Origin of the sequence: Nocardia acidivorans NBRC 108247, assembly GCF_001625085.1 — a bacterium.
Taxonomy (GTDB): Bacteria; Actinomycetota; Actinomycetes; order Mycobacteriales; family Mycobacteriaceae; genus Nocardia; species Nocardia acidivorans.
In genome coordinates, this window is record NZ_BDAW01000035.1 from 1 (window position 1) to 55795 (window position 55795).

The 55795-nt window shown below is 67.1% G+C and carries 56 protein-coding genes and 3 pseudogenes (1 of these 59 cut by a window edge); 32 read left to right on the forward strand and 27 right to left on the reverse strand.

Annotated features, from left to right (window positions below):
• Both NA10_RS19845 and NA10_RS19850 read left to right on the forward strand, forming a co-directional pair.
• A partial coding sequence (locus NA10_RS19845; RefSeq protein ID WP_218021557.1) for an L-lactate permease occupies positions 1-839 on the forward strand: 839 nt, incomplete at its 5' end.
• Between the two features lie 91 nt (positions 840-930).
• Positions 931-2088 (forward strand): low temperature requirement protein A, encoded by a 1158-nt coding sequence (locus NA10_RS19850; RefSeq protein WP_169812614.1) that lies wholly within the window; start codon positions 931-933, stop codon positions 2086-2088.
• 98 nt (positions 2089-2186) lie between these two features.
• Here the strand turns inward: NA10_RS19850 and NA10_RS19855 are convergent, their stop codons facing one another.
• From NA10_RS19855 to NA10_RS19875, 5 genes are all read right to left on the reverse strand, one after another.
• Positions 2187-3548: an NtaA/DmoA family FMN-dependent monooxygenase gene (locus tag NA10_RS19855; RefSeq protein WP_067570148.1), complete on the reverse strand. Its 1362-nt coding sequence runs from the start codon at positions 3546-3548 to the stop codon at positions 2187-2189.
• Entirely contained in the window at positions 3545-4642 is a 1098-nt protein-coding gene (locus NA10_RS19860; RefSeq protein ID WP_067570150.1) for an LLM class flavin-dependent oxidoreductase, read from the reverse strand. Before NA10_RS19860 ends, NA10_RS19855 begins: the two co-directional genes overlap by 4 nt.
• Before the next feature lie 65 nt (positions 4643-4707).
• Positions 4708-5769 carry an alpha/beta hydrolase gene (locus NA10_RS19865; RefSeq protein WP_067570152.1) on the reverse strand — a complete coding sequence of 354 codons (1062 nt, stop codon included), beginning with the start codon at positions 5767-5769 and terminating at the stop codon, positions 4708-4710.
• Between the two features lie 194 nt (positions 5770-5963).
• Entirely contained in the window at positions 5964-6146 is a 183-nt protein-coding gene (locus NA10_RS19870; RefSeq protein ID WP_067570154.1) for a hypothetical protein, read from the reverse strand.
• Positions 6147-6431: 285 nt separating this feature from the next.
• Complete coding sequence (locus NA10_RS19875; RefSeq protein WP_067570155.1) at positions 6432-6758, reverse strand: plasmid stabilization protein; 327 nt, start codon at positions 6756-6758, stop codon at positions 6432-6434.
• A gap of 215 nt (positions 6759-6973) precedes the next feature.
• Between NA10_RS19875 and NA10_RS19880 the strand changes: the two genes are divergently transcribed.
• Together NA10_RS19880 and NA10_RS19885 are read left to right on the forward strand one after the other, a co-directional pair.
• Positions 6974-7147, forward strand: a complete 174-nt coding sequence (locus tag NA10_RS19880) for a CsbD family protein (protein WP_067570157.1) — start codon at positions 6974-6976, stop codon at positions 7145-7147.
• A 147-nt stretch (positions 7148-7294) separates the two neighbouring features.
• Positions 7295-8461 (forward strand): SLC13 family permease, encoded by a 1167-nt coding sequence (locus tag NA10_RS19885; RefSeq protein WP_067570159.1) that lies wholly within the window; start codon positions 7295-7297, stop codon positions 8459-8461.
• 494 nt (positions 8462-8955) lie between these two features.
• Here NA10_RS19885 and NA10_RS19890 read toward each other — a convergent pair whose 3' ends face one another.
• The 3 genes from NA10_RS19890 to NA10_RS19900 all read right to left on the reverse strand — a co-directional run bounded on the left by NA10_RS19890 (position 8956) and on the right by NA10_RS19900 (position 11366).
• Positions 8956-9846, reverse strand: coding sequence for an STAS domain-containing protein (locus NA10_RS19890; RefSeq protein WP_067570161.1), 891 nt, complete (start codon positions 9844-9846; stop codon positions 8956-8958).
• Positions 9847-10015: 169 nt separating this feature from the next.
• Positions 10016-10558, reverse strand: coding sequence for a DoxX family protein (locus tag NA10_RS19895; protein ID WP_067570163.1), 543 nt, complete (start codon positions 10556-10558; stop codon positions 10016-10018).
• A 25-nt stretch (positions 10559-10583) separates the two neighbouring features.
• A complete protein-coding gene (locus NA10_RS19900; protein ID WP_067570165.1) occupies positions 10584-11366 on the reverse strand; it encodes a dioxygenase family protein in 783 nt (260 codons plus the stop codon).
• Between the two features lie 106 nt (positions 11367-11472).
• Between NA10_RS19900 and NA10_RS19905 the strand changes: the two genes are divergently transcribed.
• The 3 genes from NA10_RS19905 (at position 11473) to NA10_RS19910 (ending at position 13176) form a co-directional block, all read left to right on the forward strand.
• Positions 11473-11928, forward strand: coding sequence for a MarR family winged helix-turn-helix transcriptional regulator (locus NA10_RS19905; RefSeq protein ID WP_067570167.1), 456 nt, complete (start codon positions 11473-11475; stop codon positions 11926-11928).
• Between the two features lie 86 nt (positions 11929-12014).
• Positions 12015-12257 (forward strand): hypothetical protein, encoded by a 243-nt coding sequence (locus NA10_RS36895; RefSeq protein WP_157556624.1) that lies wholly within the window; start codon positions 12015-12017, stop codon positions 12255-12257.
• Positions 12258-12360: 103 nt separating this feature from the next.
• Positions 12361-13176 carry an alpha/beta fold hydrolase gene (locus tag NA10_RS19910; RefSeq protein WP_067570169.1) on the forward strand — a complete coding sequence of 272 codons (816 nt, stop codon included), beginning with the start codon at positions 12361-12363 and terminating at the stop codon, positions 13174-13176.
• On the opposite strand, the gene NA10_RS19915 is transcribed toward NA10_RS19910, so the two are convergent.
• On the reverse strand, positions 13145-13984 hold the full coding sequence (locus NA10_RS19915) for an MmyB family transcriptional regulator (protein ID WP_157556625.1): 840 nt from the start codon (positions 13982-13984) through the stop codon (positions 13145-13147). The genes NA10_RS19910 and NA10_RS19915 overlap by 32 nt on opposite strands.
• Positions 13985-14237: 253 nt before the next feature.
• On the opposite strand from NA10_RS19915, the gene NA10_RS19920 reads away from it, so the two are divergent.
• The 3 genes from NA10_RS19920 (at position 14238) to NA10_RS19930 (ending at position 17028) form a co-directional block, all read left to right on the forward strand.
• On the forward strand, positions 14238-14972 hold the full coding sequence (locus NA10_RS19920) for a DUF6907 domain-containing protein (RefSeq protein ID WP_373862393.1): 735 nt from the start codon (positions 14238-14240) through the stop codon (positions 14970-14972).
• Between the two features lie 64 nt (positions 14973-15036).
• Positions 15037-15348 carry a hypothetical protein gene (locus NA10_RS19925; protein WP_067570175.1) on the forward strand — a complete coding sequence of 104 codons (312 nt, stop codon included), beginning with the start codon at positions 15037-15039 and terminating at the stop codon, positions 15346-15348.
• An 81-nt stretch (positions 15349-15429) separates the two neighbouring features.
• On the forward strand, positions 15430-17028 hold the full coding sequence (locus NA10_RS19930) for an FMN-binding glutamate synthase family protein (RefSeq protein WP_067570177.1): 1599 nt from the start codon (positions 15430-15432) through the stop codon (positions 17026-17028).
• A gap of 28 nt (positions 17029-17056) precedes the next feature.
• Here NA10_RS19930 and NA10_RS19935 read toward each other — a convergent pair whose 3' ends face one another.
• Complete coding sequence (locus NA10_RS19935; protein WP_067570179.1) at positions 17057-18778, reverse strand: thiamine pyrophosphate-dependent enzyme; 1722 nt, start codon at positions 18776-18778, stop codon at positions 17057-17059.
• Positions 18779-18959: 181 nt separating this feature from the next.
• Between NA10_RS19935 and NA10_RS19940 the strand changes: the two genes are divergently transcribed.
• Together NA10_RS19940 and NA10_RS19945 are read left to right on the forward strand one after the other, a co-directional pair.
• Entirely contained in the window at positions 18960-19532 is a 573-nt protein-coding gene (locus NA10_RS19940; protein ID WP_067570181.1) for a hemerythrin domain-containing protein, read from the forward strand.
• Positions 19532-19807 carry a hypothetical protein gene (locus NA10_RS19945; RefSeq protein ID WP_067570183.1) on the forward strand — a complete coding sequence of 92 codons (276 nt, stop codon included), beginning with the start codon at positions 19532-19534 and terminating at the stop codon, positions 19805-19807. Before NA10_RS19940 ends, NA10_RS19945 begins: the two co-directional genes overlap by 1 nt.
• 1 nt (position 19808) lies before the next feature.
• Here NA10_RS19945 and NA10_RS19950 read toward each other — a convergent pair whose 3' ends face one another.
• The gene (locus NA10_RS19950) at positions 19809-20156 is read right to left on the reverse strand and encodes a GNAT family N-acetyltransferase (protein ID WP_084515019.1); all 348 of its coding nucleotides are present in this window, start codon (positions 20154-20156) and stop codon (positions 19809-19811) included.
• Positions 20157-20248: 92 nt separating this feature from the next.
• On the opposite strand from NA10_RS19950, the gene NA10_RS19955 reads away from it, so the two are divergent.
• A complete protein-coding gene (locus NA10_RS19955) occupies positions 20249-21757 on the forward strand; it encodes a HEAT repeat domain-containing protein (protein WP_067570185.1) in 1509 nt (502 codons plus the stop codon).
• On the opposite strand, the gene NA10_RS19960 is transcribed toward NA10_RS19955, so the two are convergent.
• Positions 21739-22650 (reverse strand): SDR family oxidoreductase, encoded by a 912-nt coding sequence (locus NA10_RS19960; protein ID WP_067570187.1) that lies wholly within the window; start codon positions 22648-22650, stop codon positions 21739-21741. The genes NA10_RS19955 and NA10_RS19960 overlap by 19 nt on opposite strands.
• A gap of 110 nt (positions 22651-22760) precedes the next feature.
• Between NA10_RS19960 and NA10_RS19965 the strand changes: the two genes are divergently transcribed.
• Positions 22761-23324 carry a TetR/AcrR family transcriptional regulator gene (locus NA10_RS19965; protein WP_067570301.1) on the forward strand — a complete coding sequence of 188 codons (564 nt, stop codon included), beginning with the start codon at positions 22761-22763 and terminating at the stop codon, positions 23322-23324.
• Positions 23325-23396: 72 nt separating this feature from the next.
• Here the strand turns inward: NA10_RS19965 and NA10_RS19970 are convergent, their stop codons facing one another.
• Positions 23397-24869: a MutS-related protein gene (locus NA10_RS19970; RefSeq protein ID WP_067570189.1), complete on the reverse strand. Its 1473-nt coding sequence runs from the start codon at positions 24867-24869 to the stop codon at positions 23397-23399.
• Complete coding sequence (locus NA10_RS19975; RefSeq protein ID WP_169812615.1) at positions 24866-26380, reverse strand: MutS-related protein; 1515 nt, start codon at positions 26378-26380, stop codon at positions 24866-24868. The genes NA10_RS19970 and NA10_RS19975 overlap by 4 nt, the downstream gene beginning before the upstream one ends.
• Before the next feature lie 849 nt (positions 26381-27229).
• Between NA10_RS19975 and NA10_RS35775 the strand changes: the two are divergent.
• The 4 genes and pseudogenes from NA10_RS35775 to NA10_RS19995 all read left to right on the forward strand — a co-directional run.
• Positions 27230-27466, forward strand: a pseudogene (locus tag NA10_RS35775) (sensor histidine kinase); the annotation flags it as partial.
• A gap of 98 nt (positions 27467-27564) precedes the next feature.
• On the forward strand, positions 27565-28395 hold the full coding sequence (locus NA10_RS19985) for an RNA polymerase sigma factor SigF (RefSeq protein WP_067570195.1): 831 nt from the start codon (positions 27565-27567) through the stop codon (positions 28393-28395).
• 173 nt (positions 28396-28568) lie between these two features.
• Positions 28569-29066 (forward strand): annotated as a pseudogene (locus NA10_RS19990) (TetR/AcrR family transcriptional regulator C-terminal domain-containing protein); the annotation flags it as partial.
• A gap of 140 nt (positions 29067-29206) precedes the next feature.
• Positions 29207-30424: a fatty acid desaturase family protein gene (locus NA10_RS19995; RefSeq protein WP_067570197.1), complete on the forward strand. Its 1218-nt coding sequence runs from the start codon at positions 29207-29209 to the stop codon at positions 30422-30424.
• On the opposite strand, the gene NA10_RS20000 is transcribed toward NA10_RS19995, so the two are convergent.
• Both NA10_RS20000 and NA10_RS39185 read right to left on the reverse strand, forming a co-directional pair.
• Positions 30380-31567: a cation:proton antiporter gene (locus NA10_RS20000; protein ID WP_067570198.1), complete on the reverse strand. Its 1188-nt coding sequence runs from the start codon at positions 31565-31567 to the stop codon at positions 30380-30382. The two genes, NA10_RS19995 and NA10_RS20000, sit on opposite strands and share 45 nt — an antisense overlap.
• Positions 31568-31736: 169 nt before the next feature.
• Positions 31737-32996 (reverse strand): alpha/beta hydrolase fold domain-containing protein, encoded by a 1260-nt coding sequence (locus NA10_RS39185; protein ID WP_067570303.1) that lies wholly within the window; start codon positions 32994-32996, stop codon positions 31737-31739.
• Positions 32997-33105: 109 nt separating this feature from the next.
• On the opposite strand from NA10_RS39185, the gene NA10_RS20010 reads away from it, so the two are divergent.
• Together NA10_RS20010 and NA10_RS20015 are read left to right on the forward strand one after the other, a co-directional pair.
• Entirely contained in the window at positions 33106-33540 is a 435-nt protein-coding gene (locus NA10_RS20010; RefSeq protein WP_169812616.1) for an alpha/beta hydrolase, read from the forward strand.
• A 31-nt stretch (positions 33541-33571) separates the two neighbouring features.
• Positions 33572-34792 carry an FAD-dependent monooxygenase gene (locus tag NA10_RS20015; protein WP_067570202.1) on the forward strand — a complete coding sequence of 407 codons (1221 nt, stop codon included), beginning with the start codon at positions 33572-33574 and terminating at the stop codon, positions 34790-34792.
• On the opposite strand, the gene NA10_RS20020 is transcribed toward NA10_RS20015, so the two are convergent.
• Positions 34780-35763 (reverse strand): MerR family transcriptional regulator, encoded by a 984-nt coding sequence (locus tag NA10_RS20020; RefSeq protein ID WP_307188404.1) that lies wholly within the window; start codon positions 35761-35763, stop codon positions 34780-34782. The two genes, NA10_RS20015 and NA10_RS20020, sit on opposite strands and share 13 nt — an antisense overlap.
• A 35-nt stretch (positions 35764-35798) precedes the next feature.
• Between NA10_RS20020 and acpM the strand changes: the two genes are divergently transcribed.
• The 6 genes from acpM to NA10_RS20050 all read left to right on the forward strand — a co-directional run bounded on the left by acpM (position 35799) and on the right by NA10_RS20050 (position 41031).
• On the forward strand, positions 35799-36089 hold the full coding sequence (acpM, locus tag NA10_RS20025) for a meromycolate extension acyl carrier protein AcpM (RefSeq protein ID WP_067570204.1): 291 nt from the start codon (positions 35799-35801) through the stop codon (positions 36087-36089).
• A 258-nt stretch (positions 36090-36347) separates the two neighbouring features.
• Positions 36348-37445 carry an ABC transporter substrate-binding protein gene (locus NA10_RS20030; protein ID WP_218021558.1) on the forward strand — a complete coding sequence of 366 codons (1098 nt, stop codon included), beginning with the start codon at positions 36348-36350 and terminating at the stop codon, positions 37443-37445.
• Positions 37442-38317 (forward strand): ABC transporter permease, encoded by an 876-nt coding sequence (locus tag NA10_RS20035; protein ID WP_067570206.1) that lies wholly within the window; start codon positions 37442-37444, stop codon positions 38315-38317. The genes NA10_RS20030 and NA10_RS20035 overlap by 4 nt, the downstream gene beginning before the upstream one ends.
• Positions 38305-39186, forward strand: a complete 882-nt coding sequence (locus tag NA10_RS20040) for an ABC transporter permease (RefSeq protein WP_084515024.1) — start codon at positions 38305-38307, stop codon at positions 39184-39186. Before NA10_RS20035 ends, NA10_RS20040 begins: the two co-directional genes overlap by 13 nt.
• The gene (locus NA10_RS20045) at positions 39183-40253 is read left to right on the forward strand and encodes an ABC transporter ATP-binding protein (RefSeq protein ID WP_067570208.1); all 1071 of its coding nucleotides are present in this window, start codon (positions 39183-39185) and stop codon (positions 40251-40253) included. The genes NA10_RS20040 and NA10_RS20045 overlap by 4 nt, the downstream gene beginning before the upstream one ends.
• Positions 40254-40266: 13 nt before the next feature.
• Positions 40267-41031 (forward strand): GntR family transcriptional regulator, encoded by a 765-nt coding sequence (locus tag NA10_RS20050; RefSeq protein WP_067570210.1) that lies wholly within the window; start codon positions 40267-40269, stop codon positions 41029-41031.
• On the opposite strand, the gene NA10_RS38240 is transcribed toward NA10_RS20050, so the two are convergent.
• Both NA10_RS38240 and tmpA read right to left on the reverse strand, forming a co-directional pair.
• Positions 41009-41578 carry an HD domain-containing protein gene (locus NA10_RS38240; protein ID WP_067570212.1) on the reverse strand — a complete coding sequence of 190 codons (570 nt, stop codon included), beginning with the start codon at positions 41576-41578 and terminating at the stop codon, positions 41009-41011. The two genes, NA10_RS20050 and NA10_RS38240, sit on opposite strands and share 23 nt — an antisense overlap.
• Positions 41575-42708, reverse strand: a complete 1134-nt coding sequence (gene tmpA, locus NA10_RS35780; RefSeq protein ID WP_218021559.1) for a 2-trimethylaminoethylphosphonate dioxygenase — start codon at positions 42706-42708, stop codon at positions 41575-41577. The genes NA10_RS38240 and tmpA overlap by 4 nt, the downstream gene beginning before the upstream one ends.
• A 219-nt stretch (positions 42709-42927) precedes the next feature.
• On the opposite strand from tmpA, the gene NA10_RS20065 reads away from it, so the two are divergent.
• A complete protein-coding gene (locus NA10_RS20065) occupies positions 42928-43242 on the forward strand; it encodes a DUF3349 domain-containing protein (protein ID WP_067570214.1) in 315 nt (104 codons plus the stop codon).
• A 1-nt stretch (position 43243) separates the two neighbouring features.
• Here NA10_RS20065 and NA10_RS20070 read toward each other — a convergent pair whose 3' ends face one another.
• Positions 43244-44320, reverse strand: coding sequence for a magnesium and cobalt transport protein CorA (locus NA10_RS20070; RefSeq protein WP_067570216.1), 1077 nt, complete (start codon positions 44318-44320; stop codon positions 43244-43246).
• Positions 44321-44463: 143 nt separating this feature from the next.
• On the opposite strand from NA10_RS20070, the gene NA10_RS20075 reads away from it, so the two are divergent.
• Positions 44464-44880: a YciI family protein gene (locus tag NA10_RS20075; RefSeq protein WP_067570218.1), complete on the forward strand. Its 417-nt coding sequence runs from the start codon at positions 44464-44466 to the stop codon at positions 44878-44880.
• Complete coding sequence (locus NA10_RS20080) at positions 44870-46105, forward strand: RNA polymerase sigma factor (RefSeq protein WP_245677610.1); 1236 nt, start codon at positions 44870-44872, stop codon at positions 46103-46105. The genes NA10_RS20075 and NA10_RS20080 overlap by 11 nt, the downstream gene beginning before the upstream one ends.
• On the opposite strand, the gene NA10_RS20085 is transcribed toward NA10_RS20080, so the two are convergent.
• From NA10_RS20085 to NA10_RS20095, 3 genes are all read right to left on the reverse strand, one after another.
• On the reverse strand, positions 46081-47646 hold the full coding sequence (locus tag NA10_RS20085) for an adenylate/guanylate cyclase domain-containing protein (RefSeq protein ID WP_067570222.1): 1566 nt from the start codon (positions 47644-47646) through the stop codon (positions 46081-46083). The genes NA10_RS20080 and NA10_RS20085 overlap by 25 nt on opposite strands.
• 25 nt (positions 47647-47671) lie before the next feature.
• Positions 47672-48322 carry a hypothetical protein gene (locus NA10_RS20090; RefSeq protein ID WP_067570224.1) on the reverse strand — a complete coding sequence of 217 codons (651 nt, stop codon included), beginning with the start codon at positions 48320-48322 and terminating at the stop codon, positions 47672-47674.
• 111 nt (positions 48323-48433) lie between these two features.
• On the reverse strand, positions 48434-49219 hold the full coding sequence (locus NA10_RS20095) for an AraC family transcriptional regulator (protein WP_084515025.1): 786 nt from the start codon (positions 49217-49219) through the stop codon (positions 48434-48436).
• A gap of 54 nt (positions 49220-49273) precedes the next feature.
• On the opposite strand from NA10_RS20095, the gene NA10_RS20100 reads away from it, so the two are divergent.
• On the forward strand, positions 49274-50272 hold the full coding sequence (locus tag NA10_RS20100; RefSeq protein ID WP_174562534.1) for a zinc-binding dehydrogenase: 999 nt from the start codon (positions 49274-49276) through the stop codon (positions 50270-50272).
• On the opposite strand, the gene NA10_RS20105 is transcribed toward NA10_RS20100, so the two are convergent.
• Positions 50269-50511, reverse strand: a complete 243-nt coding sequence (locus NA10_RS20105) for a hypothetical protein (RefSeq protein WP_067570226.1) — start codon at positions 50509-50511, stop codon at positions 50269-50271. The two genes, NA10_RS20100 and NA10_RS20105, sit on opposite strands and share 4 nt — an antisense overlap.
• Between NA10_RS20105 and NA10_RS20110 the strand changes: the two genes are divergently transcribed.
• The gene (locus NA10_RS20110) at positions 50501-50968 is read left to right on the forward strand and encodes a hypothetical protein (protein ID WP_157556627.1); all 468 of its coding nucleotides are present in this window, start codon (positions 50501-50503) and stop codon (positions 50966-50968) included. The two genes, NA10_RS20105 and NA10_RS20110, sit on opposite strands and share 11 nt — an antisense overlap.
• A pseudogene (locus NA10_RS20115) lies at positions 50965-52346 on the forward strand (acyl-CoA dehydrogenase family protein). The gene NA10_RS20110 and the pseudogene NA10_RS20115 overlap by 4 nt, the downstream one beginning before the upstream one ends.
• 139 nt (positions 52347-52485) lie before the next feature.
• Here NA10_RS20115 and NA10_RS20120 read toward each other — a convergent pair.
• From NA10_RS20120 to NA10_RS20130, 3 genes are all read right to left on the reverse strand, one after another.
• The gene (locus tag NA10_RS20120; protein ID WP_067570231.1) at positions 52486-52881 is read right to left on the reverse strand and encodes a peptidase inhibitor family I36 protein; all 396 of its coding nucleotides are present in this window, start codon (positions 52879-52881) and stop codon (positions 52486-52488) included.
• A gap of 99 nt (positions 52882-52980) precedes the next feature.
• The gene (locus NA10_RS20125; protein ID WP_157556628.1) at positions 52981-54474 is read right to left on the reverse strand and encodes a hypothetical protein; all 1494 of its coding nucleotides are present in this window, start codon (positions 54472-54474) and stop codon (positions 52981-52983) included.
• A 131-nt stretch (positions 54475-54605) separates the two neighbouring features.
• Positions 54606-55795, reverse strand: partial view of an alpha-mannosidase gene (locus tag NA10_RS20130; RefSeq protein ID WP_067570235.1) — the 3' end only. The gene runs 1825 nt beyond the window's last position; the window shows 1190 of its 3015 coding nt (coding positions 1826-3015); its start codon lies beyond the right edge, outside the window; its stop codon occupies positions 54606-54608.

The following is a 55795-nucleotide window of genomic DNA, read 5'->3' on the forward strand; positions in this document are numbered from 1 at the left end:
GCGGTCAGGGTGCAGTGCGTGACCAGAGCGCGGTGCGCGGTCAGGGTGCAGTGCGTGACGAGGGTTCCGTGCGCGATCAGGGTGCCGCGGGCGACCAATGGTCCGTGTGCGACTCACGCACGGCGCACGACGGGGAGGGTGCGCTCGCACTCATCCAAGACTCCGAACCGGCTCGTCTGCTGCCACCGCGCACCGTGCTGCGCGCCTATGGACTTGTCCTCGGCGGCATCGCCATTCTGCGCCTCGCGACCACGGCGGGTCTGTCCCCGCTTGCCCTGTATGCGGGGGGTGCGAGCTTTGCTCTGCTCTCGTCACCGGGCCTGCCGTTGCTGGCCGCCGCCCTGCTGCTGGACCGTGGCCGCCTCCAAATTCCGGACCTCCGAGCCGTTCTCACCCGCGTCAGCCGCCCGCTGCTCGCGCTGACCGGCTTCGTCATCCTCGGCCGCCTGATGGCCGACAGCGGCATGATCGCCCGGCTGGGTGCTGCGGTCGCGGGCGCGCCCGAATTCGTCGTGGCCGCGGCAGCACCCGCCCTCGGGATGCTCAGCGGCTTCGTCACCGGTTCGAATGTCGGCGGCAACGTGCTGATGATGGCGCTCCAGCAGCATCTCGCGCCCACCGGTCTCGGCACCTGGTTCGCGGCCCTGCAGAACAGCGGTGCGGGCCATGCGGTCTTCACCTCGCTGCCGATGATCATGCTCATCCTGGCCGTCGCGGGTGACCGCGCCACCGCGGCGGGCATGACCGAGAACCAGTTGCTGCGCTTCGGATTACGGGTCGCCGCCACGATCTACCTGCTGCTCGCGGTGACCGCGGTCGCGGTCGTGGCCCTCGGATAGCTCCGGGCGGTTCGGTCACAGCCGGGGAATTTCGACGGCCGTGCACGGTTACAGTGGGACGCTTTCGATCGACCGCCAGACAGGGATTGACGTGACCGAACCTCTGCACGAGGCGCATGACCGGGCCAGTTGGGCTGAGCTGTTCTTCGACCTGGTACTTGTCTTCGCGGTGACCCAGGCGGCGCATCTGCCGGTGTCGCAACCCAATTGGGGTGCGGTGGGGCAGACCGTGCTGCTGCTGGCGCTGATGTGGTGGTCCTGGGTGGGGGTCACGCTGACGGTGCACGGTGTGGAGGACACCTCGCGCCAGCGCTTCTTCCTTTTCGCCTCCGGGCTGGCCATGTTCACCATGGCCATTACCGCCCCGCACGCGTTCACCGGTCACGCCGAACCGCTCATCTTCGCGAGTGCCCATCTGGCCCTGCGACTCCTGCTGTGGGTGGCGATCTCGCGCAAGAAGGCGTTCGATCGCCGGGTGAACCCGTACGCCATCTCGGCATTGAGCGCGGTACCGCTGGTCGTCGCCGCGTTCGTGCCCGAAGGCGGTGTGCGCGTGGCGATCTGGGTGACCTCGGTACTGCTCGCCTTCGCCGGACCCGCGCTGTCCGCGCGTTCGGTGGCCGCGGTGCGGTTCGGCGCGACCCATCTCCCCGAACGCTTCGCCCTGTTCGTGATCATCGCCCTCGGCGAATGCGTGGCCTCGGTGGGCAATCAAGCCTCCGACTCCCATCTCGGCCTCGCGTCCTGGGCCGCGGTGGTGCTGACCTTCCTGCTGGGCTGCGGTCTGTGGTGGCTGTACTTCGCCTACGGCTTCTCCGCGATCGAGCACTCCCTGCGCACCAATCGCGTGCGCGGCACGGTGGTTCGCGATGTGCTCAGCTACGGCCATATGCTGCTGGTCGTGGGCCTGGTCCTGGTCTCGGTGGGCGCCCGCGCGGCGGTCGAACACCCCACCGCCACCGCCCACGGCGTCAACGCCTACCTGCTGACACTGGGCGCGGCCCTATTCGTCCTGGGCTTCTGCTTCACCCGCTGGCGCATGTTCGGCGCACCGACGCTCGGCAGAACCGTTGTCGCACTTGCCCTCGGCGCATTGACCGCCCTCGGCGCGCTCCTGCCCACCCTGGTGACCCTGATCATCGTGACCGTCGTCGTCGCCGCCCTCAACGCCTACGAGCACTGGGTGGTCGCGACCGGCCGCCCCCTGCAACTGCTCCGGCTCCCCGGCCGCGCCGGGCTCATTTCATGAAGCGCGACAGGCCCAGGTTCGGCCGCACCGCGCCGTCCCGGGCCAGCGCCAGGAAATCGGCCCGCACGGCTTCGAGTGGGATTCGCGGGGCGGATTCCTCAGCGTCGAGTGAGCGGCGGGCGCAATCGGAGATGTTCGCGGAGCGTCGTGCCCGCATACGCGGTCGGGTACGAGCCGCGATCCTGTAGTTCCGGAATCAGCCGATCGACAATGTCGTCCAGACCGGTCGGCACCAGATACGGGGTGATATTGAAGCCGTCGCTCGCACCGTGCCGCACCCATCGGGTCAATTCGTCGGCAACCTGGCCCGGGGTGCCCGCGAAGCCGAAACGGGCGGTGGTCTCGATGGCGACCTGGCGCAGCGTGAGCTTGCGGGTCTCGGCCAGTTCACGCCACTGCGCGACGATCGCGGCACGGTCCTGGCCATCGCGCTGCGCGCCGCGCGTGGCCGAGATCGCGGACCGCTCGGGGTCTTCGGTGGGCAGCGGCCCCTCGGGATCCAGGTGCGAGAGATCGCGGCCCCAGACCTGCCCCGCCAGCGAGAGCGCGGTCGCACCGGTGATCTGCTGTTCGAGCACCCAGCGCCGCTTCTCCTCGACCTCGGATTCCCGCTCGGCCAGCACGATCTGGGTGCCCGGCAGGATGCGAATGTCATCGGCCGGACGACCGGCCGCCACCAGGCGCGCGCGAATATCCTCGGCGAAGGCCAGTGCGGGCTCGAAATGGGTTCCGAAGGGCGAGAAGATGACCTCGGCGTGCGCGGCCGCGAAATCGCGTCCTTGCGAGGAGACACCGGCCTGGAAGATCACCGGATGCCCCTGTGGGCTGCGCGGCAGCGTCGGAGTGATCGCGACCCGGAAGTGTTCGGTCTCGCGGTGCACGGTCCGCACCGAACCCGGTGTCAGCCACGATGATTCGCGGCGAGACGGTGCGATTGCCGTGTCGGACCAGGAATCCCAGATCTCGCGGGTGGTGCTCAGGAACTCCGCGGCCCGGTCATAGCGGTGCGCGTGGTCGAGAAACCCGCCGCGCCGGAAATTCTCACCGGTCCACGCGTTGTCGGTGGTGACCGCGTTCCAGCCGGCCCGGCCACCGGAGAGCAGATCCAGCCCGGACAGTCGCCGCGCCAGATCGGCGGGCTCGTTGTACGTGGTGTTCTGGGTGGCGACCAGGCCGATGCGATCGGTGATGCCCGCGAGCGCCGCCAGCTGGGTGATCGCGTCCGGCCGACCCGCGATATCGGTGTCGAGGAGCTGTCCGTCCTGTTCGCGCAGCCGCAGCCCCTCACCGAGGAAGAAGGCGTCGAACAACCCGCGTTCGGCGGTGGTGGCCACGCGCCGGAAGGTTTCGAAGTCGATCTGCGAACCGCTGCTGGGATCGGACCAGACGGTGCTGTGGTTGACGCCCTGGAAGAAGACTCCGAAATGCACTCGGGCATCGGGGAAACGGACCTCGCTCATCGGGTGAGCTCCTTCGCGTAGCGGTTGGCGGGGCGGGCGAGTCCGAGATTCGCGCGCAGGGTCGAACCGGGGACGGGGCGGTGCGCGAGACCCGCGCGCAGCAGGGCGGGCACGACGTAGCGGGCCAGGACGGGCAGGTCCTCGTCGATCACCGCGAGATGCAGGCGGACGCCGTCGGCGTGTGCGGAGAGTTCGGTCAGCAGGGCCACGAGATCGGCGGCGGGACCCGAAAAGTGGAGCCGGGCCGGGTGATTCGCGGCAGCGGTGACATCGAGGTCGGCGAGTCGCGCACCCGCGGTCTCGCCGGGGATGTCCAGCGCGACGGCCAGATCGACGATCACCCGGGGCGCACCGGATGTCCGTGCGTGCTGCACGGCGTCCACGGTCCCCGGCACCGTCGCACCGCTCACCAGCGCGATATCGATATCGGAACCCGTTGTGTCAGCACCGAATACCACCACCTGCCCCTGTGGCGGACGCGGCACGATCGCCGGACCCTTCACCGAGAAGGTCTCCCCGATGAAATCGATGTGGTGCAACCGATCCCGGTTCAGGAACTTCCCGGCGGCGTAGTCTCGGACCATCGCGTCGTCCTCCCAGGAATCCCAGAGCCGTCGCGCCACCTCGATGGAATCCACTCGCTCGCGCCGAATTTCGTCCGCGCCGACCCGGGGCGTCGCACCCCAGGTGCGCGCCGCGCCGGGATCGTCGGCGGCCACCCACCCCGCCCGTCCCCGTGCGGCGTAGTCCAGGCTCGCCAGCTGCGAGGCGAGGTGGAACGGCTCGGCGTAGGTCGCCGCGACGACCGGCACCAGCCCGAGCGTGCTGGTGGTGGCCGCGACAAACCCCGCGCGGGTCACCGCATCGATCCGTCCGCCGATTCCCGCGGCGGGCGGATCGATCGAATCATCGAAAGTCGCGAAGGTGAATCCGGCGTTCTCCACCGCCGCGACCCGTGCCCGCAGGGTCCGCGGGCTCAGCAGTCGCCCGGGTTCATGGGCGGCGCGCCGCCACGCCCCGGGGTGATATCCCTCGCCGTCGAGCTCGATTCCCAACGCGAACAAGCTCTTCCGGACTTCGCTTTCGCTGGCCATACGTTCGATGTTCATCGAACCAGCCCGCCGCCGCCACGGTTGGGGTCAGCGTGATCCGAACCCGCTCAGCCGATATTCGCGGACAGGTCCGGGATCATGCGGTAGGCCTCGTCCTGCCAGTTGTTCCAGGCGTGGATGCCGTAGGCGGGGAACGAGTAGGTGGTGTTGCCGCCGCCGAGGCTGGCCATGCGGACCTGGAAGGCGCGAGTATTGGCCAGCGCCAAGGCTTCCAGCGCCATACCGTTGACCGTGCCCATATTCGGGCCGTCCTGGGCGGTGGGCAGGCCGCTGGCCGCGGCGACGTAGACGCGGGTGTTGTTGGCGATCAGGCGCGGGGCGAAGACGAAGGGGTCCATGCGCAGCCACTGCGGTCCCCACGGCGGTGCCATCGAGTCGACGTTGTAGCCGCCCGCGTCGATCATGGCCAGGCGGATGGCCTCGCGCATACCGGGGGCGGAGATATTGAGGTAGCCGGAGTAGGAACCGGCGAAACTGAACTGATCGGGGTGATAGGCGGCCAGGGTCAGGGCCGCGCTGCCGCCCATGGACAGGCCGAACACACCATTGCGATTGGGGTTGAAGCCCAATCGATCTCGCAGTGCCCAGCGCAGATCATTGGTCAGGAAGGTTTCCCAGGTGTACCGGTAGCTCTTGCCCGGACCACCCGAGAGCGCGTCGGTCGCACCGGAACCGGTATTGGCCGAACCGGTGCCCGCCGGGATGCCGAGGAATTCGCTGGGCGAATTCCAGTCGGTGTAGAAGCTGGACTGGCCGCCCACCGGCATGACCACGTTGATATTCCAGGAGGCCAGGGTCTCGGCCACATTGGTCTCGATCTCCCACCCGTTCAGGGTTTCGGGTGCCCGCATTCCGTCGAGCGCGTAGACCACCCGATCGGTATTGCCGTCCGCAGCCCGCAGCACGCGAGTCTTGATGGGACCCATGCTCGGTGAGTCGACCCAGAAGTCGAATGCGGCCGGATTGAAGGCCGCCGATGCCGTCGCGCCGGTGCCGACCACCGCGATCCCCAGGGGCGTCAACAGCGTCAATGCCAGCAAAAGCACTGCTCGCCGGGCGAAACCGCCGGGTCTCTCGGTCGAATTCGACTTACCACGAATCGATCTCATCGATCGGGTCCTCTCGCTCGAGCGGTCTCGCGGACCGCGGGGCTATCCGGATCCGGTCCCCGCACCGGGCGCCGAGCGAGCGTGGTTCGGGAGGCAGTTTCCGTCACCACGCTCGCTCGAGTACCTATCGCTCCCGACCGTACGAACGTTGCTGGGAAGTTGCCTGAAATTCTGTGATGCGGCCCACCCCGGGGTCATCGCCGACCCGAACGTCCCGAGTACAGCTCATCCACGTACCAGCCGCTCGGATATTCCGGCGGGGCCTGCACCAATTCGGGGGACTCGGGCGTCGAGCCGGCATCGGAGGGTCGGCGCAGCATGAGCACGGCGGCCACGAACGGGAGCGCGGCCAGGGCGAGAATAGCGAAAAGCTCCATATCGGGCGCTTACCCGATCATCGCGAATTCACCTCGGCGCGAGGCGGATTGTTTCCGCGGTCGCCGAGTTCGGGCGGGAGAACGGGGTGATCGTCACCGATTCCGCCGGGACGACGTACCGCGGCGATTCCTCGACACCTTCGCCGAATCGCTTGTCCAGCCTCGGATCTGGCGTCGGTCCACCGCCGCCGTGCCCGCGTGACACGATCTAACCTCCCCGTGTCACGCGCCGACCACGGTCCGGAGCCATCGCGCCGAGCCGTGGTTCCGCGAGCGCCGGGATCGCTATTTGCCGAGCGCCTCGGCCAGCTGAGCTTTGGTCATACTGGAGCGGCCCTTGATATTTCGCTGTTTGGCCTCGTTGTACAGCTGATCGCGGGTGAGCCCCTTCGGCCCCCGCTTACCCGAGCGCTCCCCGCCGCGCTGCTGTGGCGATTTGTCGCGCAGTGAGCTGCGACTCGCGGTCTTGGTCTTGCCCTGCTGCGCCCGATTCTTGTTCACCGTGCGCGCACCGATCTCCTTGGCGCGCTTGGTGCTCTCACCGCGCTGCTCGGCGGAATCCCTGATGTGCTCGTATTCGCGTTCTTCCTTGGCGGACCATTCCTTCGGCATGACCTGGCCTTTCTGTGCGGGAGTCGATGCCGTCTGCGACTACTCACCTTGTCGCGCGATTACCCACGATTCGCCGCGATACTCGACCGACGCTCATTTCTGAGAATTTCCGATGGGATGCGCCGTCGCCGCATAGCCGTCCGGACCCCGGGTAGTGCCCTGGTGTGGACGTCAGCGTTCGCCCGCTACGGCGGAAATACTCCGAAAGGAATGCCATGAGCGCAACCGACAAGGCCAAGAACAAGGCGGACGAGCTCGCGGGTAAGGCGCGTGAGCAGGTCGGCAAGGCTACCGGTGACGAAGACCAGGAGCAGCAGGGCAAGGCCGATCAGGTCAAGTCCAACATCAAGGACGCGGGGGAGAAGGTCAAGGACGCCTTCCGCCACTGAGTCCTGCGGGAACGGGCGGTGCCCGGGTGCCGTTGCGGTGCCCGGGCACCGCCCTGTTCGGACGACCGTTTCGGTGGCTGCCCGTCCCACCGCCTAACCTGGACGCGCGAGAAGATCTTGACGAGCGGGAAGGAGCGAGCCGCACCGATGGCGGGACTGACGATGGGGCGATGGTTCACCCCCACCCGACTCTGGCTGATCCCACCGCTGCTCGCCATCGCCGCCGTCGCCACCGGGTGGCTGCCGATTCCCGAGGCCACCGAGATCGTCGCCGATCGTGGTGCGCCCATCCTGGGATTCCTCATCGCCGCCACACTGCTCGCCGAACTGTCCAGCGCGGCAGGGGTATTCGAGGTGGCGGCGGTGCACTGCGCCCGACTCGCCCGCGGGTCCACACCCCTGCTGTTCATCCTGGTGGCGGTGCTGGCCACGCTCATCACCATCACCCTGGGCCTCGATACGACCGCGGTGCTGCTGACTCCCGTGGTGCTCGCCATGACCTGGCGATTGGGTCTGCCCGCGCTGCCGTTCGCGGTGCTGGTGGTGTGGCTGGCCAATACCGCCAGCCTCCTGCTTCCGGTCTCGAATCTGACCAATCTGCTCGCGCTGCAACACAGTCACCTGAGCACGGCATCCTTCGCCGCGCGGATGGCGCTCCCCGAACTGGTCGCGGTCTCGACCACCGTCCTGTACCTCGGACTGCGCTTTCGGCGACAGCTCACCGGCCGCTATCCGGTCCCGGACCAGGTCGTTCCGGGCGATCCGATCACCTATCGCGTCTGCGCCGCGGCCTGCGTCGGCTTCGCGGTCGCGGTCGCCCTCGACGTCGCCCCCTGGCTGGCGGCTACCGTCGCGGCCCTGGCGACGGTGGCCGCCACCGCCGCCAGAGACCGCCCCCGACTGACCTTCTCGCTGATTCCCTGGCGTATGGCGCTGGCCATCGCGGCACTGTTCCTGCTGGTGGCGGCCCTGACCGCACACGGGCTGGGCGACCTGATCACCGAGTGGGCCGCGCGCTCGCACTGGCAGACCATCGTCCTGGCCGCCACCACGAGCAATGTGATCAACAATCTCCCCGCGTACCTGGCACTGGAGAACGCCATACCCCCGGGCGGCACCACCAACCTCTACGAAATCCTGCTCGGGGTGAACATCGGACCCCTCATCACCATCTGGGGATCCCTGGCCACGGTCCTGTGGGCCGCGCGCTGCCGGGCGCAGGGCGTGATCATCACACCCCGCGCCTTCGCGGCCATAGCGTTGCCGGGCGTCCCCCTCGTCCTGCTCTGCACCGCGGCCACCCTGTATCTCTAGTCGGCGTGCCTCCGCGCGCCTGCTCGACCGGGCTCGGGACGCCCCGACCCGGCCCAGCGCGGCGACGCCTACCGCCACGGTGGTGAAGACGGCGGCGCACCACAATGCCGCCGTCGGCTGATCGGTGCGATCGACGAGCAAACCGGCGGTGGCAGGGCCGAGGACCGCGCCGATGTTCAAGGCGGTGGTCGCCACCGCTCCGGCGATCCGCGGAGCATCCGGCACGAATACCACAATGGGCATAAGCGGAACTCCCCGGATACGGAGCGCCGCGGTCATATTCACGGCGCCCGAGCAACGAACCGACATCGTCCGGCGCTGCGAGATGACCACACCGCACCGGTCGCTCAGCGACCGGTGGGAGCCACACTCACAACGCCGTCCAGCCCACAGGCCGGGCGGCTACCGTTTGGGTGCCTCCGGAGACACCCCGACACCCTAACCAGCCCGCCCACATCACCAGCCAACGACTAAAAGTCATGGCCCGCAACAGGCTAGGCGTGGTTCAGACCGGGTTCGCCCGAGCGGGTCACCTCGTAGCCGAGTAGGCGTTCGGCCTCTTCGATACCGCCTTGCAGGTCGCCGACCGCATTCATCTTGGACAGATCGAGCCCGATGGTGACCAGTGTGAGGGCGATATCGGAGGACAGTCCGGTGATGATGACGTTCGCACCCATCAGGCCGGAGGCGTCGACGGTCTGCACCAGGTGGTTGGCGACGATCGCATCGATCTCGGGGACACCGGTGATATCGATGACCACCACTTTGGCGCGGTTGACCCGGATCGCGCGCAGCAGCTGTTCGGTCAGCTGACGGGCGCGCTGACTGTCCAGGACACCGATGATCGGCAGGATGAGCAGCTGTTCGCGCACCTGCAGCACGGGGGTGGAGAGTTCGCGAATCGCCTCCTGCTGCTGGCGGATGATGCGCTCGCGCTCCTCCACGAACGAGACGCCGACGGTATTGGCGATCCGGTTCGCGGCGGGCTCGTAGGCGTCCAGAATCCGGTTCAGCACAGTCACATCGGATTGGTACTTCTCGAACAGCGAGCGCGCCAGCACATCTCGCAGCAGCAGCACGATCCCGAGCACCTCGTGCGTCTCGACGCCCCGCGGAATAATGCGCTCGGACAGATCGCGCGCGTAATCCTGAAGCGCCTCAACCGATCCGGTCTCGAGCACCGCAACATAATTGTCGTACACCGAGGTGGCCTCGGAGAACATCTCATCGGGCGTCATCGCCGTCAGTAACTGGGCGGCGCGAATACGCCGCGCCCACTCCTCGCGCAGCACCGTCCGATTCTCCCGAAGGTGCATCACGAGTTCGGAGAGCAGATCCGTGCGATTTCTTTCGATTTGTTCGGTCGCTGAGGACACGTCGGACACCGCGGGCCTTTTCGATTCGGCCCCCGCCGACCCGGTCGGCGGGAGCTGGGCTGACGCCGAACGGGGCCGTTTGCTCGACCCCGCCTGGCGGATCGGAATCCTAGCGCCCCGAGCGCCTGAATATCCGCTCAGCCGCGGATGGCCCGTACGGTGCCGTCGTGTCGCGCGATCAGTTGCGGATGAGCAGCACGATGGCCGCGGAGGCCAGCGCCAGGGTCAGGGCGGCGAGTCCGTAGACCAGGCGGTGGTCGCGGAGGGCGGGCAGGGAGCGGTCGGCGGCGTAGCGGCCGGGGCCGGTGAGGGTCAGGGCGATCGCGGCGGCGACGAGGAAGAGTTCGTATTCGACGCCCTTGGGCGCGAAGAAACCGTTGCCCCACTTCACCGCCAGGGCATTGAGGAGGGTGCCGACGAGGGCGGCCCCGGCGAGGGGGGTCAGCAGGCCGAGGGCCATGGCGAGGCCGCCGAAGGTTTCGGTGAGACCGGCGATGGTGGCCATGGTGCGCCCGGCGGGGTAGCCGCTCATGGTGAAGAAGGCCGCGGTGCCGTCGATGCCGCCGCCGGAGAACCAGCCGAAGAGTTTCTGGGTGCCGTGCGCGGCCATGGTCAGGCCCAGGGCCAGGCGCAGGATCAGCAGGCCGAGGTCGTAGTGGGTGGTCGGGGCGGGCGTGGACACGGCCCGGGCGGGTTTCGTCGCGGTCGAAATCGTGGTCATGAGAACGCCTTTCGTGGAGGGAGGTTCAGCCGAGCTGGATGGAGCGTCGTGCCATGCCGAACCAGAAACCGTCGATCACGGTGCGGACGGTGCCCAGATCGGCTTCGCCCGCGCCGAGGGTGACGAACAGCGGGGCGAAGTGTTCGGTGCGCGGATGCGCCAGCTGTGCGCCGGGCGCGGTGTGGCGGAAGTTCAGCAGGGTGTCGATATCGTTGGCGGCCAGCGCTTCTCGGCCCCATTCGTCGAATTCGACGGTGAACGAGTAGGCGTGCTCGTCATCGCCGGTCATGGCGCGCAGATTGTGGGTGAAGAATCCGCTCCCGACGATCAGCACGCCCTGTGCGCGCAGCGGTGCGAGCTTGCGCCCGACCTCGAGCAGGGCTTGCGGGTCGAGCGTGGGAATGGACAGCTGCAGAATCGGGATGTCCGCGTCGGGATACATCTCCTTCAATGGCACGTACGCACCGTGATCCAGTCCGCGATCGGGAAAATCCTGTACGGCGGATCCGGGACCGGACAGTAGCGCCCGCACCTCGGCGGCCAGGGCCGGTGCGCCCGGCGCGGTGTAAGTGACGTCGTAGTAACGCTTTTCGAACCCGCCGAAGTCGTAGACCAGCGGCACGGTGGTCGTCGCGCCCAGCGCGATCGGCGCGGTCTCCCAGTGCGCGGACACGATCAGCACCGCTCGCGGCCGGGGCAGCTCCCGCGCCCACGCGGCGAGCTCTCCGGGCCAGTGCGCATGATCGGCCAGCGGCGGCGCGCCATGCGACAGATACAGCACCGGCATGGACCCGGTATCGGCAGCCATCGAACTCCCCTTCGCCGAGACGCTCAAAGCCAAGATGTTCAAATTTGAACAACAATCACGCTAGCAGCTTGTTCAAATTTGAACAACAGCGGGCTATGCTGGACCCGTGCGGGACCCTCAATGGCTGAACCACCGCGAGATGCGGACCTGGCAGAGCTTTCTCGCGGCCGGGGCGCTGGTCGGCCGCGAGATCGAACACCACCTCAAACAGGAGGGCCTCTCGCACACCCAGTACGAAGTGCTGGTCCGCCTCTCCGAAGCGGCCGATGGCGCGGTCCGCATGACCGAACTGGCCGATGCCCTCTACACCTCCAAGAGTGGTCTGAACTACCAGGTCACCCTGCTGGAGAAGGCTGGCCTGGCGCGCCGCGAGAGCTGCCCCACCGATGTGCGCGGCGTGCTCGCGGTCATCACCGATGCGGGCCGCGCCCGCCTGGCGGAGATCGCGCCGGGTCATGTCGACACCGTGCGCCGCGCGCTCATCGACGCGCTCACCCCGGCGCAGCAGAAGATGGTCGCGGAGGGGCTGGGTGAGGTGGCGCGCAGACTCGCCGACCGGTGAGAACGCGGGGCGTATCCGCGCGGGAGATCGCGTACCGTGCGGTCTGCGAGTGGTACCCGCGCACCACTTTGTGGTCGAGTATTCGTGTGGGAGACGAAAACAAGGCCTCCGCCGGCCCCCGGGACGGGACAGAGACGGGTAGTTGGCGTTTCAGCCCGGGTGGGCGGCTCGACGACCTGGGTAACTACCGGTTCGTCTGCCCCGTGCCCGGATGTCCGTGGGTGCATGACGAGAACACCACCCGGGAGAATCCGGGTTGGCGCGAGCGCGTCGGCGTGGCGATCGACGCGCATCTGGCGGCCGTGCATCCGCACTGGATTGTCGAATAACTCGCCAAAGCGGTTCCGCGCGAACCGAATAGGACAAAACCACCTCTGGACAGAGTGTGATGCGAGCGCGACACGGAGTGCGGCACCCCGATACGCTACGGCCATGCCGTACGTAAGTACCGAGGGTGCCCGTATCTTCTACACCGATTCCGGTGGTCAGGATCTGCCGACCGTGGTGCTGGGCCACGGCTTCTTCATGGATCTGTCCATGTTCTCCCCGCAGGTCGAGTACCTGGAAGCACGCGGATTCCGGGTGCTGTGCTGGGATGCGCGCGGGCACGGGGCCACCGTGTCGGACCCCGATCAGCCGTTCACGTACTGGGATTCGGCGCGTGACATTTTCGCCGTCATGGATGCGGCGGGCGTGCCCCACGCCGTACTGGGAGGTATGTCACAGGGCGGGTACGCGGTGCTGCGCGCCGCACTGCTGGCCCCCGAGCGGACCGACGCGCTGCTGCTATTCGACACCGAGGCCGGTGACTCACCCGAGGAGCAGCGTGCGGAGTACCGCGGCCTCTTCGCCGCGTGGACCAATCCCGATGTTCCCCTGGGCGAGCTGTCCGAGGGTCTGGCCGCGCAGTTGATCGGCGGCACCGTGGTCGATCAGTCGCCGTGGCGCTACAAGTGGGCCGCCAGCGACCGCACCGCCATTCGCGGCGCCGCCCGGACGCTCATCGAACGGGAGTCCCTGGTGGACCGACTCGGCGAGATCACCTGCCCCGCACTGGTTCTGCGCGGTGAGCACGATGGTTCGAGCACCGCGGAGAAATCCGCGGTGCTGGCCGCCGGACTGCCCGGCGCGGAGGGCGTGGTCACCATTGCCGGGGCCGGGCACGCCGCCAACTGGACCTCGCCCGAACCGGTCAACGAGGCGCTCGGCGCATTCCTCACTCGGTCAGTAAGCTCGCCGGCCCGTTGAACGGCTGCCGGATGCCGATGAACCACTGGAACGGCGCGTCGACACCCGGCACATCGGTGATCCTGACCCGCACGCTGTAGGGCTCGTGCGTGTCGGGATCGCGCAGATGCATGAGTGGCTGATGTCGTTCGAAATCAACGCGTTCGGCCAGGTACATGGCGCGGAACTCATCGCACGAGCTGAGCTGGGCGAGCAGTTCCATGGCCCATTCGGGATCCTGGTAGCGGCCCATATGCCAGCGGAACCAGTTCACCGTGAGCCGGGCCTCGTCCTCCCATTCGATCATCACCCGCCGGGATTCGGGCACCAGGAAGAACCACACCAGGATATTGACCACTTCCAGCAGCCGCGGATATGCGCGATCGTAGGTCTCATTGACCCACAGCACATTCCAGCGCTCGTCGACATAACCCGACAGGTGCGGCATCAGGTCGTTGGCGGCATCGCGCAGGTCGGCGGTGATGAGCGTGAGCATCTCGGTGACCGGCATCGGATCATGGGTGCGCGGTCCGGGCGTCTTGGGGGCGGCGAGATTGTGCATATGCTGCCGCTCGGCGGGGGTGAGCTCGAGCGCGCGGGCGATGGCGTCCACGACTTCGGGGCTGGGCGATACCTTTTCACGCTGTTCGATCTGGGCGATATAGCTGGCGCTGACATCGCAGCGGGCGGCGAGTGCGGGGCGGCTGAGGCCGCGCGGGAAATCCGGTGGTCGCGGGCTGGTGCGGTGGGTTCGGACGAAGTCGGCAAGATTGGGGGCCAGCAGCTGGTCCGCCATGAATCCCCCCGGCGCGGTGTGGCCAGCATTCACGGCCGGAACGATACCCGCTGGACGCCCTGTCGTCCGAGTGAGCGTCTGTTCCGGTTCATGAGGATTGCCCCGGAAATTCGGTTCTCGTTCCCCGCCGCGGCGAGAACCTCTGGCCAGAGGTACCTCTTATCAGGGTGTCCCATACGCCTTTACCGTCTCGACGCCGCGTGTTGTGATTGCGGGCGGCTCCGATCGCAGGTATCGGAGCCGGGCAGGGCGATGAGCAATTACGCTGTGGTGCAGCATATTTCGAATGCGCCCGGTCTGCGTCGGCACCCTGCGCCCCGCCCAGTGGCGTGCGGGGATCCCGGCGCGAGGGCTGCGCGAAGGGGGCGCAGTCCTCGCGAACGGGCATACTGCGACCGACCCGGGGGCTGAAATGACCATTGTCCTACCCTGTCCGGCCTGGTGCGTCGAGCACGAGGAGCCGGACCCACTCGACCCCTGCGACGGCGGCCGCCATTGCGGTCAGGAGACCTCGGTACTGGTCGGCCCGCAGCCGCATCCGGTGCTGCCGACCGTCTTCGTGCAGCTCAACGCCCATGACTGTGAGGGTCACCGGCACAGCTGGATCGATCTGGTGGCGCCCACCCGCGCGCATGCCGAACTCTCCATTCCGCAGGCCCGCCGCACCGCCGAGACCTTGATAGCCATTGCGGATCTCTGGGATTCGCGGGTGGTGCCGGACACGCTGCTGGCGCCGGAGCTGTGCCCGCCCTGGTGCGCTCAGCACGACGACGTCCGGGATCAGGATCCGCTGGCGGGTCTGTGGCATTACGGCCGCGCGGCCGCCATTCCGGTCGCGGGCCCGCACCGTTGGAATGCCGAACTGCGAATTCGCCTCTGCGCCAGGGATACCCGCGCCGGTCGTGGCCTGGTCATCGCCCTGATGGTGCAGGATGACGAACCCACCGAACTGACCGCGCCCGAGGCGCGGCAGATCGCCGCGGCGCTGCTCAATGCCGGTGACGAGATCCAGCCCGACTGAACCGGCGGCTACTCCTCCGGTTATCGTCGAGGTGCTCGTACGGCATTGAGATGGAGGTAGTCATATGGCTCGGATTCCCGCGGTACCGACGTCGTTGCTCGCGGCAGGCAGTCTGGTCGGCGGCTTCGCGCTCGCGCAGGCCACCAAGAAGCGCCAACTCGGCGGAGTGGTCTTCGCGGCCGGCACCGCCGCGGCTATTCCGCAGTGGCACAGGACGATCGGCGCCGGCGGCGCGGCCGCGCTGACCGGATTGTCGATCGGCGCGATGGGCGCCTCGCATCCGCTGGCCAAGAAGATCGGCGCCTGGCCGTCGGTCGCGGTGGTATCGGGCGCGGTGGCGCTGACCGCCTGGGCGGCGGTGGATCGCCGGGCCTGACCGGCGGGTGCGTGCGCGGGAACGCGATCGGATCGCTAGGCTGCGAATGTACGCTGCGGCCCACTGATCCAAGGACGGCTGATGCTCCGGTTTTTCGTGATCGCGTTCCTGTCCACCGCTGTCCTCGCGGTCGGCGTGGCCGCGGCCATCGGCTCCTGGGCCTGGTACGCGCTGCTGGTGGTTCTGGTGCTGCTGCTCGTGGTCGGCGTGTACGACATCATCCAGAAGCGGCATTCGATTCTGCGGAACTATCCGGTGCTCGGGCATATGCGTTATCTGCTGGAGAGCGTACGCCCGGAATTGCAGCAGTATTTCATCGAGCGCAATTACGACGGCCGTCCCTTCGACCGCGATATCCGCACCATGATCTACGAGCGCGCCAAGGGAATTCACGGCGAACTCTCCTTCGGCACCGAACGCGATGTCGAGGAGGTCGGCTACGAGTACCTGGTGCACTCCATCGCCCCGGTGCCCGAGCCGGACCAGCCGCCGCGCGTGCTGATCGGCGGGCCCGACTGCACACAGCCGTATTCCATGGCGCTGCTGAATGTCTCGGCCATGAGCTTCGGCGCGCTCTCGGCGAATGCGCTGCGAGCGCTCAATCGCGGTGCGGCACTGGGTGGTTTCGCGCACGACACCGGTGAGGGCGGCCTGACGCCCTATCACCTCGACGGCGGTGGAGACCTGATCTGGGAGATCGGCTCGGGTTATTTCGGAACCCGTACCGCCGACGGACATTTCGATCCCGACCGGTTCGCCGAGCAGGTCGCCCATCAGCAGATCAAGGCGGTGTCGATCAAACTGAGTCAGGGCGCCAAGCCGGGTCTTGGCGGCGTGCTGCCCGCCGCGAAGGTGAGTCCCGAGATCGCGGAGTTCCGCGGTGTTCCGGTGCACGAGAAGTGCGTCAGCCCCGCCGCGCACTCGGCCTTCACCACACCGCGCGAGTTGATCCGCTTCGTGGCGCGGCTGCGTGAACTCTCCGGCGGCAAACCCATCGGCTTCAAACTCTGCGTCGGCTCCCGGGTCGAGGTGCTGGCGCTGTGCAAGGCCATGCACGCCGAACACGTCACCCCCGATTTCATCATTGTCGACGGCGCCGAAGGCGGCACGGCCGCAGCGCCTTTGGAGTACGAGGACCATGTCGGCCTGCCGCTCACCGACGGTCTGATGATCGTGCACAACGCGCTGGTCGGCGCGGGGCTGCGGGACCGGATCAAGCTCGGTGCCAGCGGTAAGGTGGCGGTCGGCAACGATATCGTCAAACGGCTCATCCAGGGCGCGGACTTCACCCTGGCCGCGCGCGCCATGATGATGGCCATCGGCTGTATTCAGGCCCAGCGCTGCCACACCAATGAATGCCCGGTGGGGGTGGCCACCCAGGATCCGCGCCGCGCCCGCGCCCTCGATGTCGCGGACAAGACCGAGCGGGTCTACCGCTATCAGCAGGCCACCACCGTGCAGGCGACGCAGATCATGGCCTCGCTGGGAGTCTGCGAGATCTCCCAGCTCTCACCGCATCTGCTGCGCAAGCGCATCTCTCCCACCGAACAGCGTTCCTACGCCGAGCTTTACGAGTGGCTCACCCCGCATCAGTTGATCAACGACACCCCGGATTCCTGGGTGCCGGACTGGGTCGCCGCCGATCCGGACACCTTCCGGCCGCGGTTCGCCGCGCGCTGATCGGCTGCGCGGGAAGGGTTCTCGCCGTTCAGTCGCGGCTCTCGACGGACTCCTTGAGCTTGGCGATGGCGAAACCCCATGCCTGATCCACCGTCGGCTTGGGCGGCAGCGAGATCTCGTCGGGGTTGGTGAGCACATCCAGCAGTACCGGCCGCCGCCGCGAGAGCGCCTGTGCCACAGCGCCGTCCAGATCATTGGGATCGGTGACCCGGCGGGACTCCCACCCCATCGCCGCGGCCACCGCCGCGAGATCCGGATTGTCCAGCACGGTGCCGAACTCGGGCAGACCGCCCTGCTCCTGCTCCAGTTTCACCATGCCGAGGCGGCCGTTGTCGAAGACGATCGCCACCACCGGCAGATCGTAGGTGACGGCGGTGCGCAGATCGCCCAGCAGCATCATCAATCCGCCGTCACCGCAGCAGGCGATCACCTGGCGGCGGCGGTCCAGGCTCTGTGCGCCCAGTGCCTGCGGCAGCGCATTGGCCATGGAGCCGAAGTTGAACGAGCCCAGCAGTTGCCGCTTCCCGCGCATGGTGACGAATCGCGCCACCCAGACGGTCGACATGCCGGTGTCGGTGGTGAAGATGGCGTCGTCGTCGGCGTGCGTGTCCAGTGCGGTCGCCAGCGCCTCGGGGCGGATGAGTTCGTCGGGGTTGTCCAGCCGACGGCGTATGCGGCCCAGCAGTTTTCGATCGTGCCCGGGATCGGCGAGCCGCTGCTGCCGATGCTGCCAGCCCTGATACGCCTCCTGCGCGGCCTTGAGATGTTTATCCGAATGCGTCGATTCGAGCTGGGGGAGCAGGGCGTCCAGGGTGGGCCCGCAGTGTCCGATCAATCCGAGGTCCACGGCCGTGCGCCGCCCGATGTGCTCCTGTCGCGCATCGAGCTGAATGACCGTTTTGCCGGTGGGATACCAATCGCTGTAGGGGAAGTCGGTGCCGACCATGAACAGCACATCGCAATCCTCCAGGGCCGCATGGGCGGCCGGATTTCCGATCAGACCGGTCTGCCCGACCGCGTACGGATTGTCTTGCTCCAGGCCCTCTTTCGCCTTGAGGGTGAGCACCATGGGCGCGGCGAGCCGCTCGGCCAGCCGCAGCACCTGCTCGCGCGCGCCGCGCGCACCGATACCGGTCAGCAGCGTCACCTTCTCCGCACGATCGAGCAGCGCGGCGGCCTCGGCGAGTTCCTGCGGCCCCGGAACGATTGTGCGACTGCGTGCTACGAATCGCGGCGACTCGCCCTCGAATTTCGCGCCCGCCACGTCCCCGGGCAGGGTCAGCACCGCCACCCCCGGCCGCGACACCGCCGCGTTCACCGCCTGCTCCAGCAGGCGCGGCAGCTGTGCCGAAGTGGTTACGGTGGCGGTGAATTCGGCGACATCGGCGAAGACGGTGTCATTGTCGACCTCCTGGAAGTACGCACTGCGCAGCTCCGCGGTGGGCACCTGGCCACACAGGGCCAGCACCGGCGCATGCGATTTCGAGGCGTCGTAGAGCCCGCCCAGCAGATGGATCGACCCCGGCCCCACGGTCCCCATACAGACCCCGAGCCGCCCGGTCAGCTGTGCCTGGGCCGCGGCCGCGTAGGCGGCCACCTCCTCATGTCGCACCCCGATCCACTCGATCCGAGGTTCCCGGCGAATGGCATCGGTAATGGGATTCAACGCGTCACCCACCACACCCCAGACCTGGGTGACCCCTTCGTCCGCGAGCGCGGTGACGATCATTTCGGCAATGGTGGTGGTCATACCCCAGCTCTAACCGATTTCCCCGGGGCCAAACACGCCCGATCACCTGGTGATCGGAACCGCGGGCGCACGACCGTGTGAGCACGGGTGCAGCGAATCCTGGCGCGGCAGGTGTGAGCCGGGCGTACTCGGGTACGCGCCGCATGAAGGCAATCGGCTCACCGAATGGAGAAGAGGTGTCATGGCCGATCAACCGAAGGAAGATGTGGTCACCCTGCTGGTCGCCCAGCACGAGCAGATCCGGGGCCTGCTCAATCAGGTGCAGGCCACCGCGGGCACCGCGAAACGCGAGTCGTTCGAGGAGCTGGTCCGCCTGCTGGCCATTCATGAGAGCGCCGAGGAGGAGGTCGTGCATCCGGCGTCGCGCCGCGCCGAGGTCGACAAGGACATCGTGGCGGGTCGCCTGCACGAGGAGAACGAGGCCAAACAGATGCTGTCCCAGCTCTATGACCTGGGCGTACAGCATGAGAACTTCGACACCGAATTCCGCGCCTTCGCCGAATCGGTGATCGAGCACGCCGAGATGGAGGAGAAGGAAGAGTTCGATCAGCTGCGCCGCAGGCTCTCGAGCGACGACCGCGCGCGCCTGGCCTCCGCGGTCCGGGTCGCCGAGGCGGTCGCGCCGACCCGGCCGCATCCGCGGGCGGGGGAGTCCGCCGTCGCGAATATCGTCGCGGGCCCGCCACTGGCACTGTTCGACCGGGTGCGCGACGCGGTCCGGGACTGGCGGCACAAGATCGAAGGGGATAAGTGATGAGCTGGACCATGTTCGGGCGCGCGCGGAGGGCCCGCGGTCACGCCGGCGAGGGTATCGAGGACAACTACAACCTGCCCGGCATTGTGATGATCGCGCTGGCCATGGTCTCGACCGGGCTGGCCCTGACCGCCGCGGGCTACGGATTTCCGGGGCGGGCGGTGGTCGCGGGCGTGGTCGCCGGGGTGCTGTACCTGGCCGGATTCGTCTGGCTCGCAGTCGAATACCGCCGTACCCGGCAACAGCGCGGTCCCCGGCAGCGGCAGGGACATTGACCTAGTTGAGGGCGGCGTCGAGCACCTTCATGATCTCCGGGGTGACGGGATCGAGAATGTCGTCGAAGTCGTGATGCTTCTTGACGTAGGCGGCCACGAACGGGCACACCGGGACCACGCGCTTGCCCCGATCGCGGGTATCGGTGAGGGCGGCGGGAATCAAGCGGCTGGCCAGGCCGCGTCCACCGAACTCCTCACCGATCTCGGTGTGATAGAAGATCCGCTGGTCGCCGTGGTCGACATAGGCGGTCAGACCCGCTTGGACCCCGTCGACGCTGATGGCATATCGGTTGTCCCCCTGGGAGATCGCAATGTCGGCCTGACCCGGGTTGTCATCGGTAGCGCTCACTGAGTCCTCCTGATCGGTTGATCTACAACGATCTCACGGCCGTGCGTGCGCCTGACGGGGGGATGTAGTCCGCGCGTGTCATTCTGGGCCGCATGGAGTCCCTGTATGACCGGTCGCAAACCCTTGCTTCGCTCGCGCGGGCCGAGGCCGCGGCGACCGCCGAGAGCGAGCGCGCGGAGGCGTTCGCGGCACTGGCCTGGCTCGAGGACTACCGGACGCTAGCGCCGCTGACCGCTCTGGTCCTCGATGCCCGGCGGCCCGTCGCGGTGCGGACGGCCGCCTCGAACGTGGTCGCCGGATATGACGACACCACGACCCCCGAGATCCGCCGAACCTGGTGGGGGAGCGGCGATCCGGTGACCAGGCGGCATGCGCTGCGGCTCATGGAGCGGACCGAGGCCGATATCGTGATTCCGGTCGCGGCCGATGACCGCGACCCGCTGCAGGCGACCGCGCTGGGCGCTATCAGCATCGGCTTCGGCGAGGCCGAGTTCATACCGGTCCTGGTTCGGGCGCTCAACCACGGCGATCGTGAAATACGCAGGGTGGCAGCGGATGTACTGCTGTGGGAGGAGCCGATCGCGGCGGAGGAGGGCCTGCTGGCAGCCGCCCGGGATCGGTCGCCGGGGCTGGCTGTGACGGCCCTGGAGACACTGCGCTACTACCACACCCGTCGTGTCCTGCGCGCCGTGGCCGAACTGTGCGACAGCGAGGACGAGCGGGTGCGCGCGGCCGCGACCGTGAGCTTCGACGAGCTGCGCGAGGAGTTCGAATCCATGCTGCACGTCGCGGATCCGAAAGAAGCCGGGCTGCTTCGGGATTGGGCGCGCCCGATCGCCGATCTGTTGCGCCCGCGATCGGAGCCCGCCCTGGAATACCGGCCCGCGCGACCGTTCTCACCGCTCAGGCGGTCCGCGGGCACGGTGATCTCCGAACGGGACCTGCGGGGCATCCTGGACAATCCGGATCAGGACTGGAATGCCATGGCGACCACGCTGCGCCGAATCGATTGGCTCGCTTTCGATTCGGCGGCCCGCGCGCGCCTGACCGCGCAACTGCTCGCCCATCCCGATCCGCTCATCCGCGAGATCTCCTGCGTCGCTTTCGCGGAATGGTCGGACAGCTCGGCCCTGCTGACCTTGACCACCGACATCAGTTTCACGGTCCGCAAATCCGCCGTCTACTCGTTGATCCTGCTTCCACCGCAACCCGACATCGCCGCGCGGGCTTGGGAGTACCTGGCGACCGCGACCGGAACCACCGGCTACGAGGCGCTGCGCACCTACGTGGCCCACGCCCCCGAGGGTGAGCCCGTCGACCGGCTCGTCGATCTGGCTCGCACCGATCCCCGCGAGACCATTCGCCACTACGCCATCGAGGGACTCGGAAATCTGGAGGCTCCCAAGGCAATCCGGGCACTCGTTCCTCTGCTACATGAGTCACCGGCGGTCACCTGGGCCGTGCACACCGGGCTCGTGAACCAACTCACCAGGTTCGGGATCCCCGGTACCCTGCCCTCGTACCTGGCCACCGTGGACGACCTCTACCTCGCCCGCGCGATCGCCCAGCACGAGAGTCACGCCTACCGCCCGGCGAAGTAATGCCCCGCTTTCATATCCTCGATGAGCCCCGGATGTACCGGCTCCCAATCGAGCAGCTCCCTGGTGATGGCATTGGCGGTGGCATCGTCCAACCCCACGACCCTGCCGAGGAAGCCGAAATGCGCCATGGCCTCCTCCGGCGCGATGGGTTCGACCGGCACGTTCACACGCTGCCCGATGACCTCGGCGATCTCCCGGAACGGCACCCCCTCATCGGCGACCCCGTGCAGCCGGGAACCGGCCGGGGCCCGTTCGAGCGCGAGCTGGATCAGCCGGGCCGCATCGAGGGTGTGCACGGCGGGCCACCGGTTCGCGCCGTCACCGAGATATCCCGAAACGCCCGTGGTCGCGGCGATTTCGATGAGCATCGGGGTGAAGCCGTGGTGATCGAGCGAACTGTGCACCAGGGGTGAGAGTCGAACCACCGAGGACCGCACCCCGTGCTCGGCGAGCCCGATGACGAAATTCTCGGCATCGATGCGCGGCCCGGATTCGACGGTGTCGTGCTCGGTGCCCGGCCGGTCCCGCCGTCCCGGCACCGCCAACGCGAGGGTGCCCGCGATACCGACGAAAGGTTTGCCCGAATCGGTGAGCGCCTCGCCGAGCGCCCGCACCACACGCAGATCGTCCTCGGCCGCGCCGAGGTAATCGCCCGTGACCATGGCCTCGTGTTTGTAGGCCAGATGAATGACGCCGTCCGCGGCTCGCGCGGCCGCGCGCAGTCCCTCGAGGTCATCGAGATCCCCGCGCAGCGCCCGCCCGCCGGCCGCCTCGATCGCCGCGGCCGAAGCCTCCGAACGCGCCAGCCCGATCACCTCGTGATCCCCGCTGATCAGTGCGGGAACGACCGCTGAACCAATGTGCCCGGACGCGCCCGTGATGAAAACACGCATTGCCTTCTCCGATGAGGTCGGTTGATAACACCTGGTGTCATCACCGTACCTCTCATGTCACCCGGTGTCATCAGTGAAGTCGCCGAGTGACATCACTTAGAGTGATCTCCATGGGTAGATGGGAGCCGAACGCGCGCGGCCGCCTGGAGCAGGCGGCCTTCGATCTCTTCGCCGAGCGCGGCTTCGACCAGACCACCGTCGCGGAGATCGCCGAGCGCGCGGGCCTCACCAAACGCTCCTTATTCCGGCACTTCGCCGATAAGCGCGACATCCTGTTCGCGGGCGCGGAACGCCTACAGGACGTCGTCACCGAATCCGTGGCCGCGGCACCGCCGGACAGTTCGCCATTGGCCGCGGTGCGCGCGGGGCTCGCCGCTGCGACCGAGCTGATCGCTGAGCGCGGCCCGAGCGTGGTGGCGCGCCAGGCCATTCTGGACGCGAATCCTGAACTGCGCGAACGTGAGCTGATGAAAATGGCCCGCCTTGCCGCAGGCATAGCCGAAGCCCTGCGTGCGCGCGGGGTGGCCGATCGAACGGCGAGTCTGACCGCCGATACCGGTGTGGCCGCGTTCAAGGTCGCCTTCGAGTACTGGGTGCTCGATACCGAACAGGATCTGGCGCGGGCGGTCGAGGACACCCTCGCGGAGTTGAAAGCGATTGTAGCCGAAGGCTGATCAGCGCGGAGCGGGACGGCTCGGCCAGGCCGGCCCCGGCGACCCGCGCGCCCTCGTGCGCGCGGCCGTGCGTTAGCCGTCGCCGAAGATACGCCGGAAGATGTCCTGGCCGTGGCTGGTCGGCTCTGGTGCGCCCGGGATGAGCCGATAGGTGCGGCGACCGTCGGCGGCGCGCTGGGCGCGCAGGAACAGGTCCGCCGGGTGCGCGGCGAGCCGACGGCGGTGCGCGAATTCGTAGAGGTGCGTGACCAGTACGATCTTGATGCCGGAGTCCAGCAGCGCCGAGATGATGGGATCGGCGATGGCGGCGGCATCGCGGTCATTGGTCGAGGCGAAGGGTTCATTGCAGAGCAGGATGGCCGGACCGTGCGCGCGGTCGGTGACCTCGCGCATGCGGGTGAGTTCCTCGTCGAGCCGCCCGCGCGTCATGGTCGGGTCCTCGGCGCGGACGAAGTGGGTGAAGATACCGGTGCGCACATCGGCGGTGAAAGCCTGTGCGGTGACGAACATTCCGGCCTGCATCAGCAGCTGTGCGGTGCCGAGGCCGCGCAGGAAGGCGGATTTGCCGCCGCTGTTGGCGCCGGTCACCACCAGCAAGGTGGTGCCGACGGCCTCGATATCGTTGCCGATCACGCCCGAGGTGCTCAGCGACAGCCCGATATCGCGCAAATCGGTTGCGCGCAAAAGATTCTCGCCCGCTTCGACCGGCGTCGGGAAGCACACGGGCGCACCCGAGGCCCTCACCTTCTCGTGCAGATTCACGCACCCGAGGTAGAACGCCAACTCGGTGCGCAGTTGCCGGAAGAAGTCCTGCACATTGTCGGTGACGCGCGAGACGACCTCGGCGACCGCGTCCAGGGGTGGTTCGATGACCGCGCGCAGCGGATCACCGTCATGGAACTCGAAATTGTCGAACGCTTCGAAGCTGACCCCGGTGTGCCGCCCGAACAGCGCGCGTTTGGCCGCGGCCGGCGGTTCGTGCAGGACAATGCGATCGGCCTTGTTGCCGACGCCGAGCCCGGCGCTGAATCGCATGCCGTGCTCGAAATGCAGTGCGGCCACGTGCTGTTCGAGCAGGTCGAGATAGCCGTCGTCGAGCTGATCGGCGAGCGCCCGGCGCAGCCGGTCCATGCCGTCGGAGCGGCAGGAGGCGGCGTACCTGTGGAAGGTCTGCCGCAATTGCCGCAGCAATCCCACCAGCGCCCGCAGCGGTCGCAGTGCGAGCCCGAGCTTGCCGCGGGGTTCACGCCCGCGGCCAGAGGTCCAGCGCCGCACCGCGGTCGCCTCGGCGGTGACGGCGTAGAGGGCGCGCAGCATGGCCGGGTCGGCGCAGCAGTCCGAGAGTACGCCCCGCCGGTGCCGAATAACTTCCAGATCGGTCAGGCTCAGGGGGACAACGGTTTTCGCCACGGTGGTGAGGAAGTCGTCACCGTCGGTCATCGCCGCGTAGAGGGTGTCGAGTCCGAGGTCCGCGGTGACCGCGTCGTCGATGCGCACCCCGTGCACCTCGCGGCCGGGCGGTTGCAGCAGTCCGATCGGGATCATCGCAGCCTCGCGCGAATCTCGTCGTAGGTCAGTCCGTGCCGCTGGGCGACCGCGGCCGCGTAGGCGAGTCCATCGGGTGCGCGCCGCTCGATCCGGAAGGTCCGGACCGGATCATCGGCGGTCTCGACCCCGGCGACCATACTCACCACCTCCGGTCGTGCGGTGGCGAGCTCCTCGAGGAAGGTCACGAACACCGCCGTGGCGCCGCGCTCGGCAATCCGCCCGATCACCGCACCGCCGATCGTCGCCGCATCGGAAGCGGTTGTGGTGCTGAAACTTTCATTGAGCACCACGACGCTCCGGTCGGTGAGGTGCTCCAGAATGGCGTGCATACGTTCGAGCTCCTGAGCCAGCGCGCCGTGCGGGTCGTCGATCTCGTCCTCCTGGACGAAGTGCGTGAACACCCTGTCCGGCAGCATTATTCGTGCCCGGGTTCCCGGTACCGGGCACCCGAGCGAGGCCAGATACACCGTCTGCCCGACCATGCGGGCGAAGGTGCTCTTACCGCCCTGATTGGGACCGGTCACGGTGATCACCCGCTCGGTGCCGTCGAGCCGGAAGTCATTGCGCACCGCGATCTTCCGCCGCGTGGCCAGGTCGAAGCCGAGCGCGGCATCGAAGCCGCCCTCCACCAGCACCCCGTCGAAGCGAGCGGTGACCTCCGGATAGCAGAAGGGCATCCCGCGATCGGCGAGTCCGCGCGAGAAACGCAGATAGTCCAGGTAGAACCGTATTTCGGCATCGAATCGCGCGACGGTGGCATCGATGAGATCGCGATATCGCCCGGTATGCCGTGCCAGGTGTGCGAAGGGTGCGGGATACAGCTCCGCCACCGCCGCGATGACCTGCTCCTCGACCTCGTTCATATCCGGCCACGGGTCCACCGGGCTCGGGCGCTCGGGGTCCGCCTCCGGCCGGAACCTCGCGAAGGCGGAGGCGATGATCTCGGTGTAGTCGGCCTCGTGCGCCGCGCGGTCGACGGTGAGCTGGCGACCGGTCACCCTTACCGAATAGCGCACGGCGTCCAGTTCCGCGCGGACGGCGGCGCTCTCCCGCGCCAACTCGCCGAACGCGGGGTCCTCGACATAGCCGCACAGCCAGTCGCGCCATTCCCGCAATCCGCTCGACCGGAGCGAAAGCTGTTGCAGCCCTTCGCTCATCTCCCGCACGGTACGGCAGTACACCGCCTCGGCATCGAGTTGCCAGCGGTCGCGCTGCCGGGGATTGGGCAATCGCCCGGCGCGCTCGATATGCCTGCGGACCGACCGCATGCCGTCGACGAACGCCTCGAATACCGAGCGCGTCGCGGCCTCGTCGAGATCGCGGAAGACCTCCTGACGGAACAGCACGCTCTCGACATCCCGCAGCGGCCGATACTGCGCCGCCTCATGCTCCGCACCGCCGGTGACCGCGAAGACCTGATCCAGGTTCAAATCCTGGATGACCGTCTGCTCGGTGGTCCCGGTATCGCCGACCGGCCCCCGCGGCCACAGTACGCTGGTGAATCCCACCCGCCCCATAGTCCTCCCCGGATCACGCGGGATCGTAGCGGCGGTGCCGTCCACCCGACTCGTGTTCGGGTGCGGTTCGGGGTAATTCGGTGGTCTGGTCAATACTGTCGCGGAGACGGGAGCAGAACGCCTCGACGGTGCCATATCTGGAGAGCACCTCACTGAGCAAATGCTGTGTATTCGTCACTGTCACCGTTGTTTTTCGCCACCTCTGATCGCATGTTCTACAGGGCAGTAACCGCACAGCTTGTGGACCGTCGATCACTGTAGTTGCGGCGCTCGAGCAGGTGAATGGGCAATCGATGACCAATCGTGCCAACTTTCGGTCTCCGGTGACACCGGCCGGACGGCGCTGCCCCGCTGCGCTATCCGGCGATTCACAGGAAACACCCAGCGTGCGTACGGCCGGACCGAGGCTGCCACCGGGAATATCGACACATGGCGGTGAGGGAGCACCGATGAACAACTGCTCGACGCCGCGCACGGTTGGGCGCAGCCGCGCGCCATGAAACAGGTGACCACCGAGGACGGCCGCACCGTCTGGGTGCCACCGACGCACCGCACCCGCCACAGCCGCCGAAACTGACCGAACAGCCGCGCCGCTTCTACGAATTGCGCAAAGGCCCTGACGGAACGGTCTATTCGGAGTTCCTGGCCGGCAGCGACCGTTCGACGCCCGATCTCTCCGAACAGGTCGGTGACGGCCCGCAATCGGTCAGCTCCACCGATGCCTCCCTGCCGCGCTGGCGCGTTCTGACCATTTCCAATACCTACGGCTCGACCACCGCGCCGACTCCGATCACGGTCGGCTCACACCCTCTCGTGCGGAGGTGCGCATCGATTCGTGCGGAGGTGCGCATCGATGTCATCGACCCGGGCCCGGGCCTGGACCCCGATGCCGCGCTGCGGGTCTTCGAACGCTTCTATCGCACCGACTCCTCGCGGACCCGCGCCCGCGGCGGCACCGGCCTGGGCCTGTCCATCGTGCAGGCGCTGGTCGCCGCCCACGGCGGCCGGGTCACGGTCGACACCGCACCGGGGGAGGGCGCGACCTTCACGGTTCGGCTGCCTCGCGTGGTGCCCTGAAATACCAGGTCAGGGCATAATTTCAATAAATTACGTTTCGGTAACGGTCAAATGGGTACTCGGGGATAGTCGGATTCGTAGAGAAGTGAGGAAACTTCATGAACGAGGCGATCCCGAGTACTGATGGCAAGCGGACTTCGAGCAGTCCGGGCGATACCTACGATGAGATCGAGGTGCGGTTCACCGAACTGGCCGAGCTGGCCCCCGATGATCCGCGGCGATCGGCATTGCGTGCGGAGATCATCGAACTCTGCCTGCCGCTGGCCGAACATATCGCGCGTCGTTTCGGGGGTCGTGGCGAGGAGTTCGACGACCTGCACCAAGTGGCTTCGGTGGGATTGGTGCAGGCCGTGGATCGCTTCGATGTCACGCGCGGGAGTTCCTTTCTCTCATTCGCGGTGCCGACGGTAATGGGCGAGGTGAAACGCCATTTCCGGGATAACACCTGGGCCGTGCGCGTCCCGCGCAGTGCCAAGGAGCTGCAGCAACGCATTTCCGGTGCGGTCGAGGTGCTGGAACAGCGCCTGCGGCGGATGCCGACGGCGCGCGAAATCGCCGCCGAGCTGGATGTCGAATTGAGTGATGTCACACAGGCATTGATCGCGCGCAATGCCTATCAGACCACTTCACTCGATATCGCGCGCGGTGAGGACGATTCCGCGGATTCGGCGCTGATCGCCACACTCGGCGCGGAGGAGCCCTCCTATCGACTGCTGGAGAACGCACTCGCGGTCGGCCCGCTGTTGCGGGAATTGCCCGCGCGCGAACGGCAAATGCTGGTGTGGCGCTTCTTCGAGAATCAAACCCAGTCGCAGATCGGCGAGCGTCTGGGCGTCTCGCAGATGCAGGTTTCGCGCATGCTGTCGCGGACATTGACCACACTGCGCGAACGAGCCCTCGGGCCGGTGGAATTGGCACGTAGCGCCTGAACCCGCCCGGCCCTGCCCCCCGAATAGCACGCATTCCTGGGAACGATTCACAGTTTCGTTTGTTATCGTCTCGCGGCTGATGCAGGGCAGGGCTAGGTAGGAGGCGCAGTTCTATTGCGGGGCAATACTTCCTGGGAATCGAGTGGTCGCGGTGCGCACCGCCGACCGCCCGCGACCACGGTGCTGAGATCGTCTTCGCGCAGCTGTCGGTGGATACCTCCGATCCGGATTGGATCGCCCAATTGCGCACGGTGGCATGCGATTTCCGCAAGCTCGCGCTGGATCCCCGGGTGGTGCCATTGCTGGTGACCCGGCCGCTGACCACACCGCTGGGGCTGCGGCCGCCCGCCGTGGTGCGCCCGCTGGAGGCCGTTCTCGAATTGCTCACGCGCGCGGGTTTTTCCGGTGCGGACGCGCTGCACGTGTATCGCGCGCTGTTCGGCTTTCTCTACGGGCACATTCTCAATGAGCTGCAGGAGGTCGTGGAGCGGCCCGAGGAGACCGACGATGTGCTCCGGCTCGGACTGTATCGCCTTCCGCTGGAGGAGTTTCCGCTGGTGCGCGAGTTGGCGCCGGTGCTGGCCGCCTATGACGGCGCGGCCGAACTCGAGCGCGGTCTGGACATTCTGCTGACCGGACTCGTCGCGCATCTGGCCGGTCCGGCGCACTGATCGTCCCCGGTTGGCCGGGCAGCGTCCACCTACGCGATATGTCTACGTTGTAGACAGACGCCATGGGCGGAGCTAGCCTGGAACTATCGCCAGTTCATGGGTGCATGTGGCAGGCGCTCATGACATCGAGGACGTGACGTATGGCAATCACACAGGTCGCTGTTTACGCGCATTTGAGCGCGGCGGATATCGAGGCGCTCGGACGGGAGCTCGACGCCCTGCGCCTCGAGATCGAGGAACGGCGCGGCACCCGGGACGCGAACTACATCCGCCGGACGATCGCGTTCCAACGGGCCCTGGACGCCTCGGCGCGCGTGCTCATCGCCTTCGGCAGAGGCAGGCTCGGCTGGCTGCTGGGCACCGCCGCACTGGCCACGGCCAAGAGCATCGAGAACATGGAGATCGGCCACAATGTCTGCCACGGCCAATGGGATTGGATGAACGATCCCGAAATCCATTCCAGCACTTGGGAATGGGATATGGCAGGGGTCTCGGCGCAGTGGCGGTACTCGCACAACTTCCGGCATCACGTGTACACCAATGTGATCGGCGTCGACGACGATATCGGCTTCGGTGTGATCCGGATGTCCCGCGATCAGCAGTGGCGACCGCGGCTGCTGTTGCAGCCGGTGCAAAACCTTTTGCTCGCAGCGACTTTCGAATGGGGAATCGCCCTGCACGGGCTGTATTCCGAACAGGATCGCGCCGCCACCCCGGCCGAGCGCAAGGCGCAGACGCGGCTGCTGGTCGGCAAGATCATCCGTCAGGCGGGTAAGGACTATGTGCTGTTCCCGGCGCTGAGCGGCAGGCGCTGGCGGCGCACCCTGGCGGCCGACGCCGCGGCCAATGCGCTGCGCAATCTCTGGGCCTACGTGGTGATCTTCTGCGGTCACTTCCCCGACGGCGCGGAGAAGTTCACGCCCGCGGCGGTCGAGGACGAGACCAAGGCCGAATGGTATCTGCGACAGATGCTGGGTAGCGCCAATTTCGACGCGGGACCGGTGCTGGGCTTCCTGAGCGGGCATCTGTCCCACCAGATCGAACATCACCTGTTCCCGGACCTGCCCAGCAATCGCTATCCCGAAATCGCCAGGCGGGTAAGGGAACTCTGCGACAAATACGATCTGCCGTACACCACCGGTCCGCTGCCCAGGCAGTACCTGTTGACGCTGCGCACCATCAACAAGCTGGCGCTGCCGGACAGCTTCCTGACCGCGACCGCGGACGATGCCCCGGAGACCGCCTCCGAACGCAAGTTCGCGGGGGACCCCGAGGCCGCTCCGTCCACGGTCCGGCGCGGCCTGCGGACGGCGCTACGCGACCGCGCTCGGCGTGACGCGCCGGTCCGCCCAGCGTAGGGCCGGTTCGATCAGGCGGGCCGCCACCGGTCCGAGTACGGCCATGATCAGCACGTAGGTGGTCGCCAGGGCCGCGAATTCCGCGGGCACGGCACCCGCGGTGACCGCGAGACCCGCTATGACAATGGAGAATTCGCCGCGCGCGACCAATGCCGATCCGGCGCGGGCGCGGCCGTAGCGCGAAGCCCCGGCGCGTCCGGCGGCCCACCATCCGGTCGCGATCTTGGTTCCGGCGGTGAGCAGGGCCAGAATCACCGCCCAGCCGAGGACCGGCGGAATGCTGGACGGATCGGTGCTGAGTCCGAACAGCACGAAGAACAGCGCGGCGAACAGATCGCGCAGGGGTTCCAGGAGTTTGGCGGCATTGTGCGCGGTGGAATCGGAGATGGCGATACCGAGCAGGAACGCGCCGACCGCGGCCGAAACCTGAAGGGCCGAAGCCACTCCGGCCACGAGCAGGGCCGAGCCCAGGAGTTTGAGCAGGAAGATTTCGCGGTCGTCGCTGTCGACGATCTTGGAGACGTACTTGCCGAAGCGCAGTGCCACCACGAGCACCACGGTGACCGCGGCCAGGGCGATGCCGACGGTCATGAGTCCGGCGGCGAATCCGGCTCCGGCCAGGATGGCGGTCAGCACCGGCAGGTATCCGGCCATCACCAGATCCTCGAACACCAGAATCGACAGGATGGTCGGGGTTTCCCGATTGCCCAGTCGCCCAAGGTCATTGAGCACCTTGGCGATGATTCCGGAGGAGGAGATATAGGTGACCCCGGCCATGGCGACCGCTCCGGTCGCGCCCCAGCCGAGGATCAATGCGACGGCGATCCCGGGGAGCGTATTGAGCACCAGATCCACCACGCCCGCGGCCCAGGAGCTGCGCAGGCCGGTCACCAATTCGCTTGCGGTGTACTCCAATCCGAGGAGCAGCAGGAGTAGCACCACGCCGATCTCGCTGGCCAGTTCGATGAACTGATCCACATGTTGCAACTCGATCAGCCCGCCGGTGCCGAACACCAGGCCGCCGATCAGATACAGCGGTATGGGCGACATTCCGATGCGTGCGGCCAGTCGCCCGAGCAATCCCAATCCGAATAGCACCGCGCCCAATTGGATCAGGGACAGTGCGGTTTCATGCGCGACCATTCAGCTCAGCCGTCCGTGAGGATTCGTCTGCCGCCCGGACCGTCGGTCCTGCCGATGGCGATCGGATCGAGCTGAGTTGCTTCGAGACTTGATAACTGCGCTACGACACTCTTCACACCCTTACCCTAATCGGGCAAAACGGGCAGTACATGATCGTGGTGGTCGCGGGCTATGCGGTCGTGCGGACCCCGGCGCGGGCTCCGCCGTCTGTCACCTGCTCTCGGATGAAGCGGCCCGCATGTTCGAGCGCGTCGGCCGCCTCGGGCAGGAACGACCGGAAGAGGTGGAAATTGTGCGTGGCCACCGGATACAGCTCGAGGCGCACATCGACGCCGTGCGCGCGGGCGTGATCGACGAGTTGGTGCGCGTCGGTGAGATGGGTGTCACCGGTGCCGACCTGGACCAGTAGCGGTGGGAGACCGGAGAGATCAGCGCGCAACGGGGCGACCACGGGGTCGTCGTCGGGATGTCCGGCCAGGTAGTCGCCGATGATGCGGCGCTGGATCTGTTCGGCCGTCACCTTGCCGGGCTCGACTATGCGTTCACCGTGGGCCTTCTGCTCGTGGCCGGTATGCGATGAGCAGTGCAGATCGATTCCGGGACACAGGGATACGACCGCCGCGGGCAGCGGAAGTTCCTGCTCTTTCAGGCGAATCAGTGTCGACATGGTCAGATGCGCGCCGACCGAATCGCCGACCAGGATGATGCGCCCGGGATCGGTGCCGGTGTCCAGCAGCCACCGGTAGGCGCTGAGCGCGTCCTCGACCGCCGCCGGGAAGGGATGTTCGGGGGCGAGGCGGTAGTCCGGGAGGAGGGCGGTGGTGTGCGCGGCCGTGGCCAGCGCGCCGACGAGGGCGCGATAGCCGAAGGCGGAGCCCGAGATATAGCCGCCGCCATGCAGAAACAGTACGGTCGCGTCGATCGGCTGCTCCGGGGTCAGCAGCAGGCTGGACACACCGCCCGCATTGATCGGGCGGATCCGCACCTCGGGCGGTGGGGGGAATCGCGCGTGCAGATCCTCGTAGGCGTCGCGCAGTACCTGCAATTCGGGGTCCGGATCATCCAGCGGCTTCCAGTACTTGGCGATTCGCGCGAGCAGTTCCCCGCCGACCGCGCGGGTCGCCGAGACCGCCTCGTCGACGTCGCCGAGAATTCGCCGGGCGCGATCCAGGAGTGCCTCACCGGCGAGGGTGAGTTCGACGCGATGGGTGGTGCGGCGCAACAGATCGCAGCCGACGAGTCGTTCCAATCCGCTAATCTGTCTGCTGAGCGCGGGTTGTGAGACGTACAGTCGGGTGGCCGCCCGCCCGAAATTGAGCTCCTCCGCCACGGTCACGAAGGCGCGCAGATGGCGCAGTTCGATCGCATCGGGCGCCTTGGGCAGGGCAGTCGGGCTTCCGGCCGTGTTCTCGCCGGTATCGACAGTCATGATCACGAGTATTGCCCACCGGGGGCTCGAATGGTCATGCGGTCGACGCAAGACAGTCATGCGTATTCGGACCTTCCGTGTGGTGCGTGACCGATGCGAATCTTCGGTGGTGACTTCCACTCCAGCTCGCGGCCGGGTAGCCGAACTGCGATTGCGGGCCGCGGTGGTCGGTCGCCGGGCCCGTATCTACTGGCCCGGTCCGACCGGGCCACCGCGACCACTGCTCATGCTCTTCGATATCGGAAATATCAGTGGGACCGCCGATTTCGAGGAGCTCTGCCGGAACCTCTCCGCGACAGGCGATTTCATCGTCTTCGCGGTGCGCTATGACCTGCGGCCCGAGCAGCGGTGGGCGATCGAAGCCGATGCCGTTCGCACCCTGGAATGGGCGGCCGATCATGCCGCCGAATTGCATGCCGATTCGGATCGGCTGCTCATCGGCGGCAGGGGAGCGGGCAGCGCTCTCGCCACGGCGGTGCGCCGTCTGGCTTATCAGCAGGGTTGGCCACCGATTCTGCGGCAGTTGATGATTCCCGCTTTCTAATCAGTACTCGAAACCTCTTTCAGGAGAACCCGTGAACACCACCCGCACCGTTCTGATCTCCGGCGGCAGTATTGCCGGACTCACCCTCGCGTATTGGTTGCGCCGCTATGGATTCGAGGTCACCGTTGTCGAGCGGGCTCCCGCGCCGCGACCCGGCGGGCAGGCCGTGGACCTGCGCGGGGTGGCCAAGGAAGTGGCCGAGCGGATGGGGATTCTGCCGCAGATCGAGCAGGCTCGCGTGCACGAGAAGGGCCTGGCGTATGTCGATGCCGACGGGAAATGGTCGGCGAGTATGGCCGCCGAACTCTTCGACGGTGAGGGCGCGGTCGCCGAGATCGAGATCCTGCGCGGCGATCTGACCGATATCCTCTATGCCGCAGCGCGTTCCGGTGTCGAGTATCTGTTCGACGATACGATCACCGCGCTGCGCGAGAGGCCGGACGGGGTGGTGGTCGAGTTCTCCCGCAACGCATCTCGTGTCTTCGATGTGGTGGTCGGCGCGGATGGGCTGCATTCCACGGTGCGGCGGCTGGCCTTCGGTCCCGAGACCGAGTTCGTGCACAATCTCGGGGGTTACCTGTCCTACTTCACGATTCCGGTGCGGGGACTCGAGCTGGACGACTGGTTCCTGATGTACAACGCCCCCGGCGGGCTGCTCGCGGCCATTCGTCCCGAGGGGCCGAGCAGCGCCAAGGCCATGTTCGGTTTCAAGGCAACGGATCTGATGTACGACCGGCACGATCGGGCCGGGCAGCAGCGCATTCTGCTCGAGAAGTTCGGCGAACTCGGTTGGCATGTACCGCGATTGCTCGAGGTGATGGATCAGGCTCCGGACTTCTTCTTCGACACCATCAGTCAGACGCGGATGGAGTCGTGGTCACAGGGGCGGGTCGCGCTCATCGGTGACGCCGGATACTGCGGGTCGCCGCTCTCGGGCAATGGGACCGCCATGGCCATGGTGGGCGCATATGTCCTCGCGGGCGAGCTGGCGCGCTTCCGCGACGACCATCGGGCCGCGTTCGCCCGCTACCAGGACGAATTGCGGCCGTACGTCACCGAATGCCAGAAGTTGCCCCCGGGCGGTGTCAACGGCTTCCTGCCCGGCAGTCGCGCGGCCATCCGGATGCGCAACTTCTCGGTCCGCATGATGACCTCCAAACCCATGCGCGGCCTGATGTCCAAATCGCTCCAGAAGGCCGACACCATCACCCTGCGCGACTACGCGCCGTCCGCCACCTTCTACGTCCCGTAGGCGTCCCGCGCCAAAGCGCTGTACACCCAATCATGGGCTCGCCCCACGGTGATTCGTGTTCCGAGGAATCGCTGGGTGAGGGCCCAATACCGGTGGATCCGGTGATCGGTATCGGTCGCATCGACCAGCATCCGCTCCCGGAATCCCGGTGAATCGGTTTCCCCGCGCGCTCGCGCATGAGCATCGACGAACCGATCGAGCTCACCACCCCCGCGCGGCCGCACGCCCGCCGAAACGAGCGGCACCACCTCGGTCATGACATCACCCACCTCGACATAGAGTGCGCCCACATCACGGATCGACTCCGGCCGACTCCGCAGGAGTTGTTGTCGCACAACACCGTTCATCTCGGGATCCTCAACCAAGGCGGCCAACTCGGCGTAGGCCACCACCTCGTCCGCCGATGGATCACCGGGCGGCTCGGGAACATTCCACCCGACCCACCCATCGACCTCCCGTCGCCCGACGGGTGCGAGCACCTGCCGCCAAAACCGCACCAGCCCCTCATACACGGCACCACCATCCTGCGCCGCGGCAAGCAACGCGAGCCGCGCCCCCCGCTCGCCGGGCGCGGCCACCTGAACGGCCCGCACCGAAGCCCGCCGCCAGGCCAACTCCCTGAATTCCCCATCCAGCCGCGCACGTTCGATCGCAATGGCCTCCTCGAGCGACCTCTCACCCCGCAGCACTTCACCGATGGCCCCCAACCCCAGCCCCAATGCCCGCAGCCGCCGCACCAACATCAACCGCTCGACAGCCGCATCCCCCTCGAACATCCGATGCCCACCCGCACTCCGCGCCGCCTCCACAATCCCTTCATCGCAGTAAAACCGAATCGTCCGCACCGAAACCCCGCTCCGCCGCCCCAACTCCCCAATCCCCACCAACTCGCTCACCCGTGTGTCATCCCTCACAACGCCTTGAACCTCCACCCAACTGGAACCCCTAGCGTACTGACACAGCCGCCCCACCCGGGGGCGGATCCCACACCAGGAGAGCGCATCCCATGACCACCCAGCAGCAAATCATCGCGGGCATAGCCGACATCATCGAAGAGGTAACCGGTATAGAAGCCACCGCCGTGACCCCCGAGAAATCCTTCACCGAAGACCTCGAAATCGACTCCCTCTCCCTGGTCGAAATAGCAGTCCAACTGGAAGACAAGTACTCGGTGAAGATTCCCGACGAAGACCTCGCCAGCCTCCGAACCGTCTCCGACGCAGTCACCTACGTCCAAAGGATGGAATCCGCCCACCCCCACCTGGCTGCCGAAATCGAAGCCGCTGTAGAGCACTGACTCCCGGCCGTGGGGGCGGGTCGGGGAAACGGCTGCGGGGCGTAGCGGTCCGAGCGCAAGATGGGGTGAACGGAAAGTGGACCGGGGATCACATTTTCTGTTCACCTTCCGTATGTTTCGGATATCTTGGCTATACAACTTTCGGGCCGAAGGTAAGTACCTGTTGCCGGGATCGTGATCGATTCCCGGATTGATCGAACGCTGGACCGGGAGTCGCTCGTGCGCATCGCAACTGTTCGCAATGTTGGAATCTGTCTCGTGGCGGGGGCGTTGGTCCTGAGCGTGGGGGCCTGCACCAAGAAGTCGGAGACGGCGGCAAGCAGTGCCGCGACCGCTACCTCGGCCGCCGATCTGGGTGGGATGGACGCGTTGATCGCGGCCGCCAAGAAGGAGGGGACGCTCAATCTCATGGCGCTGCCGCGGGATTGGGCGGGGTATGGCGAATTGATGGACAACTTCGCCGCCAAGTACGGGATCAAGGTCAATGACGATAATCCGGGAGCGAGCAGTGCCGATGAGATCAATGCGATCAAATCGCTGAAGGGGCAGGATCGGGCGCCGGATGCCGTCGACGTCGGGACCTCATTCGCCATCTCCGGCGCGAAGGAGGGGTTGTACGCGCCCTATAAGGTGACCGGCTGGGGTGATATCCCGGACTCCCAGAAGGCTTCGGACGGAACGTGGTTCGCCGATTACGGCGGGTACATGTCCATCGGCTGCGATGCCGCCAAGGTGCAGGTCTGCCCGACCACCATCGCCGATCTGCTCGAGCCGCGGTACAAGGGTCAGGTCGCGCTCAGCGGTGACCCGCTCAAGAGCAATTCCGCGCTCATGGCGGTCTGGACCGCCTCGCTCGCCACCGGCGGCTCGGCCGACAATATCCAGCCGGGTATCGACTTCTTCGGAAAGCTCAAGGCCGCAGGCAATTTCGTGCCGGTGAAGGCTACCGCCGCCACCGTGCAGTCCGGTGAGACCCCGATCATCATCGACTGGGACTACCTCAACGCCGGTATCGCCCAGACCACCGCCAACTCCGGTGCGAAGTGGACCGTCGCGGTCTCCACCGACGCCAGCATCGGCGGCTACTACGCCCAGGCGGTCAGCAAGACTGCCCCGCATCCGGCCGCCGCCCGCCTGTGGCAGGAATACCTGTACAGCGATGAGGGCCAGAACGGCCTGCTCAAGGGCTTCGCGCGTCCGGTCCGCCTGCCCGCCATGCAGAAGAGCGGCACCGTCGATCCCGCGCTGGCCAAGGTGCTGCCCGCGGCCAGCGACAAGGCGGTCTACCCGACCGACGATCAGGCCGCCAAGGCCAAGGACATCATGACCCAGACCTGGGCGAACACTGTCAAATGAGTTCATCGGTTCGTTCGGCCCGAGTCTTGACATGGCTCGGGCTCGTCCCGTTTCTGGCGTACGTGGGCGTGTTCTTCCTGCTGCCGACCGGCGTCATCGCGTATTCGGCATTCCAGGTCGGTGACAGCGGGAACACCTGGTTCGGCACCGCGAATGTGGCCTCGGCGCTCAAAGGCGCGTACCTCACCGGCCTGAAGAACAGCGTCGTGCTCTCCCTGGTGGTCGCGATCATCGCCGCCGTCCTGGGAATCGTTCTGGCACAGGCGATTACGAGCGGACGCGGACAGCTCCTACAGCGCGCGGTCTCCACAAGCGCGGCGGTGCTGGCGAACTTCGGCGGCCTGCCGCTGGCCTTCCTGTTCGTCGCCGCGATCGGCAATGCCGGTGTGCTGACCAAAATGCTCCAGGATCATCTGAACATCTCCCTGCGCGACGACCTGCACCTGGACCTGTACTCGCAGGCGGGCGTGCAGTTCGTCTACCTGTATTTCCTTGTCCCGCTGATGGTTCTGGTCATCACCCCGGCCCTGGAGGGCCTGCGCCCGGAATGGCGCGAAGCCGCCGAGAGCCTCGGCGCACACGGCTGGCAGTACTGGCGCTATGTCGCCGGTCCCGCCCTACTCCCGCATTTCCTGGGCAGTGTGGCGCTGCTGTTCTGCACCTCGTTCTCCTCCTTCGCCACCGCCGACGCACTCACCAACGGCACCCTCGCCATTACCCCGCTCCAGATCGAGAGCGCGGTCTCGGGCAATGTCCTTGTCGGACAGGAGAACCTGGGCGCGGCCCTGGCCCTGAACATGATCGTGGTCGTCGTGCCGCTCACCCTGCTCTACCAGTACATGCAGAACAGGACCTCTCGATGGCTACGGTGACCGATCCCGCGGTGCTGCTGGGTGACGCCGCGGGACAACAGCATCCGCGCTCCGGTCGCACGTACACCCGCCCGCGGGCGTACTGGCGCTGGATCGTGCTCGGCCTGGCCGCGCTCTACTTCATCGGCCCGTTCGCGGTGGCCTTCTGGTTCACCATCCACGACAAGAACGGCGTGAGCTTGCGCGCCTACACCCGAATCCTCTCCACCGCGGGGCTTTCCGACGCACTGGGCACCTCACTGGCCCTCGGACTCGTCGCGGTGGCGATCACCCTGGTCCTCATGGTGCCGACCATGCTGCTGGTGCACCTGCGATTACAGTCCGCGCGCCCGGTGGTCGAACTGCTTTCCCTGCTGCCGCTGGTGATTCCGCCCGTCGCCCTGGTCGTCGGCGTCCGTAGCGTGCTCTCCTGGGGCAACAACAGTGATTACGTCGAGATCACCCAGGTCTTCACCGCGCTGCAGAAACAACCCCTCTCGCTGATCCTGGCCCTGGTCTACGTGGTGATCGCACTGCCGTTCACCTTCCGCGCCCTGGACGCCGGAATCCGCGGCTCCCGTATCGACGTGCTCGTCGAGGCCGCCCAGAACCTCGGCGCGGGCTGGTTCACGGTGCTGTGGCGCGTGGTCCTGCCAGCCCTGCGCACCTCCATCCTGAACGCGGCTTTCCTGACCTTCGCACTCGTCATGGGGGAGTACACGATCGCGAAGATCCTCATCTTCCGCACCTTCCCCGTCTGGCTGGCCCAGTCCGCCAATACCGACGGCCAACTCCAGGTCGCACTGTCGATCCTGAGCCTGGTGCTGACCTGGCTCATCCTGCTCATTGTTGTCTCGATCGCCGGTCGATCCCGAAAGGCCTCCCGATGACCGCCCAGGTAGTCCCCGAAATCAGCAGTACCGCAGTCGGTTTCGTCGACGTGCACCGGCACTACGGCAATGTCAAAGCCCTGGACGGTCTCACCCTCGATATCGATCCGGGTGAATTCATCGCCCTGCTCGGCCCCTCGGGCTGCGGAAAGACCACGGCCCTGCGCATTCTCGCCGGATTCGACCACCCCACCTCGGGGGAGGTTCTGGTCGGCGGCCGCGATGCCTCCTCGATCCCCGCGAACAAGCGCGATATGGGCATGGTCTTTCAGTCCTACAGCCTTTTCCCGACCATGTCCGCCCAGGACAATGTGGCCTTCGGCCTCGGCCTGCGCGGTCGCCCCGCCAAGCGCCGGCGCGAGCGCGCCCGCGAACTGCTGGATATGGTCGGCCTCGCCGAGCACGTCGCCAAATACCCGCATCAACTCTCCGGCGGTCAGCAGCAACGCGTGGCCCTGGCCCGCGCCCTCGCCATCGCACCCCGGGTCCTGCTGCTGGACGAGCCGCTCTCGGCCCTGGATGCCAAGGTGCGCCAGCAATTGCGCGAGGAGATCCGCCGCATCCAGCGCGAACTCGGCGTCACCACCGTATTCGTCACCCACGACCAGGAGGAGGCCCTGGCCATCGCCGATCGCGTCGCGGTCATGCGCAACGGCCGAATGGAACAGTGCGCCAGCCCCGATCAGGTATATCAGCGCCCGGCCACCCCCTTCGTAGCCGAATTCGTCGGCACCATGAACCGCATTCCGGCCACCGCCGTCGACGCCACCCATGTGCGCGTGGGGGAGCAGATCCTGCCCTGCGACGGCGAGGCCACCGCCGAGGGCGAGGTCACCGTCCTGGCCCGCCCCGAAGCGGTCCTGGTGCACGAATCCCCGGACGGCACAGCCACTGTCGTGGCCGTGACCTTCTTCGGCGCGACCACCCGCCTGCGCCTGACCCGCCCCGAGGGACTCGAGCTGCTCGCCGATGTGGCCAGCCACCGCGCCGCCGACCTGACACCCGGAACCCGCGTCGAGGTCTCCCTGCTGGACCGTCCGGTGCTGCTGGCCGCGGATCCCCGTTGAATACAGTTGCCGTGTGACGACTGATAATCCGAAGGTTCCCCGCTATCGGGAGATCGCCGAGCAGTTGCGCTCGGCGATCGAGAACGGTGAGTTCGCCGACGGCGCGTCACTACCCTCGGAACACCGCCTGAGCGAGCGCTACGGCGTCTCGCGCGGCACCATCCGGCAGGCGTTCGCGTTCCTGCGCGCCTCGGGCGTGGTCTCCTCGCGCCAGGGCGCGCGCCGTCAGGTGCTGCGCGGCCCCCGCGCACAGCCGATGACCGAACTGGTCAGCTTCGCCCGCTGGGCGCGCAGTATCGGCGAGACCCCGAGCAGCCGCACCGTCGGCACCGCGAGTGTCACCCCGTCCCCGGAGGTGCGGGAGAAGCTCGGTCTGGCCAAGGGCGAGAACGCTTTTCACGTGGAGCGGGTCCGCCTGCTGAGCGGCACCCCGACCATGCTGGAGAACACCTACTATCCCGAACGCCTGGCCGAGCCGATCCTGGCGATGGATCTGGACGCCGAATCGATCACCGATCACCTGGAGAACTACGGCATCGTCTTCGCCGACGCCGAACACTCCATCGATGCCATCGCCGCACCCACCCGCACCGCCGGATTACTCGGAATCCGCACCGGCACACCGCTGTTGCGCACCATCCGGCGCACCACCGATCCGGCCGGTGAGGTGCTGGAATGCTCTTTCGACACCTACGTCGGCTCGGCGGTGGCGTTCGTGGTGCGCAATTCGGTGGCGGCCGGGGCGGTGAGCCGGGTCAGATCGCTGCTGACGACCTGAGGGTGCGATCCAGGGCCTCGATCTCGGCGCGGAAATCGGCCAGGGCGGGCACCGGTGCTTCCGGATCCTTTCCGGCATCGTCGAATCTGCGCAGGGCCGTGGCGGATTCGCAGTGCGGCTCGGCCGCGAACGTCGCGACCTCCGCGGCGCTCATCTCCCCGCCCTGCACCGACATGGTGTACTTCGAGGCGTCCGAGAGCCGGTCGTAATAGGCCGCATCGGTGGCGCACAGATACCGCTTGGCCGCCACATGCAGGCGCACCGGCTCGGTGACCGCGGCATCGAACCATTGCGAAAGCCATTCCGCGGCAATGGCATCGTGCCGATTGTCATGCCCGCGCATGAGTTCGAGTCCACTCATCGCGCCCGAGAAATGCCCGACGTCATGAACGACCGCCGCCACGATCAGCTCGGCGGACGCCCCGGCGGCGCGCGCCACCTGCGCGGTCTGCAACATATGGGTGGCGATCGAAACATCCTCGCCGAGATACTCTTTCGCGCCCTCGCTCTCGAACAGCTCGGTCAGCGCCTCGTAGGCGTGTGTCATCGTCCCTGTTCCTCCAGTCGCCGCAGCGTGCTGTTCAATCCGTCCAAGTCCGCGTAGGTGCCCTGTAGATGCCGCCCGCCCGCCGCCGCGAAGGCCGTGCGGGCGTGCAGTGCCCTGGTGTTGTCGAAAATCAGGCAGTCTCCGGTGTCGAGCCGGAAATTCAGCTGCGCCTCCGGTTGGTACAGCAGCTCCGCGAAACGGCGATAGGCGCCATAGAAGGCCCGCACGCGCTCCGGATCGGCCAGGGGCACCTCCATGGACCGGTTGTTGAACCGGATCTCCCGAATTCGCTGTTCGGCATCGAGTCCGATCAACGGCACCACCGCGCCGAGCCGGGCGCCATCACCGTGATACCGGTAGGTGACCGGGGTCGTGGTGAGCACATCGAAGGCCGCGCGATCGGTCTCGCGCAGTTCGGCCGCGGCCGCGAACCCGTCCACCATGCCGGAATCCCCGCCCTCGGCCGCATTGTGCAGGCAGAGCAGCAATTGCAGGGTGGGTACCGGTTCCCGATAGGGATTATCGGTATGGGGTGTGATCGCCAATCCCGTGAAGGCCAGGTTCACCGGATTCGGTTCCACCCGCACATCGAAGATCCGCCCGTAATTCGTCTCGCGCACATACCCGAAGGTCTCGGCGACCTTCGTCACCTGTCCGGCCTCGGCCGGAACCCCTTGCAGCAGGACGAATCCCCACTCCACGACCTGTCGCAGCGCGGGCGCGGGCCGCTCCAGATAGAGCTGCCACCTCACCGGTTCCAAGGCCGCGGCCGCGGTCGAATCACGCCACAGCCGCTTGGCCCGTTCACTGCGCAGGTCCAGATCCGCGACCCGATTCGCCTCGCCCAGCAGCGCATCCAGCGCGAAGGAGGTCCGATGCCCGCCCGGGGTGAACCGCACCCGCAGTCGATCCTCGACCACGGTCGCCTCCCGCACCCGGATATCGGCGGGCAGATCGACGATATTGAACAGTCGCTGCCCGCTCAGCACATCGCGACTGTCCGCGTCGGGTGCGTTGTCCCGCAACCAGATCGCGGGAATCTCCACCGTCCGGCCCGCCGCGCTGAGCCGAACATCGCCATCGACCACGGCCGCCTCGACCGAGAGCCCGCTCGAAACTTGGCCATACATGTTTGCGAGTATGGCACAGGCCGGGCGCGGGGGATTGTCTCGTTCTGAACTTCGAGTGAACAGCTCTTCCGGGGCCAAACCTCCCAAGAAGTGAAGCCATGCCATTCGGCGGCTTGCGCGTGAGCAGCCCGGGGACGACGATGTGAATCGAGTAGCCTCCCGATCGGCCGCCGGCGCACCCGTCCGAGGCATAGCACTTTCCACCGGAACCGGAGTCCAATGGCGCTCTCTGCACTGCTCGCCCGGATCGTGGCCTGGATGCGGGCGGGATACCCGCAGGGCGTCCCCGAGAACGATTACATCCCGCTGCTGTCGCTGCTCGCGCAGCGGCTCCCGGAAGAAGATGTGCGCCAGGTCGCGGCCGCGCTCGTCCGGCAGGGGACGATTCCGGCGGACAAGATCGACGCCGGGGTCGGGATCACCAAGGTGACCGACGATATGCCGTCCGAATCCGATATCGCCCGGGTGCGCGAGCATCTGCTGGCCTCGGGCTGGACGATCGACGACACCTGGGTCGAACCCGGAAGTGCGTGAACTACAGCCATTTATTGCGGCGGAACACCACCAGCAGCAGCGCGCAGAGAACGGTCATGAGGGTCAGCACCGCGGGATAGCCCCACTCCTGGTGCAGTTCCCGCATATGGTCGAAGTTCATACCGTAGATTCCGGCGATCATGGTCGGCACCGCGGCAATGGCGACCGCCGCCGAGATCTTGCGCATATCGGTGTTCTGCTGCACCGCGGTCTTGGCGACCGCGGCATTGACCAGGGCGGTGAGCGTCTCGTCGAAATCCCTGATGCGTTCGGTGACGGCGGTGTGGTGGTCGGCGACATCGCGCAGATAACGCCGAACCTCCTTGGGCAGCAGGTTGTTCGGCCGTCCGAGCAATCGCAGCGGGGTGGCCAGCGGGCTGACCGCGCGCCGCAACTCCACGATCTCGCGTTTGAGTTGATAGATCGGCTCGACCGCGAGGTGATTTCTCGGGGAGAAGATCTCCTCCTCGACCAGATCGACCTCGATCTCGAGTTTCCGCGTCACCTCGACATAGGAATCCACCACGTAATCGGCGATGGCGTGCAGCACCGCGCCGGGGCCCAGCAGCAATCGCTCGGGATCATTCTCGAGGGTGTGGCGCACGCCCGCCAGGCCCGAATGTTCGCCGTGGCGTACCGCCACAACGAAATCCGGACCGGCGAAGATCACCATCTCGCCGGTCTGCACTATTTCGCTGACGGTATGCAATTCATGCTCGACATAGGCCACGGTACGCATGACCATCATGAGCGTATCGTCGTAGCGTTCCACCTTGGGCCGGTGCGAGCCCTCCAGCACATCCTCCACCGCGAGGGCGTGCAGGCCGAAAGTCTGTGCGATATCGGTCATTTGAATGTCGTCGGGTTCATGCAACCCCACCCACACGAATCCGGTTCCGCGCTCGCGCACCTCGGCCAGTGCCGCGGTGTGGGTGAAGTGTCCCGGCAATCGCCTGCCCTCGACATAGACCGCGCAATCCACGATCGCCCGCGCGGTCGGAATCCGGATTCGCGGCAGCGGTCTCACCGACCGTCTTCGCGCTCCGCCGAACGAGGGCAGCGGAGGTATCGAGGGCACGGGCTGATGGTATGCCGATTCCGGCCGAATCTCCCGGGGAGTTCGAGCCGGTCACCTCGCGTGCGGGCCGTGTCCGAGAATGGAGATCGGCTTCGACGTTCCCCATGAGTCGCACAACGGTGTGACCCGGACAAGGAGTGGTCATGAAGTACATGATTCTGAGCTATGCCTCGCAGCGGGACTACGACGGTATGGCGGGCGGAACCGAGCGGACACCGGCCTGGTCGGCGGAGGATTTCGCGGCCATGGTCGAGTTCATGGAGGCGTTCAACAAGGAGCTGGCCGCCTCGGGGGAGCTGGTCGAGACGCGCGGGCTGGCCGCGCCCGTGCACACCCGCCGGGTCGGCAACAGGGCCGGGCAGGCATTCGTGACCGATGGGCCGTACGCCGAAACCCAGGAGGTGCTCGCGGGATACTGGGTGGTCGAATGCGAGAGCTTCGACCGCGCCACCGAAATCGCCGGGCGGCTGGGGAATTGCCCGGTCCCCGGGGACGCGTCCGCCAACGCGTACGCCGATATCCGGCCCATCAGCGATGGTGCGCAGGAACTTGGCTTCTGAGCCGTCCGAGCGGGTCGAGGTCCTGCTGCGTCGGTTGACGCCGCAGGTCCTGGCCGCGGTGGTGCGGCGCTACGGGCATTTCGACACCGCCGAGGATGCGGTGCAGGAGGCGCTGTTGGCGGCGGCGACACAGTGGCCCGACGCGGGTGTGCCCGACAATCCGCAGGCGTGGTTGATCACCGTCGCGTCGCGGCGGCTCACCGATCTGCTGCGGGCCGAACAGGCTCGGCGCAAACGTGAGGATACGGTCGCCGGGTGGGTGCTGCCGCAGGACTGGATGACGCCACCGGCGGACCGTGCGCCCGCCGACGGCGATGACACCCTGGTGCTGTTGTTTCTGTGCTGCCATCCGTCGCTGCCGCCGCAGTCCCAGATCGCCTTGACGCTGCGCGCGGTGGGCGGACTCACCACGGCGGAGGTGGCGCGCGCATTCCTGGTCTCGGAATCGGCTATGGCACGGCGGATTTCGCGCGCCAAGACCACCATCAAGGAGAGCGGGCTGCCGTTCGCACCGCCCGCGCCCGGGGAACGCGCGGATCGGGTGGCGGCGGTGCTGCACGTGCTGTACCTGATCTTCACCGAGGGCTATGCGGCCACCGGTGGGCCGAGGCTGCATCGGGTGGAGCTCTCGTCCGAGGCGATTCGGTTGACGCGCATGGTGTTTCGATTGCGGCCGGGGGAGTCGGAGGTAGCGGGGCTGCTCGCGTTGATGCTGCTCACCGATGCTCGCCGACTCGCTCGGACCGCGCCCGATCAGAGCCTGATTCCGATGGCCGAACAGGATCGCGCGCTGTGGAATGCCGACCTGATCGCCGAAGGGGTCGAGTTGATCACCGCCGCGCTGCCGCGCGGACCGGTGGGGCCGTATCAGTTGCAGGCGGCGATCGCCGCGCTGCACGACGAGGCGCCCGATAACGAGTCCACCGATTGGGCGCAGATCGTCCTGCTGTACGAGCGATTGCTGGCGCTGGCGGACAATCCGGTGGTGGCGCTCAATCATGCGGTGGCGGTGGCCATGTCGCGGGGACCGCGCGAAGGGCTGGAGCTGCTCGGCAAGCTGGAGGCCGATGGCCGGCTGGCGCGGGACCATCGGCTGTACGCGGTGCGGGCGCATCTGCTGGAGATGATCGGGGATCACGAATCCGCCCGCGCCGCCTTCGAATTCGCGGCCGCACTCACCACCAGCGTGCCGCAGCAGCGTTATCTGCGCGGGCGGGCCAGGTAGGTCGGCTTGAGGCGACCGCGCAGGATCACCGATTCGCCCGTGTCCCAATACTTCTGCTCGGCGCGGTCGGCGGCTTCGACGGTGCTCGCGGAGGTCAGGACGCGATTCTCCTCGGCTTTGGCGAGTTCGCAGAGGCGGGCGGCCTCATTGACCGCATCGCCGATCACCGTGAATTCGTAGCGGCGGTGCGCGCCGACGTTTCCGGCGACCACGCGACCCGCGGCGACGCCGATACCGGCGTCGAATTCGGTGGTGGCGCTGGACAATCGGGCGCGGATGGCGCGCGTCGCGGCCAAGGCCGAGCCCGCCGGATCGACCAGCGGAGCGGGGGTGCCGAAGACCGCCAGCGCGGCATCGCCCTCGAATTTGTTGACCAGGCCGCCGTAGCGCTCGACCTCGTCCACGACAATGGCGAAGAAATCGTTCAGGATGGTGACGATCTCGTGAGCCGGGCGGCTCGCGGCCATGGTGGTGGAGCCGATGATGTCGACGAAGATCGCCGCGGCGAAGCATTCCTCGCCGCCGAGTTCCTGATTGCGTTCCAGAGCGGCGGCCGCGACATCGTGGCCGACATGGCGGCCGAACAGGTCGCGGATCTGTTCGCGTTCGCGCAGACCCTGCACCATGCGGTTGAAACCGCTTTGCAATTCACCCAATTCGGTGCCGTCGTAGACGGTGACGGCGACGTCCAGATCGCCGCCCTCGACCCGCCGGAGCGCATTGCGCACCCCTCGAATCGGCGCGACGGTGGCGGCGAGGGTCTGGGTCATGAGCACGCCGCCGAAGACCAGCGTGGCCCCGCCCAGGGAGAGTACGCAGACCGCGAGGCGCTCGGTGCTGATATCCATCCCGCTCAGGGCGAGTACGCCCACCACCATGAGCAGGGCGACCGGGGTGCCCGAACCGAGCATCCACACCAGCGCCGAACGCCCGAACACGCCGAGCCCGCGCGCCTTTCGCGAAGGGGCGGCGTCCAGCACCCGCGCGGTCACCACGCGCAGCGCGAACTGGGCGGCCAGATAGCTGTTGGCGCACACCACGATCGCGCTGAAGGCGATGCCGAGGACGAACTTGGGCACGAATACCGGGTCCGCCAACCCGTAGAGCGGGGTCAGGATCGCGATCCCGCCCGTCCACAGCAGGGCCTGTTGAACGACCAGTCGCCGCGGCACCGAGGCCGTGGCCCGGCGCTCCTTCGCATCGGGCACATGATCGGGATCATTGGCCCAGCGCAGCGTCCGCACCCCCCAGACCGTCCCCCAGGTCATTCCGACGATCATGGCGAAGATCGCGTACAGCGGCGTCACCACGAAATTGAGCAGCACCAGCCGCCGCGTGAAAACCGAAGGTCCGGGCAGCACCACCCCGATCAGCACCATCGCCACCGCGATCCCGACCAGATTCGCCGCGATCAGCGGCACGGTGAGCAGCACCTGCACCCGAACCCGGCGCGATATCGCGCCCTCGTCGGCGGGTCCGAGCAGCCGCGACCCCCAGGGCGCCGTCCCCAACGCCCCCGCAGCCCGCTCGCCCTCCGCCATTCGTGCAGCTTAAGCCACGCCGGTGTCAGTCCTGCGGCTCATGCCGCGTCCACGATTCACCGGCCCCGGAACGCGTGCTCTGCCATCCGGATTCGAGATTCAGCACATCCATCAGGGTCGGATCGTCCTCGATGGCGTGCGCCAGATGCCCGATCCGGCCCTCGGATCCCGCGGCGGTGGACCCGATCAACTGCCACCATTCGTCCTCGTCATGGGTGACCAGCAGTACCGGTTCCCGCTGCTCGAAAACCTCAACCGTCGCAATGCATTTGGTCCCCACCAGCCAATGCCGCATCCACCACGCCCGCGGATCCCGCTGCATGAGCTGATCCACCACCCACCATACGAACGGCAGATCCTCATGCGCCCGCGCCTGCTCCGCCGTCAAATGCGGCCCACCCTGCGGCACCTCCGCGAAACGCTCATCCACCAGCGAATACGCATAGGAATCCGCCCGATCGAACACCACCGCGTGAAAGGTCCCACCCTCGGGATGCCCCGCGCCGATCCCCACGGTCACCCGTCCGACATGCGGATCGGCCCCGGTAGTCCATCCGATCGCGTAGGAAGCCATCTCCGCCCGCTCACCGAAGAATTCCCCGAACGCCCGCCGCGCCACTCCACCCCCTTCCACCGGCTCCTCGACCAACCGTCCAACCTCGACCCGCGCATTCATCCCGCGACCCTAACCCCACCCCCCGACACCGGCTTCCCGCCAACGCGCATGCCCCTCTCGACATTCGCCGGCGCCATGACATGCACATCGCCGAGAGCGGATCGGGTGCGCTCAGGTGGCGGTGCGGTAGCGGCCGGGGGTGGTGCCGAGGATGGTGGTGAAGGCGGCGATGAAGCCGCTGGGGTTGGACCAGCCGCAGGCGTGGGCGATGTGGGTGGTGTCGTGGCCTTCGGCGAGCAGGATCAGGGCCCGGTGGATGCGGAGTTGAGTGCGCCATTCGTAGAAGGTCATACCGAGTTCGTTGTGGAAGAGGCGGCTCAGGGTGCGAGGGCTGGCGCCGATGCGGCGTCCCAGGACGGCGAGAGGGGTGGTGTCGCCGGGGTTTTCGTGAAGGATGCGGGCGATGGCCTGTAGGCGGTCGTCGCGGGGTTCGGGTATTTGCAGGGGTTGTTCGGGGGCGCGGTGGAGTTCGTCGACCAGGACGCGACGCAGGCGGGTGCGGGCGGCGCGCCCGGGGGCGGCCGGGGTGTTGTTGTCCGGTCCGGTGAGGGTCAGCAGGATTTCGCGTGCCAGCGGCGAGACCAGGAACACGGCGGGATGCCCGGGGACCAGTCGCGCCAGGGTCGCCGGGAGGAACTCGATGCGCATATCGGTGTTGCTGTGTGCGCGGTGATAGTGCGTGAATCCCGCGGGCGTCCAAGCGATTCGATTGGTGGGGACGATCGAGGTGCCCGTTTCGGTGTGCACCGAGAGTACGCCGCTGGCCGCGTAGACCAGATGCCCGCGCGGATGCGAGTGCACCGAGCTCGTGCCGCCGGAGGGCCACAGATGGGCTCCGCCGGAGGGCCACAGGCGCGATACGGGTCCGGGTGCGGCGGGTTGGCGGCCGATGGGCATGGGATGGCATTGTATCGGTGGCCCGCCATCGCGTCCTCCGGCGAGAGTGAACGCATGACCGAGAACATCACGACCATGCGAGCGGCAGTCTGCGTCGGAGCGGGCGGCCCCGAGATGCTGGAGATCCGCGAAGTGCCCGTGCCCGCCGTCCGGGAGGGCTGGAGTCTGGTGAAAGTCCGTGGCGCGGGCTTGAATCGGTCCGAGTTGCGCACGCGGCGGGGACATTCGCCCAGCGTCCGGTTCCCGCGGGTGCTCGGAATCGAATGTGTGGGAACCCTGGCCATCTCGACACATTCGACGCTGCGGGACGGCGCGAGGGTCGCCGCGGTGATGGGCGAGATGGGCCGGGATTTCGACGGCGGTTACGCCGAGTACGCCCTGCTGCCGAACGACCTGCTGATGCCGATCGAGACGACCCTGCCCTGGGAGGTCCTCGCCGCCCTCCCGGAAACCTACCTGACCGCCCAGGGTGCCTTGGACATGCTGGGCATCACCCCGGATCACCAGGGCCGCTTACTGATTCGAGGCGGCACGGCATCGGTGGGCCTGGCCGCCGCCTCGATCGCGGCGGGCTACGGATTCGACACCGCCGCCACCACCCGCCGGCCCGCCAAGGCCGACACCTTGACCAAGGCGGGCGTGGACCACGTCCTCCTCGATCACGGCGAGCCACTGGCCGACAGCCTGCACGACCTCTGGCCCGAAGGCCCGGACTACATCCTGGATCTGATCGGCACCGCCACCCTGGTCGACTCGCTCCGCCTGGTCCGCCGCGGCGGGACCGTGTGCATGTCGGGCTCACTCAGCGGCTGGCTGATCCCGGATTTCGAACCCATCGCGCAGATTCCCTCCGGGACCAAGCTCACCGCCTTCCACAGCGACAACTACAAGGGCAGCGCCGGCGCACCGCTGTTGCAACGGGTCGTCCACCAGATCGAGGCGGGCCGCTACCGCCCCAATATCGACCGCGTCTTCACCCTGGACGATATCGCCGCCGCGCACACCTATATGGAGAACAATGAAGCGACAGGCAAACTCGTTGTCCTGCCTTAATTCTCGCCGTCCAACCGATGCAGTCGAAGGATATTGCCGACACCGAATACTCTCAGCCCCAACCGCTCCGACCATGATTGATATGAGGCGACCGCCGCGGGCGCGACCAATTCCGGAGCGGTGACCCGATACCCCCTGCATTCCGGGCCGGCGGTGGGGGAGCGGGTCGCTCTCGGGATATCCGGTGTGGTGGCCTCGGTATTGGCGTTGTGCTCGATGCTGTTGGTAATGGCCAACATTCAAGGCGCCACCGCGCCCTTCGCATCGCTGTTGCCGATGCTGATGGGCGATTCGGACGACGCGCGATTGGACGAGACGCTCGATCAGGTCAGGCAGGGAATGGCCGATAACCACAGCGGTGGGGGCGTTCCCGCGCTCGATGTGATGGTCCGTGATTTCCAGGTGTACCACGAGGTGATGATGGTGCTGGCCCCCGTAATGGCCGTCGCCTTCCTCGCCCTCGCCGTCTACGCGTGGCGGCGATTCGCCCGGACCGCGCGCGAAGATCGGCGAACGCGGCGTGTATTCGCCGCATTCGGTATCGCCGCGCTCTTGGTGACGGTGGCGGCACTCGTTGTCGCGGTGGCGAATACGACCACCGTCGTCGACCCCGCGCCCTCGCTGGCCGCTCTTTTCGATGGCGGCTGGTCATTCAGGAGTGTCAATGGTCGATTGCCGGGTACCGCACAAAGGTGACCTTCGACCTGACTCCGACAGCGGCGCAGCACGATCTGGCCAAACGGACCCACGACTTCGCGCGGGACTGTGTGCGGCCCGTCGCCGCGCACTACGACCGGGCCCAGGAATTCCCATGGCCGGTCTTGGAAGAGGCCGCCGAACGGGGCTTCTACAGTCCGCTCTTCTACCGCGACCTCATCGGCGACCCGACCGGCCTGTCGCTGCCGATGTTCATGGAGGAGTTGTTCTGGGGCTGCGCGGGCATCGGATTGGCGATTGTGATGCCCGCGCTGGCCCTGTCCGCCATCGGCCAGGCCGCCACACCCGAGCAGATGTTGCGGTGGGCGCCCGAATGCTTCGGCACCCCGGGGGATTTGAAGCTCGCCGCGCTCGCGATATCGGAACCGGAGGGCGGTAGCGATGTGCGCAATCTGCGGACGCGCGCGGTCCGCGACGGCACCGACTGGATTATCGACGGCCACAAGATGTGGATCGGCAATGGCGGAATCGCCAATGTGCACATTGTGAACGCGGTCGTCGACGAGGAACTCGGGCACCGCGGCCAGGCCCTGTTCGTAGTCCCCGGCGGCACCCCCGGCCTGGAATTGGTGCGCAAACTCGACAAACTCGGTTGCCGTGCTTCGCATACCGCGGAATTGACGTTCGACGGCGTCCGCATCCCCGCCGAGAATCTCCTGGGCGGCACGGAGAAACTCGAGCACGCCCTGGCCGAACGCCGCGCCGCCGCCCGGACCAATGGCCGCTCGGGTTCGGTCACCCTCGGCACGTTCGAACAAACCCGGCCCATGGTCGCCGCCCAAGCCCTCGGAATAGCCAGAGCCGCACTGGAATACATGACCTCCTACGCGAATCACCGAGAGGCCTTCGGCGCTCCCATCATCGACAATCAGGGCATAGCCTTCCCGATCGCCGATCTCGCCACCCGAATAGACGCCGCCCGCCTGCTCACCTGGCGCGCGTCCTGGATGGCGGCCCAGGGCGTGCGCTTCGAGCGCGGCGAAGGCTCCATGGCCAAACTCGCCGCGACCGAAACCGCCGTGCACACCACCGAACGCGCCATTCAAACCCTGGGCGGCTGGGGCTACATCACCGACCATCCGGTCGAAAAGTGGTACCGAGATGCCAAGCTGTACACCATCTTCGAAGGCACCAGTGAAATCCAGCGCATAGTGATCGCGCACGCCTCGGCGCGGCCGAGGGGCGCCCACCCCTGCACGTGGACCTCACCCCCACCGGCGGGCCCCTCAACAAATGGTTCGGCCGCGGCACCCCGCCCCGCACCAAGGCCGCCGCCGCCGCCCTGGACCTCCGCGACCGAGTCCCCGCCCCGATCACCAAGGCCGCCTTGAAGTTCCTGCGCCCGCCCCGCCGCTGAGACCGGACCCGCCGTACATCCTCGGTGGGGTGTCGGAATCTCAGGGGCGGGCACGTTCGGCGGGAGGGATGACGCCAGCGCGCACGGACACCCGCCGGAGAGTTTTCTCCAGCGGGTGTGTACGGCGAACCGGGGTTGATCAGTCGCAGACCTTGACCGCGTCGGCCATATTGTCGACATTGGCGGGCAGGGTGCCGCGCTGGTTGTCGGCGACCGAGGCCAGCAGCTGCCAGCGCTGACCGGTCCAGTTGTAGATGCCCACGGTGCGGCCGGTGCGGTTCCAGTAGGAGGTCAGGCGGTCGCCGACGCCGCCGTTGCCGATATCGTGCAGTACGCAACTCGAGTCGACCTGCACGATCATGCTGCCCGAGCCCTTGGCTCCGTCGTATCCGCAGAAGGTGCCGCCGGGGCAGTCGTACCCCGGTGCGGCGGAGGCGGGGGCGGCCAGGACTGCACCGGCGCCCGCGCCGAGGGTCAGGAAGGTGGCGGCCAGCGGAATCATGCGACGGGTGACGGCCCGGTTGATGTTCTTCATGATGAGTCCCTTTGATCGGTGTCCAACCTCGTGGACGGCTTGGCGCCAAGACTGGGCGGACTCACCAATGGCGCACCAACGACGGACTAATCGCCCAGCTCAGCGCCGCCCGATGAGGTCCACATCGTCGACAAATGTGGTGATGTGGCCGTTTTCGACCAGATACACCCCGCGGGTGATGAGGGCGTTGCCGTAGGAGTCGTCGTCGTAGGTGAGGCGCACCAGGTGCTGGAACACCAGCGCCTGGCGATCATCGAGGTCGTACGGGACGGCGGTCAGACAGGTTCGCCGCGGTGTCGCCACCCACAGGCGAGGACTGCCGAGTGCGTTGTGCGCGTCCAGCATCGCGTGCGGATCGAGTACCTTCTCGGCCGAGAAGTCATGACCGGAGCAGGTCGCCACGGCCAAGCCGTAGAGTTCTTCGACCTCCCAGTCGTAGCGGTGCAGCCCGGTCAGCCGCGCGATCGCCGCGGGCAGCATGAACTCGCTCTCGGGCGCGGTCTCGTCATAACTCCGGATCGTGTAACCCGCGCCGTTGTCACCGGTCAGCACGATAATCGGGGCGTTGCCGGATGCGCTGGGCCAGTGCGGAATTCGATTGCGATACGGCCAATCCGCGGGTTGCAGCAGCGGAAACGGATCGAAGGGCAGCCGCACCTCGATGGGATCGGTCGCCGGACCGTTCGCATCCTCGGCCACGGTCGCGGCGTAGTCGATTTCGATCAGCATCGGCGGCGTGCCGTCGAAGCGATGGTGCAGAAGCCGCTGCTGCGAATCGATCTCCAGTATCGAATAGTCGAGGGTGACCCGATTTTCGGTCAGCTCCCGCGCCAGTGCGGGCCGCTGCGCCTGCACCCGCCGGAAGTCCGGATCGGCATCGATCATGGCCCGCGCGTAGGCCGTACTGCCGCGATCCACCATCCGCCCGTCGACCTCGGTGCTCGCGGCCGGAATCCGTTCCAGCCCAGCGAGATTCACGAACACATCCAGTACGACCAGCAGGTCGTCTCCGCTCACCCCGAGGAAATGCACCGTATGATCGCGCACCGGCCACTGCTCGTCGCCGCCGATGAGGATCTCCACCCCCTGTTGTTCGAGCACCCGCGAGCCGTAGAACATGGCGAGCGCATGATCGCGCGTGCGGCTCTCCCGATCCGCTGCCTCGACCGCCCGCGCGCGTTCGATGATCTCGCACGCGGTGTCCGCATCGAGGTCGCCCGATTCCGCGGCGAATTCCCCGAATCCGAGGCCGCGCGGATCGAGTTGCTCCCCGGTGTCCTCCACCCACGCCTGCGCGGTCAACTCGAATGGCAGTGCGACCCCGAAGATCTCACGAAACCCGCGTACCGCCATGTTCGCGAAGGACTCGTAGTCGGTGAACAGCGCGGGCCACGGCAGGCGGCGACTGGGCAGCATGTCCCGGCCGGGTGCGAACAGCGCCCACTCCAGCCCGCCGCCGTCCCGCGTGAAGCGCACGGTGCGACCCTGGCCGGGCGACAACATGATTCGGCCCCCGAGCGGCAGGGTGAACAAACGCCAGGTCAGCAGCTCGGCATAGGACTCCCACAGGTCCGCCGCCGTCTCGGGTGTCATCTCGTTCCGCGGCTCCTGTTCGCGCCGCCAAAAATTTCCCAGCCCCACCCGAAACTCCATCCGATACACGACAACCGACGCAACCTAGCACTTGTTCGGCGTTTCGGGACGGATTGGCACGGGCCGGACCCTCAGGAGCGGGTGAAGCGCAGTGTGACGAGCTGAAATGGCCGCAACCGCAAGCGGATTCCGTCACCCCGCGGGGCCTCTGCGGATTCTCCGGCCAGCGGGCGTTCCAGCAGATCGCAGCGTACGCAGCCGCTGAAATCGAATCCGGGGGAGATCGCGGCCTCCGCGCGGCCGCCATGCGCCTCGTACACCCGCAGCACGATATCGCCGCTCTCGTCATCGGCGAGTTTGATCGCGCTGGTCACCACGGCGTCATTGTCGATGCTGAACAGCGGCCGCACACGCTCGGAGCGGCCCCGCGCGGGGGTCGTGAGATTGATGCGGTACCCGTCGCGCACCGCATCGGCCAGGGAAGCGCCCGGAAGCAGTGAATGCCGGAAATGATGGAATCCGTGATCGGTCTGCGGGTCCGGGAAGCGCGGTGCCCGCAGCAGGGATGCGCGCAGTGTGGTCGTGGTCCCGCCGTCGTCGCGGACGGTGCGGGTGACATCGTGTCCGTAGGTCGAATCATTGACCAGCGCCACACCCCAGCCCGGTTCGCCGAGGTGGACGAAGCGGTGGTTGCACGCCTCGAATTTGGCGTACTCCCAGCTGGTATTGGTGTGCGTCGGGCGATACATATGCCCGAACTGGGTTTCCGAGGCGTAGCGATCGGCGTGTATGTCCAGGGGGAAGGCGAGTTTCAGGAATTTCTCGGTCTCGAACCAGTCCACGGCGGTGTCGATATCCAGTGCGCGTGCGCCCGCGCGCAGGGTGATGGTCTGCTCGACCTTCGACGATCCGAACGAGCGGCCGATGCGCACCGTTCCGGCTGATGTCGAATCCTCTTCCGCCATAAGCGAATCGACTTCGATAAGATCGGTGACGCGATTGCGATAGAACAGGTCGACATCCCAGGCGTCCCAGGAGTTCGGCAGATCCGGATGCAGCTGTAGCAGATTCGCGGCCGCATTCGGGGGCAGCGTTTCGCGCTGCCGCTCGATATCGAGGATCGAGACCACCAGGCCGCGCGCATCGATTTCCACGCGCAGCGAACCGTTTTCGAGAATGAATCCGCCCGCCGCCCGCTCGGTCACCGAGCATGGGGGAGCGCTCGGCATCGGCCCGGCCGCCCCGGCGGGAATCGAATGCCAGGCGTGCGGTGCGGGGTTGAAGAAGTTCGGTCCGGGTTCGTCGCCGCCGAGCGCGCGCT

What these genes read in the sequence shown, in the direction of transcription:
- NA10_RS19860 (WP_067570150.1), bottom strand. Translation starts at nt 4,642, where the DNA reads ATGGCCAGCGAAAGCGAAGTCCGGAAGAGCTTGTTCGCGTTGGGAATC.
- NA10_RS19885 (WP_067570159.1), top strand. Translation starts at nt 7,295, where the DNA reads ATGGCGGGACTGACGATGGGGCGATGGTTCACCCCCACCCGACTCTGG.
- NA10_RS20125 (WP_157556628.1), bottom strand. Translation starts at nt 54,474, where the DNA reads ATGACACCCGAGACGGCGGCGGACCTGTGGGAGTCCTATGCCGAGCTG.
- NA10_RS19960 (WP_067570187.1), bottom strand. Translation starts at nt 22,650, where the DNA reads ATGCGTGTTTTCATCACGGGCGCGTCCGGGCACATTGGTTCAGCGGTC.
- NA10_RS19865 (WP_067570152.1), bottom strand. Translation starts at nt 5,769, where the DNA reads ATGAGATCGATTCGTGGTAAGTCGAATTCGACCGAGAGACCCGGCGGT.
- NA10_RS20065 (WP_067570214.1), top strand. Translation starts at nt 42,928, where the DNA reads ATGGCGCTCTCTGCACTGCTCGCCCGGATCGTGGCCTGGATGCGGGCG.
- NA10_RS19930 (WP_067570177.1), top strand. Translation starts at nt 15,430, where the DNA reads ATGCTCCGGTTTTTCGTGATCGCGTTCCTGTCCACCGCTGTCCTCGCG.
- NA10_RS20110 (WP_157556627.1), top strand. Translation starts at nt 50,501, where the DNA reads ATGGCCAACATTCAAGGCGCCACCGCGCCCTTCGCATCGCTGTTGCCG.
- NA10_RS20105 (WP_067570226.1), bottom strand. Translation starts at nt 50,511, where the DNA reads ATGTTGGCCATTACCAACAGCATCGAGCACAACGCCAATACCGAGGCC.
- NA10_RS19895 (WP_067570163.1), bottom strand. Translation starts at nt 10,558, where the DNA reads ATGACCACGATTTCGACCGCGACGAAACCCGCCCGGGCCGTGTCCACG.
- NA10_RS19855 (WP_067570148.1), bottom strand. Translation starts at nt 3,548, where the DNA reads ATGAGCGAGGTCCGTTTCCCCGATGCCCGAGTGCATTTCGGAGTCTTC.
- NA10_RS20040 (WP_084515024.1), top strand. Translation starts at nt 38,305, where the DNA reads ATGGCTACGGTGACCGATCCCGCGGTGCTGCTGGGTGACGCCGCGGGA.
- NA10_RS19985 (WP_067570195.1), top strand. Translation starts at nt 27,565, where the DNA reads ATGAACGAGGCGATCCCGAGTACTGATGGCAAGCGGACTTCGAGCAGT.
- NA10_RS20120 (WP_067570231.1), bottom strand. Translation starts at nt 52,881, where the DNA reads ATGAAGAACATCAACCGGGCCGTCACCCGTCGCATGATTCCGCTGGCC.
- NA10_RS19880 (WP_067570157.1), top strand. Translation starts at nt 6,974, where the DNA reads ATGAGCGCAACCGACAAGGCCAAGAACAAGGCGGACGAGCTCGCGGGT.
- NA10_RS19920 (WP_373862393.1), top strand. Translation starts at nt 14,238, where the DNA reads ATGCGCCCGGTCTGCGTCGGCACCCTGCGCCCCGCCCAGTGGCGTGCG.
- NA10_RS19925 (WP_067570175.1), top strand. Translation starts at nt 15,037, where the DNA reads ATGGCTCGGATTCCCGCGGTACCGACGTCGTTGCTCGCGGCAGGCAGT.
- NA10_RS20095 (WP_084515025.1), bottom strand. Translation starts at nt 49,219, where the DNA reads ATGCCCATCGGCCGCCAACCCGCCGCACCCGGACCCGTATCGCGCCTG.
- NA10_RS20085 (WP_067570222.1), bottom strand. Translation starts at nt 47,646, where the DNA reads ATGGCGGAGGGCGAGCGGGCTGCGGGGGCGTTGGGGACGGCGCCCTGG.
- NA10_RS19935 (WP_067570179.1), bottom strand. Translation starts at nt 18,778, where the DNA reads ATGACCACCACCATTGCCGAAATGATCGTCACCGCGCTCGCGGACGAA.
- acpM (WP_067570204.1), top strand. Translation starts at nt 35,799, where the DNA reads ATGACCACCCAGCAGCAAATCATCGCGGGCATAGCCGACATCATCGAA.
- NA10_RS19995 (WP_067570197.1), top strand. Translation starts at nt 29,207, where the DNA reads ATGGCAATCACACAGGTCGCTGTTTACGCGCATTTGAGCGCGGCGGAT.
- NA10_RS19900 (WP_067570165.1), bottom strand. Translation starts at nt 11,366, where the DNA reads ATGGCTGCCGATACCGGGTCCATGCCGGTGCTGTATCTGTCGCATGGC.
- NA10_RS19870 (WP_067570154.1), bottom strand. Translation starts at nt 6,146, where the DNA reads ATGGAGCTTTTCGCTATTCTCGCCCTGGCCGCGCTCCCGTTCGTGGCC.
- NA10_RS20045 (WP_067570208.1), top strand. Translation starts at nt 39,183, where the DNA reads ATGACCGCCCAGGTAGTCCCCGAAATCAGCAGTACCGCAGTCGGTTTC.
- NA10_RS20000 (WP_067570198.1), bottom strand. Translation starts at nt 31,567, where the DNA reads ATGGTCGCGCATGAAACCGCACTGTCCCTGATCCAATTGGGCGCGGTG.
- NA10_RS20075 (WP_067570218.1), top strand. Translation starts at nt 44,464, where the DNA reads ATGAAGTACATGATTCTGAGCTATGCCTCGCAGCGGGACTACGACGGT.
- NA10_RS19910 (WP_067570169.1), top strand. Translation starts at nt 12,361, where the DNA reads ATGCCGTACGTAAGTACCGAGGGTGCCCGTATCTTCTACACCGATTCC.
- NA10_RS20090 (WP_067570224.1), bottom strand. Translation starts at nt 48,322, where the DNA reads ATGAATGCGCGGGTCGAGGTTGGACGGTTGGTCGAGGAGCCGGTGGAA.
- NA10_RS19955 (WP_067570185.1), top strand. Translation starts at nt 20,249, where the DNA reads ATGGAGTCCCTGTATGACCGGTCGCAAACCCTTGCTTCGCTCGCGCGG.
- NA10_RS20100 (WP_174562534.1), top strand. Translation starts at nt 49,274, where the DNA reads ATGACCGAGAACATCACGACCATGCGAGCGGCAGTCTGCGTCGGAGCG.
- NA10_RS19945 (WP_067570183.1), top strand. Translation starts at nt 19,532, where the DNA reads ATGAGCTGGACCATGTTCGGGCGCGCGCGGAGGGCCCGCGGTCACGCC.
- NA10_RS38240 (WP_067570212.1), bottom strand. Translation starts at nt 41,578, where the DNA reads ATGACACACGCCTACGAGGCGCTGACCGAGCTGTTCGAGAGCGAGGGC.
- NA10_RS19940 (WP_067570181.1), top strand. Translation starts at nt 18,960, where the DNA reads ATGGCCGATCAACCGAAGGAAGATGTGGTCACCCTGCTGGTCGCCCAG.
- NA10_RS19875 (WP_067570155.1), bottom strand. Translation starts at nt 6,758, where the DNA reads ATGCCGAAGGAATGGTCCGCCAAGGAAGAACGCGAATACGAGCACATC.
- NA10_RS39185 (WP_067570303.1), bottom strand. Translation starts at nt 32,996, where the DNA reads ATGACTGTCGATACCGGCGAGAACACGGCCGGAAGCCCGACTGCCCTG.
- NA10_RS20035 (WP_067570206.1), top strand. Translation starts at nt 37,442, where the DNA reads ATGAGTTCATCGGTTCGTTCGGCCCGAGTCTTGACATGGCTCGGGCTC.
- tmpA (WP_218021559.1), bottom strand. Translation starts at nt 42,708, where the DNA reads ATGTATGGCCAAGTTTCGAGCGGGCTCTCGGTCGAGGCGGCCGTGGTC.
- NA10_RS19965 (WP_067570301.1), top strand. Translation starts at nt 22,761, where the DNA reads ATGGGTAGATGGGAGCCGAACGCGCGCGGCCGCCTGGAGCAGGCGGCC.
- NA10_RS19970 (WP_067570189.1), bottom strand. Translation starts at nt 24,869, where the DNA reads ATGATCCCGATCGGACTGCTGCAACCGCCCGGCCGCGAGGTGCACGGG.